This window comes from Cellulosimicrobium sp. 22598, assembly GCF_052044445.1.
GTDB classification, from domain to species: Bacteria; Actinomycetota; Actinomycetes; order Actinomycetales; family Cellulomonadaceae; genus Cellulosimicrobium; species Cellulosimicrobium cellulans_G.
The window spans coordinates 508,914-549,633 of record NZ_JBQEMZ010000001.1 but is presented as its reverse complement, the minus strand read 5'-3'; the positions used below and the strand labels follow the sequence as shown (position 1 = coordinate 549,633).

Below are 40,720 nucleotides of genomic sequence, written 5' to 3'. Positions count from 1 at the left end.
CGATGGTACTGCCCTGGAGACGGGGTGGGAGAGTAGGACGCCGCCGGACAACCCTTCACCGAAGGCCCACCCCACACGGGGTGGGCCTTCGGCATTTCCAGACCGTCACGCCGGACCGCCCTCGTCGGGGCCGGCCCGTGCGGACGTCGCGCCGCAGTGCTCCCCGCGCCCTCCGTCACGTGTCACGGTGGGGCCGACGTGGGAAGATGGCCTGCGCAAACTCCAGAACGAGAGGTCACCCCGTGAACGACACCTCCCACGATCCCGAGTCGGACCGCCCGTCGTCGGGCGACGACCGTGGTGGTCGCCGCGACCGTGACGGGCGACAGGGTCACTCGCGCGACGCGCGCGGGGCGGGGCCCGGACGGTCCGGTGGCGACACGAGCTCCGGCGACCGCGACCGTCGCCGCGGTGGTGGCGACGACGGCCGGCGCGGCGCAGGCGAGTCGCGCGGACGTCAGGACGGCGGCTACCGGGGCAAGCCCGACGGCACGCGCGGCCGGGGGGAAAGGGGCCGCCCCGAGCGCGGGTACGGGGGCGCGGACCGCGACCGTCGCGCCGGCGACCGTCCGGGTCGCCGTGACGACCGGGCACCCGCTCGTGACGGGCGTGCCACGTCCGGGGCGCGCGGCGACGGGTACCAGGGTCCCGCGCGAGCCGGCGAGGGGAACCGCGGGCGGTACGACCGGGACGCGACCGACCGCCGTCGGGGCGGCACGGGCCCGCGTGACGACCGCCGGGGCGGCGACCGCCGCGGCCACGCACCCCGCGCAGGGGCGGGCCGGGACCGCGACGGCTTCGACCGTCGTCCCGAGCCGCGTCATCCCGCAGGGCCGGCGATCCCCGACGAGGTGCAGATCTCTCAGCTCGACCGCGCGGCTCGCGGGCGCCTGCGGACCCTGAGCAAGGAGACCGCCGAGGTCGTCGGACGTCACCTGGTCATGGCCGGACGTCTCATCGACTCCGACCCCGAGCTCGCCTACGAGCACGCGCAGGCCGCCGTGCGTCGAGCCGGCCGTGTCGACGTCGCTCGCGAGGCGGCGGGCCTGACGGCCTACGCGACCGGCCGGTACGCCGAGGCGCTCCGCGAGCTGCGCACGGTGCGACGCCTCAACGGGTCGTCGGAGCACCTGCCGATCATGGCCGACTGCGAGCGCGGGCTCGGGCGGCCGGAGCGCGCGCTCGCTCTCGCGGCGTCGGAGGAGGTCGCGACCCTGGACGACGTGGGGCGCACGGAGCTCGCGATCGTCGTGAGCGGCGCGCGCGTCGACCTCGGCGAGCTCGACGCGGCACTCGCGGCGCTCGAGCAGGTGCCCGCCGTCGGGACCCGCGGCGAGCTAGGCGCACGCGTCCTGCAGGCGCGCGCATCGGTGCTCGAGGTCGCGGGGCGGACCGAGGAGGCCGCGGAGATCCTTGCGGGCATCGACGCGAGCCTGCTCGCTGCGGCGCTGGGCGAGCAGGACGACGACGTCGTCGTCTACGACCTGACGGACGAGCTCGAGGAGTCCGAGCAGCTCGCGGACGAGGGTCCGGGGGCGACGGAGGATGCCGCGCCGTCCGACGGGGCGGACCGGTGAGCGCCGGGCTGCTCGGGAGCGACGTCGCGCTGGCCGACCGGTACGACCTCGCGCTCGTCGACCTCGACGGCGTCGCGTATCGCGGGCACGAGCCGATCGAGCACGCGTCCCAGGGCCTGACGACGGCGCGCGCCCGCGGCATGCGTCTCGTGTTCGTCACGAACAACGCGTCGCGCGAGCCCGGCTCGGTGGCCGAGCAGCTGACGGGCCTCGACATCCCCACCTCGGCGGACGAGGTCATGACCGCCGCGCAGGCGGCCGCCGCGCTGCTGCGGACCCGTCTCGAGCCGGGCGCGCGCGTCCTCGTGGTCGGTGGGGCGGGTCTCGTGACGGCGGTCCACGACGCCGGGTTCGTGCTCGTGGAGAGCGCGGACGACGAGCCCGACGCCGTGGCGCAGGGCTTCGCGCCGGAGCTCGGCTGGGCACAGCTCGCCGAGGCGGCGTACGCCGTCCAGCGGGGCGCGTGGCACGTCGCGAGCAACCTCGACCTGTCGTTGCCGACCGCGCGCGGGTTCGCGCCGGGCAATGGGTCGCTCGTCGGTGCGGTCCGCGCCGCGACGGGCGTGGAGCCCGACAGCGCGGGCAAGCCGTCGCCGACCATGTACCGGCTCGCGATCGAGCGTGCGGGCTCCGAGGCGCCGCTCGTCGTCGGGGACCGGCTCGACACGGACCTCGCGGGCGCCCGCGCGGGCGGCTATCCCGGTCTGCACGTCCTGACCGGGGTGAGCACGGCGCGGGACGCGATCCTGGCGGAGCCGCACCTGCGCCCGCACTACGTGGGCGCCGACCTGCGCAGCCTCCTCGAGCCGCACCCGGTGCCCGTGCGCACCGAGGCCGGCTGGTGGTCGTGCGGTGACAGCGCGGCGCGCGTCGACGACGGCGCGCTGCGCCTGGACGTGCGCGGCACCGCGACGGTCGACACCGTCCGGGCGGCCGCCGCCGCGGCGTGGGCCTCCGCCGACGCGGGGCTCCCCGTGGACCCGTCGACGGTCCCGGAGCTGCCCGTCGGGACGCACTGAGCCCGATGGTCGGGCGGCGCGACGCGCCGCCTGGCGCAGGCCGCCGGTCGTGCCCGTCCGTGGGACGCAACCGGTAGCGTGGTCCGGGATGCCCGGCGACGGCCGGGCGACGTTCGCGCAGCCCAGCAGACAGGAGGCAGGACATGACGGACGGTCCGCTGCGTCCGGTTCCCGGACCGCCTCCCGGCGGACGACCGGCGAGCCCGGCAGCCGGGCAGGACGGCGAGGCGCCGTCGCCGGTCGTCAGCCCGCTCGACGCCGCGCTCGGACGGCTCGACGAGCTGGACGGGCTCGCCACCGCGGACCACGTGGGGGTGCTGGAGGCCGTGCACGACGCGCTGGTCGCCGAGCTCGCCCGCACGGAGGACTGAGCGTGGCCGAGCGCACCGGTGCGCGCCTCGACGGCGAGCTCGTCCGGCGCGGGCTCGCGCGGTCGCGCCGGCAGGCCGCCGAGCTCGTGGCCGCGGGCCGGGTGACGCGCAGCGGGACGGTCGTGACCAAGCCGTCGGCCGCCGTCGGGCCGGACGACCTGCTCGCGGTGGCTCCCGACCCGGAGGACCCGGGCTACGCCTCGCGCGCCGCGTTCAAGCTCGCCGGGGTGCTCGACGCGCTGGACGCGCTGGACCCTGCGGGCGCGCCGCTGCGACCGCCCGCCGTCGACGGCGCGCGGTGCCTCGACCTCGGGGCGTCGACCGGGGGCTTCACCGACGTCCTGCTGCGCCGGGGCGCGCGCGAGGTCGTGGCCGTGGACGTCGGGCACGACCAGCTCGTGCCGGCCCTGCGCGCGGACCCGCGGGTGCAGGTGCACGAGGGGCTCAACGTCCGCGACCTGGTTCCCGAGCACGTCGGGGCGGTGCCCGACCTCGTCGTCGGCGACCTGTCGTTCATCTCGCTCGCGATGGTGCTGCCCGCCGTCGCGGGGGTGGTGGGCCCGGGCTCCGACCTGCTGCTGCTCGTCAAGCCGCAGTTCGAGGTCGGCCGGGAACGCCTGGGGAGCGGCGGCGTCGTGCGCGACCCCGCGCTCCACGTCGAGGTCGTCGCCGCGGTCGCGCGGCACGCGGCGGTCGTCGGGCTGCGCCCGCTCGCCGTCGTGCCGAGCCCGCTGCCCGGACCGAGCGGCAACCGCGAGTACTTCTGGTGGCTGCGGGCGGGCGATCCCGGCCGTGCCGACGGCACCGGGCTCGAGGACTCCGCGCTGGAGAACGCCGCCGCCGCGGCGGTGGCGTGGCGACCCGCGCCCGACGGAGGCCTGCCGCCCGTCGTCCTCGTCGCCCGGGCAGCCGCGGACGGACCGGCTCCGACGCGCGACGCCACGACGCCCGACCGACCCCTGACAGGAGGAGCACCGTGACGCGACGCGTGCTGATCGTGACCCACGGCGGCCGCCCCGAGGCGGTCGTGGCGCTGCACGAGGCGGTGACCGAGCTCGAGCGCGCCGGGTTCACCGTGACGCTGCACGACGACGACCTCGCGGAGAAGTTCGGCGACCACATGGCGCGCACGCGGGCGCGCGAGGGCGTCGCGGAGTCCGAGGTCGTCATGGTCCTCGGGGGCGACGGCACGATCCTGCGCGCCGCCGAGCTCACGCACGGGACCGGGGTGCCGCTGCTCGGCGTCAACCTCGGGCACGTGGGGTTCCTCGCCGAGAGCGAGCGCGAGGACCTGCGCGCCGCCGTGGGGCGGCTCGCGGCGTACGACTACACGGTCGAGGAGCGCACGATCGTCGAGGTGCGCGCCTTCCTCCCGGGCGAGCCGGAGCCGCTCGTGGGGTGGGCGCTGAACGAGGCGACGGTCGAGAAGGCGCAGCGCGAGCGCATGATCGAGGTCGTCCTCGGCGTCGACGGTCGGCCGCTGTCGTCGTTCGGGTGCGACGGCGTCGTGACGGCGACCGCGACCGGGTCGACGGCGCACGCGTTCTCCGCGGGCGGTCCGGTGATGTGGCCGGACGTCGACGCGGTGCTCGTCGTGCCGCTCGCGGCCCACGCGCTCTTCGCGCGGCCGCTCGTGGTCGGCCCGCGCTCGACGATCACGGTGGACGTGCTGCCGGACTCGGCGTCGTCGGGCGTGCTCACGTGCGACGGCCGTCGGCGCATCGACCTGCCCAACGGCTCGCGGGTCGAGGTGCGGCGCTCGGACACGCCCCTGCGCCTCGCGCGCCTCAGCACGGCCCCGTTCACGGACCGGCTGGTGTCCAAGTTCTCGCTCCCCGTGGTCGGGTGGCGCGAGCGCGCGGCGAGCGTTGCCGCGACGGCAGGGACGACGGCGGAGCGCGCGGCCGCGACCGCGGGCAGGGAACCGGGGGAGCCGGACGTCACGGACGAGGAGGAGTGAGCGTGCTCGAGGAGATCGCGATCGAGAACCTCGGCGTCATCCGGTCGGCCCGCGTCCCGGTCGGGGCGGGCCTGACCGTGATCACGGGCGAGACGGGCGCGGGCAAGACCATGGTGCTCACCGGGCTCGGCCTGCTCATGGGCGGCAAGGCGGACCCGGCGACGGTGCGCCCGGGCGCGGCGAGCGCCGTGGTCGAGGGGCGCGTGCGCGTCACCGACCGTCCGGCTGTCGCGCAGCGGGTCGACGACGCGGGCGGCCAGGTGGACGACGACGGCACGGTCGTCATCCTGCGCACGGTCGCGGCGGAGGGCCGGTCGCGCGCGCACCTCGGCGGGCGCAGCGTCCCGCAGGGCGTGCTCGCGGAGATCGCCGACGACCTCGTGACGGTCCACGGACAGTCCGACCAGCTCCGGCTGCGGACCGCGAGCCGGCAGCGCAGCGCGCTGGACGCGTTCGCCGGTCCACCGCACGCCGAGCTGCTGACCGCGTACCGCGACGCGTGGACCGAGCGGTCCGCGCTGCAGGCGGAGATCGACGACATCGAGGCGCGCGCGGGCGAGCGTGCCCGGGAGGCCGAGCTGCTGCGCCTCGGCCTCGCCGAGGTCGAGCGGGTGGCGCCGCAGCCGGGCGAGGACGTCGAGCTCACGGCTCTGGTCGCGCGGCTCGGCAACGTCGAGGAGCTGCGGGTCGCGGCCCAGCTCGCGCACGACGCCGTGGCCGGCGACGAGGCCGTGGAGCCGCAGGAGAACGCGGTCGTGTCGGTCGACCGAGCGCGGCGCGCGCTCGAGGCGGTGGCGGGCACGGACCCCGTGCTCGCCCGGCTCGCGGAGCGGCTCGCGGAGGTGGGCTACGTGCTCGCCGACGTCGCGACGGAGATCTCCGGCTACGTCGAGGACCTCGCCGCCGATCCCGCGGGTCTCGAGACCGCGCACGCGCGCCTCGCCGAGCTCGGCACGCTGACCCGCAGCTACGGCGAGACGGTCGACGACGTGCTCGCCTGGGCGAGCGACGCCGGGCTGCGGCTCCTGGACCTGGACGACGGCGGCGAGCGGCTCCATGCCGCGACCGCGCGCCGCGACGAGCTCGACGCGGAGCTGGAGCGCCTCGGGACCGCGATCACGGCCTCGCGCGAGCGCGCCGCGGCCGAGCTCGCGACGGCGGTGACCGACGAGCTGCGCGGGCTGGCGATGGGTGGCGCGAGCCTCGTCGTCGACGTCGAGCGCGCCGAGGAGCCCGGACCGTGGGGCGTCGACGTGGTGACGTTCTCGCTCGTCGCGCACGCCGGCGCGCCGGCCCGGCCGCTGGGCAAGGGCGCGTCGGGCGGCGAGCTCTCCCGCGTGATGCTCGCGATCGAGGTGGCGCTCGCGACGGCGGCGGTCGACGGCACCGGACAGGTGCTGCCGACGTTCGTCTTCGACGAGGTCGACGCCGGTGTCGGGGGCAAGGCGGCCGTCGAGGTCGGGCGCCGGCTCGCGTCCCTCGCGACCCGCGCGCAGGTGGTCGTCGTGACGCACCTCGCGCAGGTCGCGGCGTTCGCGGACGTCCAGCTCGTGGTGACGAAGTCCTCGGACTCGTCGTCGGGCACGGACGACGGGGACCCGGCCGCGGCCGTCACGGTCACCGGTGTGCGCGAGGTCACGGGGGACGAGCGCGTCCGCGAGCTCGCGCGGATGCTCTCCGGGCAGGAGGACTCGGACGCGGCCCGCCGCCACGCGGTGGAGCTTCTGGAGTCCTCGGTCGTGGGACGATAGGGCACGATGAGACTCACTCTGCGCAAAGCCTCCCTGCCGGAGGCCGGGTCCGGCACGCTCGGCCCGGCCAAGGTCGACGCGCGCACCAAGGCGCTCACGAAGCGGCTCCAGCCGGGCGACGTCGCGGTGATCGACCACGTGGACATCGACCGCGTCGCCGCCGACGCCCTCGTCGCGGCCAAGCCGTCCGCCGTCCTCAACGCCGCCAAGTCGGTCTCGGGGCGCTACCCGAACCTGGGGCCCGACGTCCTCGTCGAGGCGGGGATCGTGCTCGTCGACGACCTGGGCCCGGCGATCATGGCCGTCCCGGAGGGCCGTGAGCTGCGGCTCGACGGCGGCAAGGTCTACCTCGGCGACGACCTGGTGGCCGAGGGCGTCCTGCAGAGCGAGGAGACGGTCGCGCGCAGCCTCGAGGAGGCGCGCGCCAACCTCTCGGTCGAGATCGAGTCGTTCGCCGAGAACACGATGAACTACCTGCGGCGCGAGCGGGACCTGCTGCTCGACGGCGTCGGCGTCCCGGACATCCGCACCCCGATCGACGGGCGGCAGGTGCTCATCGTGGTGCGTGGCTACCACTACCGCGAGGACCTCGCGACGCTGCGCCCCTACATCACGGAGTACCGGCCCGTCCTCATCGGCGTGGACGGCGGCGCGGACGCGATCCTCGACGCCGGCTGGAAGCCGGACATGATCGTCGGCGACATGGACTCGGTCTCCGACCGCGCGCTGAGCAGCGGGGCCGAGGTCGTGGTCCACGCGTACCGCGACGGCAAGGCACCGGGGCTGGAGCGCGTCCAGGAGCTCGGCGTCGAGCCGGTCGTTTTCCCGGCGACGGGCACGAGCGAGGACATCGCGATGCTCCTCGCCGACGACAAGGGCGCCGAGGTCATCGTCGCCGTCGGGACGCACGCGACGCTGGTCGAGTTCCTCGACAAGGGCCGCGCGGGCATGGCGAGCACGTTCCTCACCCGGCTGCGCGTCGGTGGCAAGCTCGTCGACGCCAAGGGCGTCTCGCGCCTGTACCGGCACCGGATCTCCAACCTCCAGCTCTGGCTCCTGTCGATCGCGGGGCTCCTCGCCGTCGTCGCGGCGCTGTGGTCGACGGCAGCGGGCCAGACGTTCTTCGGGATCGTGGGCGCCCGGTTCGACGACCTCTGGTCGTGGGTCGGGTCGCTCTTCACGGGCGGCGGCTGACCCGACCGGGCCGCCGTCGTCGGCCCGCGCGCGTCGTTCCCGACCGCGCTCGACCCGCGCTCCCGCGCACCCTGACCTTGCCAGCACGCAGCAGCCCGAACCGAAGGACACCACCGCACAGTGATCGACTTCAGGTACCACATCGTCTCGTTGATCTCGGTCTTCCTGGCCCTGGCCGTCGGGATCATCCTCGGCGCCGGCCCGCTCCAGGGAGCCATCGGCGACCAGCTCACCGGGCAGGTGGAGCAGCTGCGCACCGAGCGCAACGAGCTGCGCGACCAGCTCGACGAGGCGAACGTGACGCTCGGCAACGACTCGCGGTACATCGAGGCGGCGGGTCCGCAGCTCGTCGCGGGGTCGCTCCAGGACCGTCGCGTCGCGGTCGTCGACCTGGACGGGGCGGACAAGGAGCGCGACGACGCGATCGCGGAGCAGCTCGAGCTGGCGGGCGCCTCCGTGGTCGGCCACGTCCGGCTGACGGACTCGTGGACGGACCAGGACGAGGAGAGCGCGCGCCAGACCGTGGCCGAGGGCCTCGGGGAGAAGCTGGGGGAGGTCCCGCAGGACGCCACCCCCGAGCAGCGGCTCGCCCGTGCCCTCGCGCTCGCGCTCACGGGGTCGACGCCCGCGAGCTCCGAGGAGCGCAGCCCGGAGGCCACCGAGCTCGAGGCGCTCCTCGAGCGCTTCGCGCTCGTGGACGTGGTGTCCGAGCAGACGCTCCCCGCGGACGTCGTCCTGCTGCTGAGCGGCCCGGCGCCCGAGCAGGCCGCCCCGACGGGGGAGGGCGAGGAGGCCCCCGCGCCGGACACGTACGTCGTCGACATCGAGGTCCAGGTGGCCGTCGCCGCCCAGGAGGTCGCCGAGGCGGCCCTCGTCGCCGGTCCGACGGCGGTGAGCGGCGACGTCGTCTCCAGCATCCGCGCGAACGACGACCTCGCCGCGACGCTGTCCACGGTGAGCGGCATCGAGGCCGAGCCCGGCCGGATCAACGTCCCGCTCGCCCTCGCCGCGCGCGTCGCCGACCAGGTCGGGCAGTTCGGGTTCGAGGAGAGCGCGACGGCGGTCCTCCCGCCCGCCGTCGAGCTCCCGCCGGTGACGCGCACGACGTCGTCCGACGCGGGCGCTCAGGACGCGGCGGCGGGCGACACCTCGGGCGGCACCTCCGGCGGCACGGAGGACGGCGGTTCCGCGGACGTCGAGCAGACCACCGCCGGCGCGGGGGAGGGCTGACGTGGCGCGCGCGCTGCGCACCCTCGCCGCGGCCGGGGTCGCCGCCGTCGTGACCGCGACGGCGCGCCGCGCGGCCGGTTCGCGCCCGCCGGGCGGCACGGAGCGCTGGACGCGGACCAACCACCGCGGCGAGCCGATCAGCCTGCTCGAGGGCCCGGCGGTCGCCGCCGGCCTCGTCGCCGGGACGCTCGCGACGGGCGGCGCCGCCCGCACGCGCGGCGCGGTCGCCCTCGCGACGGCGAGCGCGGGCGCGTTCGGCCTGGTCGACGATCTCGCGGAGGACACGTCCACCCGGACGAAGGGCCTGCGCGGCCACCTCGGCGCGCTCGCCGAGGGCCGCGTGACCACGGGCGCGCTGAAGGTCCTCGGGATCAGCGGCGTCTCGCTCGTCGCGGCGGCGGTCGGGACGCGGCGCACGGGCGGGGCGTTCGGCCACCTCGTGGACATCGGCGTGAACGGCGCGCTCATCGCCGGGACGGCCAACCTGCTCAACCTCCTGGACCTCCGCCCGGGCCGTGCGCTCAAGGCGGCGGGGGTGGCGTCGGTGCCGTACCTCGGCACCGCGGCGGCTCCGACGACGGGCGCCGTCCTCGGGGCGGCCGTCGCCGCGGCGCCGGGTGACCTGGGCGAGCGCGACATGCTCGGAGACTGCGGCGCGAACGCGCTCGGCGCGGCGCTCGGTTCGCAGGTCGCGTTCGCGGCGCCCCGCTCGGTGCGCTGGCTCGCGCTCGCCGGCGTGGTGGGCCTGACCCTGGCGAGCGAGAAGGTGAGCTTCTCGAAGGTCATCGAGGGCAACGACGTGCTGCGGCGCGTGGACGCGTGGGGCCGGCGCCCGGCGTGAGCGCGCGGGCGGGGCGGCTGCGCGCCGCCACGGGCACCCTGGCGGGCGCCGCCGCGATGATCACGCTCGTGACGATCGCGAGCCGCCTCGTCGGCTTCGCCCGGTCGCTCGTGCAGTCCGCGGCGGTCGGCACCGAGGGCGTCGGGTCGGCGTACACGGCGGCGAACCTCCTGCCGAACGTCCTCTTCGAGGTCGCGGCAGGTGGCGCGCTCGCAGGCGCGGTCGTGCCGCTCCTCGCCGGGCCCATCGCGCGCCGGGCGGGCACCGACGTCTCGCGCATCGCCTCGGCCCTGCTCGGGTGGACGCTCGTCGTGCTCGTCCCGCTCGGGGCGCTCCTCGCGCTCCTCGCGCAGCCGATCGCGTCCCTCCTCATGCTGGCGAAGCACCCCGAGCTCGTCGACGTGACGGCGACCTTCGTGCGCGTGTTCGCGCTCCAGGTCCCGCTGTACGGCCTGGCGGTCGTGCTCGGGAGCATCCTCCAGGCGCACAAGCGCTTCTTCTGGCAGGCGTTCTCGCCGCTGCTGTCGAGCCTCGCCGTCATCGTGGTCTTCCTCGTGTTCGCGCGGCTGGCGGACGGGGACCAGGCGGACGTCGCGGCGCTGTCGGGTGACGCCATCGCCTGGCTGGGCTGGGGAACGACGGCGGGCGTGGCGGTCCTCGCGCTGCCGCTCGTGCTGCCGGTGCACCGGCTGGGCGTCCGGCTGCGGCCCACCCTGCGGTTCCCGGGCGGCGAGGCCGTCCGGGCGCGCAACCTGGCGTTCGCGGGGATCGGGGCGCTCGTCGCGCAGCAGCTCTCCGTGCTGGCCATCATGGGTGCCGCCTACCGGTACGGGCCGGAGCAGACCTTCCCGACGTACTGGTTCGCCCAGCAGGTGTACCTGCTGCCCTACGCGGTGCTGGCGTTCCCGCTCGCGACGAGCGCGTTCCCACGGCTCGCCGAGCACGTCGCCCACGCGCGCCACGACGCCTACCGACGCCTCCTCGCGACGACGACGCGGACGCTGATCGTCGTCGCGGGCCTCGGCGCGGCGGCCCTGATCGCCGCCTCGGCGGCCGTCGAGGCGGTGTTCGCGCACATCGCGACGGGATCGGTCGCCGGACTCGGGGGGGCGGTCGCGGGCATGGCCGTCGGCATCGTCGGCTTCTCGCTCATCCTGCACCTCTCGCGTGCGCTGTACGCCATCGACCGTCAGCGCGTGGCGGTCGTCGTGACCGCCGCGGGGTGGCTCGTGGTCGCGGCGACCGCCTACGTCCTGCCCGCCGTGACCGGCGTCCGCGACCAGGCGGGGGTGCTGCTCCAGCTCGGGCTCGCGACCGCGGTCGGGATGTCGGTCGCGGGCGCCGGGCTGCTCCTCGCGACGCGCCGCCACGCGGGGCCCGAGGCGACGCACGGGGTTCCGCGGACCCTCCTGGTCGTCGCCGCGGGCGTGGCCCTCGGCGCGCTCGGCGGCTCGGCCGTCTCGGGCGCGCTGCTGCCCGACGACGCGGGCTGGCTGCCCGCCGTCGGCGTCGGCGCCCTCGCCGCGCTCGTGGCGGGCGCGGTCGTGGTCGGGGTGTCGCTCGTCGGCGACCGTCCCGCGCTGCTGGGCGTCCTGCGCCGAGGACCGGGCGAGGGCACGCCGACGACGGAGGCGTCCTCGGGGTGACCACGGACGTGGCGCGTCGCACTCGCCGGCCAGCGTGCCGTCGTCGGGGGCGCTGTTAGGATGGAGTTCCGTGGCAGATCACCTGAACCGGCCCTCCTCCCGCCTCAACGCCTCGGGCGCTCGCACCGAGCACCGCACCGCGCACGTCTTCGTCACCGGCGGCGTCGCCTCCTCGCTCGGCAAGGGCCTCACGGCATCCAGCCTCGGTCGTCTGCTCCGCTCGCGCGGCCTGCGCGTCACCATGCAGAAGCTCGATCCGTACCTCAACGTCGATCCCGGGACGATGAACCCGTTCCAGCACGGCGAGGTGTTCGTCACCGAGGACGGCGCCGAGACGGACCTCGACATCGGCCACTACGAGCGCTTCCTCGACGTCGACCTCGAGGCCTCCGCGAACGTCACGACCGGCCAGGTGTACTCCCAGGTCATCGCCCGCGAGCGGCGCGGCGAGTACCTCGGCGACACGGTCCAGGTCATCCCGCACATCACCGACGAGATCAAGGCGCGCATGCGCGCCCAGGCCGGTGAGGACGTCGACGTCATCATCACCGAGATCGGCGGCACCGTCGGCGACATCGAGTCGCAGCCGTTCCTCGAGGCCGCGCGCCAGGTGCGCCACGAGCTCGGCCGGGACGACGTCTTCTTCCTCCACGTGTCGCTCGTGCCGTACATCGGCCCGTCGGGCGAGCTTAAGACGAAGCCGACGCAGCACTCGGTCGCCGCGCTGCGCTCGATCGGCATCCAGCCCGACGCGATCGTGCTGCGCGCCGACCGGGTGGTCCCTGAGCCGGTCAAGCGCAAGATCGCGCTCATGTGCGACGTGGACAACGAGGCGGTCGTCAACGCGATCGACGCGCCGAGCATCTACGACATCCCGCGCGTGCTGCACGCGGAGGGCCTCGACGCCTACGTCGTGCGCCGCCTCGGCCTGCCGTTCCACGACGTCGACTGGGACGGCTGGAGCCAGCTCCTCGAGCGCGTGCACCAGCCCGCCCACCGCGTCGAGGTCGCGCTCGTCGGCAAGTACATCGACCTCCCGGACGCGTACCTCTCGGTCACCGAGGCGCTGCGCGCGGGCGGATTCGCGAACGACGCGAAGGTCACGATCCGCTGGGTCGCGTCCGACGAGTGCCAGACCCCGGCCGGCGCGGACGACGCGCTGCACGGCGTCGACGCCGTCCTCGTGCCGGGCGGCTTTGGCGTGCGGGGCATCGAGGGCAAGCTCGGCGCGCTGCGCTGGGCGCGCGAGAACAAGGTCCCGACGCTCGGCATCTGCCTCGGCCTGCAGTCGATGGTCATCGAGTACGCGCGCAACGTGCTCGGCATCGACGACGCGTCGTCGACCGAGTTCGACCCGGGCACGTCCCACCCCGTCATCGCGACGATGGAGGAGCAGCTCGCGATCGTCGGCGGCGACGGCGACCTGGGCGGCACGATGCGCCTCGGGTCGTACGAGGCCGCGCTCGCGCCGGGATCGGTGGTCGCCAAGACCTATGGGTCGGAGCGCGTCACGGAGCGCCACCGCCACCGCTACGAGGTGAACAACACCTACCGCAAGCAGCTCGAGGAGGCGGGCCTCGTCATCAGCGGGACGTCGCCCGACTCGTCGCTCGTCGAGTTCGTCGAGCTGCCCGCGGACGTGCACCCCTACTACGTGAGCACGCAGGCCCACCCGGAGTTCAAGTCGCGCCCGACGCGCTCCCACCCGCTGTTCGCCGGCCTCGTCGGCGCCGCGCTCGAGAACCAGGCCGACTGAGTGGCCGCCGAGCCGGGCCCGGTGCCGGCCGAGGCGGCGGGCGGCGCGCCCGTCGTCGACGCCCTCGCCCCGCGCCCCGTCGTCGAGACGACGGTCGTGCACGCGGGTCGCGTGTTCGACCTGCGGTCCGACGTGGTCGACCTGGGGGACGGGGGCCGCGTCACGCGCGAGTACCTCGACCACCCCGGGGCGGTCGCGATCGTCGCCCTCGACGAGCAGGAGCGCGTCCTGCTGCTGCGGCAGTACCGCCACCCCGTGCGGCGCGAGCTGTGGGAGGTGCCCGCGGGCCTGCTCGACGTCGTGGGGGAGGACGGGCGGCTCGCGGCGGCCCGCGAGCTCGCGGAGGAGTCCGACCTGCAGGCCGCGCGCTGGGACGTCCTCGTCGACTACTTCACGACGCCGGGCGGCTCGAACGAGGCGCTGCGCGTCTTCCTCGCGCGGGACCTGTCGCCCGTCCCCGACGACGAGCGGTTCGAGCGCGAGGCCGAGGAGCTCGACATGGAGCTGCGGTGGGTGCCGCTCGACGAGGCGCTGCGCGGCGTCCTCGCGGGCGAGCTGCACAACCCGTCCGCCGTCGTCGGGATCCTCGCCGCCGCCGCGTCGCGCGCGGGCGGCTGGGCGTCGCTGCGCCCGGCCGACGCGCCGTGGCCGGAGCGCCGCGGGGGCTGACGCGCCCGGCGGCGCCGGCCGCCGGCCCCCGCACCGGTTCCGGTAGCGTCCTGGGGCGTGGGCTCTCCTCTTCCCGACCTCGTCCCGGTCCCGGGCGGCCGGATCGACGTCGTCGACGCGCGCACCCGGGAGTCACGACCCGTCGTCCTGGAACCGTTCCACGTCGCTCGCACCCCCGTGACCGTCGGCCAGCACCGGGCCGTGCTCGCCGCCGACCCGCTCCGGCCTCGACGCGGGCCGTCGGCCGACGGGCGCCCACGCTCCACGGCGGAGGAGCAGGACCGCACGTCCGGGGAGCCGGACGACGTCCCCGTGCACGGGGTGACGTGGTTCGAGGCGGTGCTCTGGTGCAACGCGGCCTCCCGGGTGGCGGGCCTGGACCCCGCGTACCGGGTCGAGGGTCGGGACGTGCGCTGGGACGTGCGGTCGGCGGGCTACCGGCTCCCGACCGAGGCCGAGTGGGAGCACGCGTGCCGCGGCGGGACGTCCGGTCCGCGCTACGGTCCGATCGGTGACGTCGCCTGGACCGCGGACGACGACGCCGACGGTCCTCGGCCCGTCGCCACGCGGCTCCCGAACGCGTTCGGTCTGCACGACGTGCTCGGCAACGTCTGGGAGTGGTGCTGGGACTACGCCGACACGGCGCGCTACGGCGAGTACCGGAGCCTGCGCGGCGGTGGCTGGGCGGACCGGCCGTGGAGCGTGCGCGCGGGGGTGCGCCGCGGCAGCGCGCCCGACGCGCGGATCGAGGACGTCGGGCTGCGGGTCGCGCGGGGCGCCGTGGGCGAGCCGGGCGTCCCCGTCGCCCAGGGCTGGTCGGACGCGGCGGACCGCGCCCGGGCGCACGTCCCCGGCCTCCTGCCGCTCGGATGGACGCCGTTGACGTTCCCGCCCGCCGCCGGGGACGCCGCCGCCGTCGTCGGTGCCGAGGACTAGGCTCTGACGACGTGCCCGCACCCGACACCCCGACCCCACCGGGGGACGCGCGCGTCCGCGTCCTCGGACCGGTACGGGTCCCGGGAGCGGACGGCGCGTCCGTCGTCCCGCGCGGGTCGCGGGCGTCCGCGCTCGTCGCCGCGCTCGCGCTCGCGGGTGGTCGGGCGCTGGGCGTGACGACGCTCGTCGAGGACCTGTGGGGGCCCGACGCGCCGCAGGACCCGCGCGCCGCGCTCCAGAGCCTCGTCTCCCGGCTCCGGCGGGACGCCGCGCCCGGGACCGTCCTCTCGCGCGCGGGCGGCTACGCCCTCGGGGTGCCGAGCGACCTGGACCACGCCCGTCGCGCGCTCGCGGACGCCCGGACCGGGACGCGTCCCGGCACCGCGCGCCGGGCCGCGGGGGACGCGGGGGATGCGGCGACCGTCGCCGACCTGCGGGCCGCGCTCGCGCTGTGGCACGACGAGGAGCCGGGCGCCGACGTGCCCGGACCCGTCGGGCACGCGCTGCGCGTGGAGGCGGCGCGGCTGCACGACGGGCTGACGGCCGCGCTGCGGTCGGCCGCGGCCGCCGCCGGGGACCAGGAGACCGTCGTCGCGCTCGCGACGGCGGCGCTCGACCGCGACGAGACCGACGAGGACGCCGCGCGCGACCTCATGACGGTCCTCGCGGCGTCGGGCCGGAAGCGCGAGGCGCTCGCCGCGTACGCGCGCGTCCGCCACGCGCTCGTCCGCGAGCTCGGCACGGACCCGGCCCCGGACCTCCAGCGGCTCGCCGCCGCCCTGCTCGACCCTCCGTCCGGTGCGGGCGCCCCGGCGCCGTCGTCTGCCGCGGCACCGTCCGGCGGCCCTGACGCCGCGGCCCCGGTGCCCGGCAGGGCCCCGGGCGCCCGCGTCACGCAGGTGCGTGGCGTGCGCGTGGCGCCCGACGCGCTCGTCGGCCGGGACGAGGACGTCGACCGCGTGTGGGACACGCTCGCCCGGTCGCGGCTCGTCACGGTGCTCGGTCCGGGCGGGCTCGGCAAGACGCGCCTCGCGCAGGAGGTCGCGCGTCGCGCCGCCGCGACCGGGTCCGCCGACCTCGTGGTCGTCGTCGAGCTCGCGGGCGTGCGGTCCGACGAGGACGTCGTCGTGGCTCTCGCGGACGGGCTGGGGATCTCGCCACCCGCGCGCACGGGGCGGCTCGCCGACCGCCTGGCGGCGCCGGAGCTGCGCGAGCAGGTGCTCGAGCGCGTGCGGGGGCGCGACGTCCTGCTCGTCCTGGACAACTGCGAGCACGTGCTCGACGGCGCGGCGCGCTGGACCGCCGACCTGCTCGGCGCCGCACCGCACCTGGCCGTCCTCACGACGAGCCGGTCGCCCCTGCGGCTCCCGGCCGAGCACGTGTACCCCCTCGACGCCCTGGGAGCGGACGGTGGGGCCGGGCCTGCCGTGCGTCTCTTCGTCGAGCGTGCGCGCGCCGTCCGGCCCGGCGCGAGCCTGCCCCCTGACGTCGTCGCCCGGTTGTGCGACCGGCTCGACGGTCTCCCGCTCGCGATCGAGCTCGCCGCGGCCCGCGTGCGCACCATGAGCGTCGAGGACGTCGAGCGGCACCTCGACGAGCGTTTCGCGCTGCTGCGTTCCGGCGACCGGCTCGCCCCCGACCGGCACCGCACGCTCGAGGCCGTGATCGAGTGGAGCTGGAACCTGCTTGCGGAGACCGAGCAGGACCTGCTGTGCCGTGCGGCCGTGTTCCCCGACGGGTTCTCGGCCGAGGCGGCGCAGGCCGTGGCCGGTGGCCCGTCCTCGGGAGCGGTGCTCGGCGCGCCGGCGTGGGGGATCCTGGACGCGCTCGACGGGCTCGTCGCCCAGTCCCTCCTGCGGGTCACCGAGGACGACGGGGTAGTGCGCTACCGGATGCTCGAGACCGTGCGGGAGTTCGGCGCCCTGCGGCTCCAGGACGCGGGCACCACGGCCACGGCGCGCGAGGCCGTGCAGCGCTGGGCCGCCGCGCTCGCGGACCGCTGCGCGGACGCGCTCGTCGGGGGCGACCAGGCCGCCGCCGCGACCGACCTGCGGCGCGAGCAGGAGAACCTCCTCTTCGCGCTCCGCGAGGCCGTCCAGGACGGGCGACCCGACGTCGTCGTGCGGGTGTTCGCGGCGCTCATGGGGTCCTGGCTCCTCCTCGGCATCGAGGACCAGGCCGCCGGGCTCGTGGAGGTCGTGCTCGACTCCGTCGTGGGCTGGGCCGTCCCGCCCGAGGACGTCCAGCCCGCGGCGCTCGCGCTCGCCGCGGTCGCCGGCGCCGGGGCGTTCGCGCGCCCCGAGCTCACCGCCCGGGCGCTGGGGAGGCTGCGCCGCCTCCTGCGCTGGCCCGACGTCGGGCGACGCACCCGGGCGTTCGCGCGGCTCCTGACGGTGCGCAGCACCGAGGAGATGGAGGCGACGCTCGCGAGCCTGCGGGCGGACGACGACGCGTTCGTCGCGATGCTGGCCGAGTTCACGACGGCACAGATGGCGGAGAACGAGGGGCGCCTCGCCGAGGCGCGCTTGTGGGGCGCGCTCGCGCACGAGCGCGCGGTCGCCCGATGCGACGTCGCGGCGCGCGCGACGACGGCGATGTTCCTCGCCTCGTGCGCGAGCGAGGCGGGCGACGCGGAGGACGTCGGACGCTGGGCCGAGGCGGCGCGCGACCACCTGCGCGCGCTGGGCGCGACGGCGACGTTGCAGCAGCTCGACTGGGTGGAGATGTCGGCCGCGGTGACGCTCGGCGAGACGGAGCGCGCCGAGCGGATGCTCGCGGCGCTCGACGGCACGGTGGGCGGCACGGACGTCCCGCCCGACACGCGGTCCGTCGTCGCCATGGGCCGGGCGGAGGTCGCGGCGATGCACGGTGACGACGACGCGGCCCTCGCGCTCTACGGCGAGGCCGCCGCCTCGTTCGACGACGAGGCGCGCTGGTCGCCCTGGTACGTCCTGCTCGTCTCGTCGTGGCTCGTGCGCCTCGCGGCGGCCAGGTCCGCGCTGGTCCCGACCGTCGCCCACGAGCTCCGGTCGCTCGTGCTCGGGATGCACCGGGCGCGGCCGCACTTCGTGGACTACCCGGTCGTCGGGACGTCGTTCCTCGCGCTCGGCGTCGCCTCCGTACCCGGTGCGGAGGGCACGCCGGACGCGGGCGCGGCACGCGGGGCCCTCCTCGTCGCGCTCGCCGAACGGATGGGCTCGCGCCAGGACCAACCGTCGCTGCGGCACGAGAACGCCTGGGCGCGGGTGACCGACGTCGCCGGTGCCGCGGTCGCGGAGCGCGCACGGGCCGAGGCTCGTGACCTGGACCGGGGCGAGCTCGCGCGCCGGGGCTTCGCGCTCCTCGACGAGGCCGAGGCCGAGCTCGAGGGCGACGCCGGCGGGGACCGCTCCCACGACGCCTGACGGCGGGGGGCCGGCACCTGCTCGGGTGCCGGCCCCGCCTGCGGGAAACCACCGTCGGGCGCCGGGGCCCGTCAGGCCTTGCGCATGTACGCACGCACGGTGAGCGGCGCGAAGACCGCGACGATGACCGCCGCACCGACGAGCGAGATCGCCGCGTCGGAGCCGAGCGTCCCGGTGTTCGCCAGCTCCCGGACCGCGGTGACGAGGTGCGACACCGGGTTGACGGTGACGAAGCCCTGGAGCCAGCCCGGCATCGTCTCCGGCTGGACGAACGCGTTCGAGAGGAACGTCAGCGGGAAGAGCACGATCATCGAGATGCCCTGCACGCTCGACGCCGTCCGCGCGACGACGCCGAAGAACGCGAAGATCCAGCTCACGGCCCACGAGCACACGATGACCAGCACGCCCGCGAGCACGACCGCACCGAGCCCGCCGCCCGGCCGGTAGCCCATGAGGTAGCCCATCGCGAACGTGAGGGTGGTCGCGATGAGGTAGCGGACCGTGTCCGCGAGGAGCGCACCCGACAGGGGCGCGATGCGCGCGATGGGCAGCGACCGGAAGCGGTCGAACACGCCCTTGTCCATGTCCTCGCGCAGCTGCGTGCCCGTGACGACCGACGTGGTGATGACCGTTTGCACGAGGATGCCCGGGATGATGATCGGCAGGTAGCTCGTGACGTCGCCCGCGATCGCCCCGCCGAAGATGTACGTGAACATCAGCGTGAAGAGGATCGGCTGCAGCGTCACGTCGAAGAGCTGCTCGGGCGTGCGCTTGATCTTCAGCAGACCGCGGTACGCCATGGTCAGCGTGTGGTCGGCGGTGGCGCGCAGCGACGTGCGGTCGGACAGCGCGCGGTCGGCACCGGCCTGGATGCGGGGCCGGGTCGCGACCGCCGCGCCGGTCGGGCCGGAGGTCGTGGTCGTGGTGGTCATCGCAGCGCCGCCTCTCGCGTCGCGGCCGCGCGGTCCTCGCGCGCGCCCGGGGTGTTGCCCGTGGATCCGGGCGCGCCGTCGCCGGCGGCCGCGTCGGGCTGCTCGGCGCCGTGCCCCGTGAGGGTGAGGAACACCTCGTCGAGGCTCGGCTTGTCCATGCTCAGCGAGCCGACCTCGATGCGGGCCTCGCGCAGGCGCACGAGGAGGTCCGTCACGACGTCCGGCCCGGAGACGGGCACGGTGAGCCGCCGCGCCTCGGGGGAGACCGTCGCGGCGAGGCCCAGCGTGCGCTCGACGATCTCGAGCGCGGGCGCCACGTCGGCGGCGTGGACCAGGGCGAGTTGCAGCGACTGGTCGCCGACGGCGTCCTTGAGGTCGTCCGCGGTGCCCTCGGCCACCACACGCCCACGGTCGATCACCGCGATCCGGTCCGCGAGCTGGTCCGCCTCGTCCAGGTACTGCGTCGTGAGCAGCACGGTCGACCCGCTCGCGACGAGGTCACGGATCGTCGACCACATCTGGGCCCGCGTGCGCGGGTCCAGACCCGTCGTCGGCTCGTCGAGGAAGATGAGCGGCGGCTGCGCGATGAGGCTCGCCGCGAGGTCCAGACGGCGGCGCATGCCGCCCGAGAAGTTCTTCAACGGGCGGGACGCCGCGTCCGTGAGGCCGAACGCCTCCAGCAGCTCGACCGCCTTGCGCCGGGCCTGCGTGCGTGACAGCCCGAGGAGCCGCGCGAAGATCACGAGGTTCTCCGTCGCGCTGAGCGTCTCGTCGACCGAGGCGTACTGGCCCGTCACGCCGATGAGCTGGCGCACCTTGTGCGGGTGCGCGACGACGTCGTGCCCGAACACCCGGGCGGTGCCCGCGTCCGGGCGCAGGAGCGTCGCGAGCATGCTGATGGTCGTGGTCTTCCCGGCACCGTTGGGCCCGAGGACCCCGTAGACGGTGCCGGTGCGCACGGTGAGGTCCACGCCGTCGACGGCGCGGTTCTCGCCGAAGACCTTCACGAGGCCGTGGGCCTCGATCGCGGGGGTGGTCATGTGTCCTCCTGGTCGGTGGGTTCACCACCCAGGCTCGACGCGCGCCCTCGCACCGCGCTGTCAGCGGAGCACCACCCGCTGTCACGCCGCTGTCACGCTCGCACCTGCCGAAGTAGAGCCGTGGTCGGCCGAGGTAGAGGCGTGGTCACCGTGCCCGACGGCGTGTGGTTGCCCTGGGTGGGCGGGGTGGGTGGTGGTGCCGCGTCTACCATCCGCCGCTCGTTCCTCGCGGCTCCCGCCAGGCCCGCCACGACGCGGCACCACCACCCACCCCGCCCGGCGTCGTCTCGCCCTGGTCTCCGCTACCTCGGGCGACTGCCCGCGGTGTCGGCCCGCCTGTGCCGTGCTGGCCCACGGGTGGGCCCGACCGTCGGGGCGACCGACTCGTCGGGCACGGCCTGGGCTCTTCCTCGGCAGACCACGGCCCTCCATCTGCAGACACGGCTCTACCCCGGTCCACCACGGCTCTACCCCGTGCGACGACGGCTCTCTTTCGGCAGGTGCGGTTCGTGCCGCGCGGGCCTGAGACCCGCCCGGTGAACGTCCTCCCGACGGCGGCAAAGGCCGTGTGCCGGGGCGGGCTGGCGTGCTAGCGTCGGGGCCGATCGTGAACCGAGCCGAGGGGGTGAGTCCCGTGAACGCTGTGTCCGTACCGGGCGCTCCCTCGCTGCCCACGATCGCGCGACGGCCGTAGTCGTCGTCGGGAGCGCTCGCCGCATCATCGCGAGAGGCGACTCCCATGAACACCACCACACCTTCTTCTGCACCGGGTACCTCTGCCGTAGGCCTCCCGGTACCTGACCTCCAGCCGTCCGATCCGGTCCCGACGACGGGTGAGCGCGCCCTCGTGCTCGGGGGCGGCGGGTCCACCGGCAACGCGTGGCTGATCGGCGTCGTCGCCGGTCTGGCCGACGCCGGGCTGGACGTGTCCACGACGGCCGACCTGACCGTCGGGACGTCGGCCGGTTCGACGACGGCGGCGCAGCTCGCCGGTGCGACGCCCGCGGAGCTGTACGCCGCCGCGCTGGTCGCTCCGACGCGCCCGCCCGCGGGGCCGGGCGGCCCGGACGCGGGCGGGGACCGCACGCGGCAGGCGGCGGACCAGATGGCGCGGACGGCCGCGATCATCGCCGGTGCCCAGGACGCGGCCGACATGCGCCGCAGGCTCGGGGCTGCAGCGCTCGCGTTGCCCGGGGCGTCGGACGGGGCGGCCCGGTCGCGGTGGCGGGCGACCGTCGGTGCGCGCCTGCCCGACCCGTCCTGGCCCGGCCGGTCGGTGCTGCTCACGGCGGTCGACGCGCGGACCGGCGAGCCCGCCGTCTTCGACCGGCACAGCGGCGTCGACCTCGTCGATGCCGTCGCGGCGAGCTGCGCGAGCGGGTTCGCCTACCGGATCGGGGAGCGGCAGTACCTCGACGGCGGCTACCGCCGCAACGAGAACGCGGACCTGGCGGTCGGGCACCGGCGGGTGCTCGTGCTGTCGCCGTTCGGGGGCAGGACGCGGGCGCCGCTGGACTGGGGCCTCCAGCTCTCGGCCCAGGTCGACGAGCTGCGGGAACGGGGGAGCGAGGTCGAGGTGATCGTCCCGGGGCCCGCGGCCGACCACCTGTTCGGCCCGCAGGCAATGGACCTGTCGCTCCGGCCGGCCGCGGCCGAGGCCGGGTACGAGCGGGGCACCGCGCTCGCGGAGCACGTCGCCGCGCTCTGGCGCTGACCGGCGCCGACCGGCGCTGACCCAGCGGTGGCCCGGGCCGGTCAGGCCCGGGCCACCGGCCGCTCAGGCGCGGGTGCGCGTCGTGAGGACGACGCGCGTCGAGCCGGCGACGAGGAGCGCCGAGCCGAGCATGTGCAGGCCGACGAGGAGCGCCGGCAGGCCCGTGAAGTACTGCACGTATCCGATCAGGCCCTGCCCCAGCGTGATGGCGAGCAGGATCCAGGCCGCGCGGCGCACCTGCTCGGGGCCGCGACGGACGCTCACGAGGTAGGCGACGAGGACGGCGACGAACACCCACACGGCCCACGCGTGGATCTTGCTCATGAGCGCGGGGTCGACGGCGAGGCGGTACCCGACCTCCTCGTCGCCGCTGTGCGGGCCCGCCCCCGTGACGACGACGCCGAGGACGACGACCAGCGCCGTCAGCCCGTACAGGGTCCAGGCGAGCGTGCGCGAGCGCGGGGCGACCGTCGGGACGGGCGGCCCGTCGCCCTCCCCGGACCGGTGCAGGAGGAGCAGCGAGACGGAGACGAGCGCGGCCGAGACGACGAAGTGCAGCGACACCCAGCCCGGGTGCAGGTGGAGCAGGACGATCACGCCGCCGATGACGGCCTGCGCGGCGACGCCGAGGAGGGGGACGGCACCGAGGAGCCGGTAGGACAGGACGCGGGACCGGTCGGTCCACACGAGGACCAGCGCGGCGATCGCGATGACGCTCAGCACCCCGGTGAGCGTGCGGTTCCCGTACTCCACGAACTGGTGGTACGTCGTCTCGGGGTGGAACTTCGCGGCGAACTGGCCCGGCTCGCACTGCGGCCAGGTCGAGCACCCGAGCCCCGAACCCGTGAGTCGCACGGCGCCGCCCGTCACGATGATGCCGATCTGCGCCACGAGGTTCGCGACGAGCACCGGCCGGGTCCAGCGGCGCAGCGGCGCGAGCCGGTCCGGTCGTGCGGCGCCGCCACCGGCGGCGCCTGCGGGGCTGTCGGCGGGAGCGGGGTCGAGCGCGGGGGGCGGGGTGCTCACGGTCCCACGGTATCGGGACGACCGTGCAGCCCCGGAACCCAGCGCGTGTGAGATGCGCCCGGACCTCAGGTCCAGCGGAAGAGCTTGCCCGCGCCCCAGCCGAGCGCCGCGGTCCAGCCGAGCAGCACGACGACGGAGAAGGGCGGCACGGCGCCGTCGAGCAGCGCGCCGCGCATCGCCTCGCCCAGCGCCCCGGACGGCAGCAGGAGCGCGACGTGCTCGAGCGGGCCGGGGAGCTGGTCGGCCGGGACGAGGACGCCACCGCCGACGGTGAGCAGCACGAGCACGAGGTTCGCGACGGCGAGCACGCCCTCGGCGCGCAGCGTCCCGGCGAGCAGCATCGCGAGCGACGTGAACGCCGCCGTCCCGAGCAGCACGGCGAGCAGGGCCGCGGGGATCCCGGCGGGGTCGGGCTGCCAGCCGAGCGCGAGCGCGACGGCCGTGATGACCACGACCTGTACGACCTCGACGGCGAGGACGCCGAGCACCTTCCCGGCGAGCAGGCCGCCGCGGCCCAGCGGCGTGGTCGACATGAGGCGCAGCACGCCGTTGCGGCGGTCGAACGCGGTCGCGATGGCCTGCGACGTGAACGCCGTCGACATCACGGCGAGCGCGAGGACGCCGGGCGTCACGAAGTCGACGCGCGTCGCGCCGCCCGTGTCGAGGTCGACGAACGACGTGAGCACCAGCCCGAGCAGGAGCATGACGGGCAGGATGATCGTCACGAGGAGCTGCTCGCCGTTGCGCAGGATCATGCGCGTCTCGAACGCCGTCTGGGCGACGACGCGGCGCCACGCGGGAGCGGCGAGCTCCGTGCTCGGGGTCTGGCTCGGGTCCTGGGTCTCCGACGTGGTCTTCGGGGTCGCGCTCATCGCAGGTGCCGTCCCGTGAGGTCGAGGAACACGTCCTCGAGCGTGCGGCGGCCCACGGTGACGCGCGAGGCGAGGACGCCGCGCGCGGCGAGCCACGTCGTCAGCGCCACGAGCGTCGCGGGGTCGGCGGGCCCGGTGAGGGTGTACGAGCCGGGCTGCGGCTCGGCGACGCTCCACGCGGCGGGTGCGCCCGCGCCGTCGGGCAGACCCGCCCCGGCGAGGGCCTCGCTCAGGCCGGCGAGGCCGAGCCCGGGGGTGGCCTCGAAGCGCACGGTGCGGTCCGCCTCGCCGTCGGCCCCGGTCTCGAGCAGGTCGCGCGTCGCGCCCGCGGCGATGACCTTGCCGTGGTCGACGACGTACACGTGGTCGGCCAGGTCCTCCGCCTCGTCCATGAGGTGCGTCGTGAGGACGATGCCGACGCCCTCCGCGCGCAGCTCGCGCACGAGCTCCCACACGGCGTGCCGGCTCTGCGGGTCCATGCCCGCGCTCGGCTCGTCGAGGAAGACGACCTCCGGGCGCCCGACGATCGCCGCGGCGAGCGCGAGGCGCTGCCGCTGCCCGCCGGACAGCCGTCGCACGGTCGTGCGCGCGAAGCTCTCCAGCCCCAGGCGCTCGGTGAGCTCGCCGACGTCGCGCGGCCGCGCGTACATCGAGGCGACGTGCCGCAGCATCTCCAGGGCGCGCACGCCCGTCGGGAGCCCGCCGTCCTGGAGCATGACGCCGACGCGCGGGCGCAGGTCGCGCGCGTCGGTCAGGGGGTCGAGGCCGAGGACCTCGACGCGCCCGGCGTCGGGGGAGCGCAGGCCCTCGCAGCACTCGACGGTCGTGGTCTTGCCGGCGCCGTTGGGGCCGAGCACCGCGGTGATCGCGCCGCGCTCGGCGGTGAGGGACACGCCGTCGACGACGGCACGACCGTCGTAGCGCTTGACGAGGTCGTGCACGAGCACGGCGGGGGCGGGCACCCGGCCGATTGTAGGGGGCGGGTCTGCCGCTCAGGACCCGGGCCCGGCCCGGACCGCACGGGTGTCGCGTACGCCACATCTCGACGCCTCCGGGGCGGTCTGAGGGTCGCCTTGCTTGCGTTCGGGCAATTAGGGAACAACCATGTTGTCTATATCGGTTCCAGATCTGTCACCCCGTTACAGGCCGCGCCACGCGCACGCGCGCCCACGGGACGCACCACGGGAGGTGAGCATGGCCGCAGGACCCGTCCGACCGGACGCGCTGCGCGCTGCCACCCCCGCGGTCGGGCAGGCGCCCAGCACCGTCCCGGCCACCGACGCCGACCGCCGCACGCGCGAGCGCGTGCTCGAGCTCGTCGCGAGCGCCGGTCCCGTGAGCGCTGCCGACCTCGCCGCGACGCTCGGGCTGACGCCCGCCGCCGTCCGGCGCCACCTCGCCCTCCTCGAGGAGGACGACCTCGTCGCCGTGCACGACGCCGGGCACCCCACCGGGATGCGCGGCCGCCCCGCGCGGCGGTACGTGACGACATCGGCCGGACAGGGCGAGCTCAGCGGCACCTACGCCGACCTCGCGACGCAGGCGCTGCGGTACCTGCGCGACGTCGCCGGGCCGGACGCCGTCGAGCGGTTCGCCCACGACCGGCTCGCCGAGCTCGCCGACCGCTACGAGGGTCGGCTCGACGCGGACGACGTCGAGGGCCGGGCCGCCCAGCTCGCGGCGGCGCTCGCGGACGACGGGTACGCGGCGAGCGTGCGCCCCGTCCCCGGCACGTCCGCGGTGCAGCTCTGCCAGGGGCACTGCCCGGTGCAGCACGTCGCGGAGGAGTTCCCGCAGCTCTGCGAGGCGGAGGCGCAGGTCTTCGCCAGGCTGCTCGGCTCGCACGTGCAGCGGCTCTCGACGCTCGCGACGGGCGCGCACGCGTGCACGACGAACGTCCCCGTCCGGGCGCGCGGCCGCCCGACGTCGGGCGAGACCTGACCCGAGGGGCGCGCCGCCGCCCCGAGGCCACGAACGACATCCCCCGCAAGAACCCTTGTACCGACTGCCCCCGCCCGCAACGACGGACAGTGGAAGGACGACCATGAGCGCTCCCACCCAGGACGCCACCGGCACGGCCCAGCCGACCGGTGAGAAGCAGACCGACGACGAGATCATCGCCTCGATCGGTGCCTACGGCTACGGCTGGCACGACAGCGACGCCGCCGGCGAGGCCGCGCAGCGCGGCCTGTCCGAGGACGTCGTGCGCAACATCTCGGCGCTGAAGAACGAGCCCGAGTGGATGCTCAAGACGCGGCTCAAGGCCCTGCGCCTCTTCGACAAGAAGCCCATGCCGAGCTGGGGCTCCGACCTCACGGGCATCGACTTCGACAACATCAAGTACTTCGTGCGCTCCACGGAGAAGCAGGCCGCCTCGTGGGACGACCTGCCGGAGGACATCAAGGAGACGTACGACAAGCTCGGCATCCCCGAGGCGGAGAAGCAGCGCCTCGTCGCGGGCGTCGCCGCGCAGTACGAGTCCGAGGTGGTCTACCACCAGATCAACGAGGAGCTGGAGCGCCAGGGCGTCATCTTCCTCGACACGGACACCGCGCTGCGCGAGCACCCGGAGCTCTTCCAGGAGTACTTCGGCACCGTCATCCCGTCGGGCGACAACAAGTTCGCGGCGCTCAACTCGGCCGTGTGGTCGGGCGGGTCGTTCGTCTACGTGCCGCCGGGCGTGCACGTCGAGATCCCGCTGCAGGCCTACTTCCGCATCAACACGGAGAACATGGGCCAGTTCGAGCGGACGTTGATCATCGCGGACGAGGGCTCGTACGTGCACTACGTCGAGGGCTGCACCGCGCCGATCTACTCGTCCGACTCGCTGCACTCCGCGGTCGTCGAGATCATCGTCAAGAAGAACGCCCGCGTGCGGTACACGACCATCCAGAACTGGTCGAACAACGTGTACAACCTCGTGACCAAGCGGGCGACCGCGGCCGAGGGCGCGACGATGGAGTGGGTCGACGGCAACATCGGCTCCAAGGTCACCATGAAGTACCCGGCGATCTACCTGCTCGGCGAGCACGCGCGCGGCGAGACGCTCTCGATCGCGTTCGCGGGCGAAGGCCAGCACCAGGACGCCGGGGCCAAGATGGTCCACGCGGCGCCGCACACGTCGTCGTCCATCGTGTCGAAGTCGGTGGCGCGCGGCGGTGGCCGCACGTCCTACCGCGGCCTCGTCCAGGTCCTCGAGGGCGCCTCGCACTCGGCCTCGACCGTGCTGTGCGACGCGCTGCTCGTCGACCAGATCTCCCGGTCCGACACCTACCCGTACGTCGACGTCCGCGAGGACGACGTGTCCATGGGGCACGAGGCGACGGTCTCGCGGGTGAGCGAGGACCAGCTGTTCTACCTCATGTCCCGAGGCATGGAGGAGACCGAGGCGATGGCCATGATCGTGCGCGGGTTCGTCGAGCCCATCGCGCGCGAGCTGCCCATGGAGTACGCGCTCGAGCTCAACCGCCTCATCGAGCTGCAGATGGAAGGGTCCGTCGGCTGATATGACCACCACCACCATTCCCGAAGAGGCCGGCCTGACCACCGACCACTCGCGCGCGCAGGCCGACGGGGCGCACTCCCACGGCGTGGTGCCGCAGGGCTCGCGCGCCGAGCGGCTGACGTCGTTCGACCTCGCCGACATCCCCGTGCCCTCCGGGCGCGAGGAGGAGTGGCGCTTCTCGCCCGTCGCACGCCTCGCGCCGCTGTTCGACGACAAGCTCGTCGGGCAGAGCGGCGGCGGTGACGTGCGCGTCACGGTCGTCGAGGCCCCCGAGGTCGAGGTCGCGATCGTCGGTCGCGACGACGAGCGGCTCGGCACCGCCGGCAAGCCCGGCGACCGCACCGCCGTGACGTCGTGGAACGCGTTCGAGCAGTCGACGGTCGTCACCGTGCCGAAGGAGGCCGTCGCCTCCGACGTCACGTCCGTGCGCGTCGAGGGCCACGGCTCCACGCCGACCGCGAGCCACGTGCTCGTGCGCGCCGAGCGCCACTCGGAGGCCGTCGTCGTGCTCGACCACGTCGGGACCGCGACGCTCAACGAGACGGTCGAGATCGTGGTCGAGGACGGTGCGCACCTCACCGTCGTCTCGGTCCAGGACTGGGCCGACGGCGCCGTGCACGCGTCGTCGCACCGTGCCCGCATCGGGCGCGACGCGCGGCTCAAGCACGTGGTCGTGACGCTCGGCGGCGACGTCGTGCGCATCACCCCGGACGCGACGTTCACGGCCGAGGGCGGCGACGTCGAGATGGTCGGCCTCTACTTCGCGGACGCGGACCAGCACCAGGAGCACCGCCTGTTCGTCGACCACGCCGTGCCGCGCTGCAAGTCGCGCGTGACGTACAAGGGCGCGCTGCAGGGCGAGGGCGCGCACGCGGTGTGGGTCGGGGACGTGCTGATCCAGGCCGAGGCCGAGGGCACCGACACGTACGAGCTCAACCGCAACCTCGTCCTCACGGACGGCGCGCGCGCGGACTCGGTGCCGAACCTCGAGATCGAGACGGGCGAGATCGAGGGCGCGGGTCACGCGTCCGCGACCGGCCGGTTCGACGACGAGCAGCTCTTCTACCTGCAGGCCCGCGGCATCCCGGAGGTCGAGGCGCGCCGCCTCGTCGTCCGCGGCTTCTTCGCGGAGCTCATCCAGGAGATCGGCGTCGCGTCGGTCGAGGAGCGCCTGCTCGAGGCGATCGAGCGCGAGCTGAGCAAGTCCATGTCGATCATCGACGGGAGCGCCGAGCTCGCCGAGGCGACGGCGTGACCGCACAGCCCGCCTGCACGACGTCCGACCTCGGCCCGGAGGAGGCGCTCCGCGTCGAGCTCCCGGCCGAGGACGGGCGCGTCGTCGAGGTCGCGGTCATCCGTGACGGCGACGGCGACTGGCACGCGATCTCGGACATCTGCTCCCACGGGGCGGTGTCCCTGTCGGACGGCGAGGTCGAGGGCTGCTTCGTCGAGTGCTGGCTGCACGGCTCGCAGTTCGACGTGCGGACCGGCATGCCGACCGCGCTGCCCGCGATGCGGCCCGTGCCCGTGTACCCGGTGACGGTCGACGGCGAGCAGGTGCTCGTCGACGTCGACCGCGTCGTCGCTCCCACCTGACCTACATCCTGAACTGGCGCGCCGAGCGCGCCCCACGGCTCACCAGAACCTCTTGGAGAAGAACCACATGTCCACTCTCGAGATCCGCGACCTGCACGTCAGCGTCGACACCAAGGAAGGGCCGAAGCCGATCCTGCGCGGCGTCGACCTGACGATCGCCAGCGGCGAGGTCCACGCCATCATGGGCCCGAACGGCTCGGGCAAGTCCACGCTCGCCTACTCGATCGCCGGCCACCCCAAGTACCAGGTCACCGGCGGCACCGTGACGCTCGACGGCGAGGACGTCCTCGCGATGAGCGTCGACGAGCGCGCCCGCGCGGGCCTCTTCCTCGCCATGCAGTACCCGGTCGAGGTCCCCGGCGTCTCCGTGTCGAACTTCCTGCGCACCGCGAAGACGGCCATCGACGGCGAGGCGCCCGCGCTGCGCCACTGGGTCAAGGACGTCAAGGGCGCCATGGAGCGCCTGCGCATGGACGACTCCTTCGCCGAGCGCTCGGTCAACGAGGGCTTCTCGGGTGGCGAGAAGAAGCGCCACGAGATCCTCCAGATGGAGCTCCTCAAGCCGAAGTTCGCCGTCCTCGACGAGACCGACTCGGGCCTCGACGTCGACGCGCTGCGCATCGTGTCCGAGGGCGTGAACCGCGTCCACGGCGCGACCGACGCGGGCATCCTGCTCATCACGCACTACACGCGCATCCTGCGCTACATCAAGCCGGACTTCGTCCACGTCTTCGTCGACGGCAAGGTCGCCGAGGAGGGTGGCCCGGAGCTGGCCGACCGCCTGGAGGAGGAGGGCTACGACCGCTACCTCTCCGGCGCCGTCGAGTCCGCCTCGGCCGCCTCGGCCTGAGCGGTCGCACCACGTTCGAGGAGACGACCATGACGACCACCGCGCACCCCGCGGAGCATCCAGCGGGGCAGCAGGCCGGTCCGCCGGCGCGCCTGACCGACGTCGAGCTCGCCGCCGTGCGGGCCGACTTCCCGCTGCTCGAGCGCACCGTGCGCGGTGGTCGTCCGCTCGTCTACCTCGACTCCGCGGCGACGTCGCAGAAGCCGCAGGTCGTCCTCGACACCGAGGTCGACTTCTACGAGGAGCGCAACGCGGCCGTGCACCGCGGCGCGCACCAGCTCGCCGAGGAGGCGACCGAGGCGTTCGAGGACGCCCGCGCGGACGTCGCGGCGTTCGTCGGCGCGCGCCCGGGCGAGATCGTCTGGACGTCCGGCGCGACGGCCGCGATCAACCTCGTCGCATACGGGATCTCGAACGCGACGCTCGGCCGCGGGGGAGAGGCGGCCCGCCGCTTCGCGCTCGCGCCCGGCGACGAGATCGTCATCACCGAGGCCGAGCACCACGCGAACATCGTGCCGTGGCAGGAGCTCGCGGCCCGCACGGGCGCCGTCCTGCGCTGGTTCGAGGTGGACGACGACGGGCGCGTGCGCGTCGAGGACGCCGCGACGGTCATCACGGAGCGCACGCGGATCGTCGCGTTCGCGCACGTGTCGAACGTGACGGGCGCGGTCACGCCCGTCGAGCCGATCGTGGCCCGGGCGCGCGAGGTCGGCGCTCTCACCGTGCTCGACGCGTGCCAGTCCGTGCCGCACCTGCCGGTCGACCTGCCCGCGCTCGACGTCGACTTCGCCGCGTTCTCGGCGCACAAGATGCTCGGGCCCACGGGGGTGGGCGTGCTGTACGGGCGGCGCGAGCTGCTCGAGGCGCTGCCGCCCGTGACGACCGGCGGGTCGATGATCGAGGTCGTCACGATGACCGAGTCGTCGTACATGGCGCCCCCGCAGCGGTTCGAGGCGGGCACGCAGCCCGTCGCGCAGGTCGTGGGGTTCGGCGCCGCGGCGAAGTACCTGCACGAGCTCGGCATGGACGGCGTCGCCGCGCACGAGCACGAGCTCGCCGCGGAGCTGCTGCGCATCGGGGAGATCCCCGGGGTGCGCATCATCGGCCCGCGCGAGCCCGAGGACCGGCTCGCCGTCGTGTCGTTCGTCGTGGACGGCGTGCACGCCCACGACGTCGGCCAGGTGCTCGACGACGCGGGCATCGCCGTGCGCGTCGGTCACCACTGCGCCCAGCCCCTGCACCGCCGGTTCGGCATCGCCGCGACCGCGCGCGCGTCCGCGTCGGTGTACACCTCGCGCGAGGACGTCGACGCGTTCCGGGAAGCATTGGCCGGGGTCCGCGCGTTCTTCTCGGTGGACTGAGAGAGGACCCGATGAGCTCGATCGAGCAGATGTACCAGCAGGTCATCCTCGACCACGCGAAGACCCCGCACGGCCGGGGCCTGGTCGAGGTGGCGGACGGCGCGGCGAGCGGCCAGTCGCACCAGGTGAACCCCACGTGCGGCGACGAGGTGACGCTGCGCGTCGAGCTCGCCGGGGACACGATCGACCGCGTGAGCTGGGAGGGGCAGGGCTGCAGCATCTCGCAGGCGTCCCTGTCCGTGCTCACCGACCTCGTGTCCGGCCGGCCCGTGACCGAGGCCGAGCACCTCGGCGAGGTGTTCCGCGAGCTCATGGGCTCGCGCGGCAAGGGCCTCGACGAGGCCGCGGAGGACGAGCTCGGCGACGCCACCGTGTTCACGGGCGTGTCGCGCTACCCTGCGCGTATCAAGTGCGCCCTGCTCGGCTGGGCCGCGCTGCGCGACTCGCTCGTCACCTCGGGCGCCCTGAGCGCCGTGGGCGACGCATCAACGGCAGCAGCTTCCGACGCGGCGCTCGCCGCGCGGGGAACGACGGAGGAGAACCGATGACCACCGAGACCGGCGCGCCCGCCGAGGGCGTCACGCCCAGCCCGCCGAACGTCGCCGACGTCGAGGAAGCGATGCGCGACGTCATCGACCCCGAGCTCGGCATCAACGTCGTCGACCTCGGCCTCGTCTACGGCATCCAGATCGACCAGAACAACCACGCCGTCATCGACATGACGCTCACGTCCGCGGCCTGCCCGCTGACCGACGTCATCGAGGACCAGTCCGCCCAGGCGCTCGAGGGCCTCGTCGACGGCTTCCGCGTCAACTGGGTCTGGATGCCGCCGTGGGGCCCGGAGAAGATCACGGCCGACGGCAAGGAGCAGCTCCGCGCGCTGGGGTTCAACGTCTGACGACCTGCCCCTCCGCCGACCGACGCCGCGTCCCCTCGGGGGCGCGGCGTCGTGCTGTTCGGAGCGGGGCGCGCGGCCCGCGAGCGTGCCGTCCCGCGGCGCCGCTGCTCACGATCCGATTGCGATCCTTCCGGTGCGTTGACGAGGAAGGTCCTGAGTGTTGGGATATGTGCGCCCACACCACTTTTCGGAGGATGACGTGACACAGCAGGACCAGACCGGCGCGGGCGGTTCCCCGCGGCAGGTGCGTTACCGCGGCCGGCACCTCCCGATGGTCGCGGTGGTCATCGCGGCGACCATCGCCACGGCGCTGGCGTACAGCGGCATGGTCCTGTTCGGTCTCGAGGTGGCGCACATGTCGCCGCTCGAGGCGTACGGGCTCGCGGGCTTCCTCGAGATCAGCCTCGTCGCGGTGGCGCTCATGGCGCGCAACGCGGCGCTGGAGGGCCGCCCGTACGGCGTGCTCCTCGCGCTGACGTGGGTGCTCTCGGGCACGTCGGGTCTGTTCGCCGCGCTGCACGAGGTCGCGGTCCCGACGGCGAGCACCCCGTACATGGTGGTGTTCCGGTTCGTGCCGCCGCTGGTGGCGGCGCTCATGTGGCACCTCGCCCTCGTGGGGGAGCGGCACATGGTGACGGGTCACACGCTCGAGGAGCGGCGTCGTGAGCTGCGCGTCCACGGGTACGTCTCCGCGCTGGAGCAGTGGCGCGACGCGCGCGCCGACAGCGCTGGCTCGCCCGCGGACCTGCGCAAGGTCCGGGCCGCGCACGAGCGGCAGCGCGCCGCGCGCGACGCGGCGCTCAAGCTGCTCACGGTCGAGGACTTCGAGCGCCGCATGCAGGTCTGGGTCGACCGCCTGGAGGCCGCGGAGCGCCACGGCAACCGTCTCGACCTGATCGGGGCGAGCTCCGTGAAGCGCGGCACCGCGCGCGGGTCGGCCGAGGCGCCTGCGGCGTCGGAGGTTCCCGCGGTGGTGGTCGCTCGGACGGTGGTGGCACCCGCAGAGGGGCTCGTCGAGGCGCACCGCCAGGAGACCCTTGCGCTGGAGCCCGCGCGCGACGCCGAGCTCCTCGCGGCGGAGGAGGCATCGCCGGCCGCCGAGCCGGTCCCGGACGAGGCCTCCGCCGCGTCGGACCAGGAGAGCCCGGAGGCCTTCGCGCCGGTCGAGGCACCCGCCGTCGCGCAGGACGACGAGCCGGTGGACGAGGCGGACGACGAGAAGCCCTACGTGCCGCAGACGGCGTTCGAGGCGCTCCCCGATCTCGAGGCGCGGGTCAAGGAGCTGTTCGGGCGCGCCCAGCCGCTCCCCTGGGACCAGCCCGTCCCGGAGGAGGACACCTCGGCGCCGGTCGTGGAGCCTCCGGCCGTGACGGGTCACACCCGGCGCGTCGAGGTCTTCGACCTCGTCGGCGGATCGACCGGCGCGTCGGCCCCGGCGACGGAGGCCGACGACACCCCCGTCGGCGAGGAGGACCCGACCGCGGAGCGCGACCGCCGCATCGTCGAGCTCGCCCGCCAGGGCATGAAGCAGGGCGAGATCGCCCAGAAGGTCTCGGCGTCGCGGTCGACCGTGAGCCGTGTCGTGCGCCGCTTCGAGGACCAGCGGCCCGTGGCCGACGACGACCGCGAGCTCGCGAACGCCTGACGCACGTCGTCGCGCCCGCCCGTCCGGCCACCTGGCCGACGCCGGACGCGCCCACCGACCGACGCCGCGCCCCCGTCCCGGGGGCGCGGCGTCGTGCCGTCCCGACCGCACCAGGGCAGCACGCGATGGCCTTCGATGGGGGTAGTGAGGACCTTGGTCCCAGACGGCTGATGTGGTCGGACCACCTCCCCTAGGGTCGGGAGCAGGGTTCCGGTCGCACACCGACCGGGACCTCGACGCAGCCCCCGCCTCTCGAAAGTGCTCCCCGTGGCCCCCCTCTCTCACGCCCCGTCGGACGCGGACGCGCCCGCCGCAGGCGGTCCCCTGGACGGCGACCGGATCGTCGTGGTCGGCGCCGGCATGACGGCCCACCGCCTGGTCGCGGGCCTGCGCTCGCGCGACCCCGAGGGCGGCTGGTCGCTCACGGTGATCGGCGACGAGCCGCACGAGCCGTACGACCGCGTGCACCTGTCGGAGTGGTTCGACACGCGCGACGCCCAGGCGCTCACGCTCGACGGCGCCGTGTGGGACGACCCGCGCGTCACGCTCGTCACGGGTGACGCGGTCGCGTCGCTCGACCGCACGGCGGGCGTCGTGACGACGCGTTCGGGCCGCCAGGTCCACTACGACCGCGCCGTGCTCGCGACGGGATCGTGGGCGTGGACGCCGCGCGCGGAGGGCACGGACCTGCCTGGGCTGTTCACCTACCGCACGCTGGACGACGTCGAGCGGCTGGCGGAGTGGGTGCGCCTGCGCGAGCGGACGCTGGGCCGGGCGGTGCGCGGCGTCGTCGTCGGCGGTGGCGTGCTGGGTCTCGAGGCCGCGGCGGCGCTCCAGCGGCTGGGTGCCGAGGCCACGGTCGTGGAGTTCGCCGACCGCCTCATGAGCGTCCAGCTCGACCAGGGCGGCGGTGAGATGCTGCGCCTGCTGATCGAGGACCTCGGCGTCTCGGTGCGCACGGGCGCGGGCGCCCACCGGTTCCTGCCCGCGGGCGACGGGTCCGTGGGGTCCGTCGAGCTGACCGACGGGTCCGCCCTGCCGACCGACGTCGTCGTCTTCTCCGTGGGCATCCGCCCGCGCGACCGCGTGGCGCGCGAGGCCGGCCTGGCCATCGGCGAGCGTGGCGGCGTCGTCGTCGGCGAGGCGTGCCAGACCTCCGACCCGGGCGTGTGGGCGATCGGCGAGTGCGCGTCGGTCGACGGCGTGTGCGCGGGCCTGGTCGCGCCGGGGAACGACATGGCGGACGTCGTCGTCGACCGCTTCCTGGGCGGCGAGCGCGTGCACCGCCGTGCCGACGACGGCACGAAGCTCAAGGGCGTGGGCGTCGAGGCGGCGTCGTTCGGCGACGTGAACGCGGTGAGCGCGGGCGCGCTGGAGGTGTCGTTCGTCGACCCGATCCACCGCCGCTACCGCAAGCTGGTGCTCTCGGACGACGCGACGACGCTGCTCGGCGGCGTGTTCGTCGGCGACATCGAGCTCTACTCCGCGCTGCGTCCCCTGCTCGGCCGCCCGCTCGGCGCCGACCCCGCCGCCGTCATCGCGCCCGACGGCGAGGGCCCGGCCGACACCGAGCTGCCCGACGAGGCCGTCGTCTGCTCGTGCAACAACGTCGACGCCGGGACGGTCCGCTCGGCCGTGACCGAGCACGGGTGCCGGACGATCGGTCAGGTCAAGGAGTGCACGACGGCCGGCACGGTGTGCGGGTCGTGCGTGCCCGCGCTCACCAAGCTGCTGAACGCCGAGCTCTCCCGGGCGGGCGTCACGGTCTCGGACGCGCTGTGCGAGCACTTCGCGATGTCCCGCGCCACGCTGTACCGGCTCGTCCGCGAGGAGGGCCTGCGTACGTTCACCGAGGTCGTCGCGGCGCACGGGACGGGACGCGGGTGCGCCGTCTGCCGCCCGACGGTCGCGTCGATCCTCTCGACGCTGCGTCGCGGGCACGTCCTGGAGGGCGAGCAGGCCGCGCTGCAGGACACCAACGACCACGTCATGGCGAACCTGCAGAAGAACGGCACGTACTCGGTGATCCCGCGGATGCCCGGGGGAGAGGTGCGCGCCGACCAGCTCCTGGAGTTCGCGAAGGTCGCCGACGACTTCGGGCTCTACGTGCGCGTCACCGGCGGCCAGCGGCTCGCGATGTTCGGCGCGCGGCTCGACCAGCTCCCGGAGATCTGGCGGCGCCTGACGGCCGTCGGCTTCGAGTCCGGGCACGCGTACGGCAAGTCCCTGCGCACGGTGAAGACGTGCGTCGGGCGCACGTGGTGCCGGTTCGGCGTGCAGGACTCGTCGGCGATGGCGGTCCGTCTCGAGCTGCGCTACCGCGGGCTCCGCTCGCCGCACAAGATCAAGCTCGGCGTCTCCGGGTGCGCGCGCGAGTGCGCCGAGGCGCGGGGCAAGGACGTCGGCATCATCGCGACCCACAAGGGCTGGAACCTCTACGTCGGCGGCAACGGCGGGGCCCAGCCGGCGCACGCCCAGCTCCTCGCCGAGGACCTCGACGACGAGACGCTGGTCCGCTACGTCGACCGGTTCCTCATGCTCTACGTCCAGGAGGCCGACCGCCTCCAGCGCACGGCGCCGTGGGTCGCGGAGCGCGCGGGCGGGCTGGAGGAGCTGCGGCGCGTCGTCGTCGAGGACTCGCTCGGGATCGCGGACCAGCTCGAGGCCGCGATGGCCGAGCACGTGCGCGACTACGAGGACGAGTGGGGCGCGACGCTCGCCGACCCGGCCAAGCTGCGCAAGTTCACGCCGTTCGTCAACGCGCCCGAGGCGATCGACGGCGACCTCGCGTTCGTCCCCGAGCGCGGCCAGGTCCGTCCCGCGGACGAGGGCGACGCCGTCGCCTACCCCGACCCGCGCGCCGCGCGCGACGTCGCGCTCGCCGCGGCCCGTGCCGAGCCGGAGGACGCCCGATGAGCACGTTCGTCGACATCTGCGCGCTGGACGACCTCGACCCCGAGCGGGGGGTCGGCGCGCTCCTGGGCGACACCCAGGTCGCCGTCTTCCGGCTCGCCGACGGCACCGTGCGCGCCGTCCAGCAGCGCGACCCGTACTCGGGCGCCAACGTCATGTCGCGCGGCCTCGTCGGCACGCACCGCGTGACCGGCGACGACGGCGAGGAGCGCGACGTCGACACCGTCACCACCCCCATGCTCAAGCAGGTGTGGGACGTCGACACCGGCGAGGTGCTCGACGCCGGGGGCAAGGACCGCAGGCCGTTGACGGTCTTCGCGGCGCACGTGCGCGACGGTCGCGTCCTGGTCGCCGCCGCGCCCGGGGCGTCCGCGCCCTCGCCCTGACCGGCGGGCACGCGCGCGGAAGGTCGCCCCGCGAGCACGGCACGACACGCGCCCGGCGGTCCGGCCCAGACCACGGGTGATCCCCTAGCCTGACGGCATCCCCGTCAGCAGGCGCGGACCACGCGCCGCGCGTCGCAAGGGAGCCGCGGGTGCGCGTCCTGCTCGTCATCGACCAGTTCGAGGATCCCACCAACGGGACCACGATCTCGGCCCGCCGCTTCGCGGTCGCCCTCCGCGAGCGCGGCCACGAGGTGCGCGTCGCGTGCTGCCGAGGCGCGGTCCGCCCGGGAGATGCCGCCCACGAGACCTCGGCGGACGACGTCGTGCACTACCGGCTCGAAGCGCTCGGCGTCCCGGGCTTCAACCGGGTGATCGCTGGCCAGGGGTGGGTGCTCGCCCAGCCCGACGACGACGTGCTGCGCGACGCCCTGGGGTGGGCCAACGTCGCGCACGTCATGTCGCCGTTCTGGCTCGGCTCCCGGGCCAAGCGGCTCGCGGACGCGCTCGGTGTCCCGTCCACCGCCGCGTTCCACGTGCAGCCGGAGAACGTCACCTACAGCCTCGGCCTGGGGCGGGTCGCGCCGCTGAACCACCTCGTGTACGCGGTGTTCCGGCCGTTCTACGACCGGTTCGGGCACGTCCACTGCCCCAGCCGGTTCATCGCCGGGGAGCTGCGCGACCACGGCTACCGGGCGGCGCTGCACGTGGTGTCCAACGGCGTCGACCCCGGGTTCGTCCCGCGCACGCTGCCGAAGAGCGCCGACCTGGCCGGCCGGTTCGTCATCACCATGACCGGGCGGCTCTCGCGCGAGAAACGGCAGGACGTGCTCCTCGACGCCGTCGGCCGGTCCCGGCACGCCGACCGCATCCAGCTCGTGCTCGCCGGGCGCGGTCCGCTCGCGGAGAGGTACGCCCAGCAGGGCGCGAGCCTGCTGCACCCGCCGCGGATCGGCTTCCTCGCCCAGGACTCGCTGCGGGACGTGCTGGCCATGAGCGACCTGTACGTGCACGCCGCCGACGCGGAGATCGAGGCGCTCGGCTGCCTCGAGGCCGTCGCCACCGGTCTCGTCCCGGTGATCTCCGACTCCCGTGCGTCGGCGACCGGGCAGTTCGCGCTCGACGAGCGCAGCCTCTTCCGTGCCGGGGACGCCGCAGACCTCGCGCGCGCGATCGACTACTGGATCGAGCACGACGAGGAGAGGACCCGCATGGGTGCGGCGTACGCGGCGGTCGGCCGGGAGCACGCGCTCGACGTGTGCGTCCCGCAGATCGAGGAGATGCTGCGCCAGGCCGTTCTCGAGGGAGGCGGCGCGGTCGACCCCGCGCCGGTCGACCGGGACGACGCCGCGGGCCGGGCGCCGGGGCGCTCGCATGAGCGCTGACCGCGGTCACGGGTCGGCGGCGCCGCGGCTCTGGAGCCGGTTCGACGCGGTCTTCTTCGACGTCGCGATGGCCGTCGTGCGGTGGTACGGGTACGTCGTCCACGGGCTCCGGGTCACGGGGCGCGAGCACCTCGCCGACGAGCGCGGCGGGGTCGTCACGGTCGCCAACCACGTGCACTACCTGGACGGCCCGTGGGTCGCCGGGCAGCACCGCGGCCGGCGCGCCGCCGTCGTCTCGCAGCCCTCGAACTTCCACCTGCCCGTGGCGGGCGTCCTGGTCAGCCACCTGCTCGCCGTCCCGCTGCCCCGCGGGCCGGGAGAGCTCTCCGCGTTCGAGGCGCGACTGCGGCGGACCGTCGACGCCGGCCAGGGCGTCCACTTCTTCCCCGAGGGCGCGCTGGTCATGTACGACACGACGCTGCGGCCGTTCCGGCGCGGTGCGTTCGTGTACGCCTGCCGGCTGGGCGTGCCTGTCGTGCCGATGGTCTTCACCTACGGCCGCCGGCCGTGGTGGCGCCCCCGGCCGCCGATCCACCTGACGATCCTCCCGGGCGAGCATCCCCGCGGCACCGCTCCCGCCGACATCGCCGAGCTCCTCGCCCGCTGCCGGGCCGCGATGGAGGCGGTCGTCGTGGAGGCTTCCGACGACGTGGCCCGGTGGTGAGGACGTCCGGGCCTACAATCGCTCGTCCCGGCAACGACGCCGGCAGCACCACCGAAGGAGTCCCGACACCCATGCTCGCCGCGTGGGGCGCGCTCGCCCTGCTCACCCTCGTCCACCTCGCCGCGCAGCTCGCGGGCGCCTCGACGCTCGCCGACGCGTCGCAGTGGTTCCTCATGCCCCTCCTCGCGACCTGCCTGTGGCTCGCCACGCGACGACGCGACGGCGGACGACGCGACGGCGACGGTCCGGGCCGGCGCTCGCGGCTGGTCCGTCTCACGCTCGTCGCGCTGGGCTTCTCGTGGCTCGGTGACACGGCCCCCGACCTCGCCGACGGCGACACGGCGTTCCTCGTCATGGTCGGGTTCTTCCTGTGTGCCCAGGTGACGTACACACTCGCGTTCTGGCCCTTCCGCGCGGGGTCGGTGCTGCGTCGCCCGCTCGCGCTCGCGCCGTACCTGCTCGCCTTCGTCGCACTCGTCGTCGCGTGCGCGCCCGGTGCCGGGTCGCTGCTCGTCCCGGTCGTCGTGTACGGCGCGTGCCTCGTGCTGATGGCCGTGACGGCGACGGGCGTCGACCGCCTCGCAGCCGTCGGCGGGGCGGTGTTCCTGGTGTCCGACGCGCTCATCGCCCTCGGCGCGTTCGCGCCGTGGTACGCCCTGCCCGCGCACGGCTTCTGGGTGATGCTCACCTACGTCGTCGGGCAGGTGCTCCTCGTCCTCGGCGTGCTGCGCCGGGAGCGCGCCACGGCGGCCCCCGTCGAGGAGAAGGGCGGCGCCGCGTGGGCATCGACGTGACGCTCGCCGGTGCCCGCTGATCCGGTTGCCGCTGATCCGACCTCAGGCGTCGAGCGAGCGGACGACGCGCGCGGGCGTGCCGACGACGACGGTGCGTGCGGGGACGTCCCGGGTGACGACGGAGCCGGCCCCGACGACGGCGTCGTCCCCGATCGTCACCCCGGGAAGGACGGTCACGTTGGCGCCGAGCCACACGTTGCGGCCGAGGACGACGCGCGCGGGGTGCATGTCGGCGCGCCGGGCCGGGTCGAGGTCGTGGTTGAGCGTCGTGAGGACGGCGTTGTGCCCGATGAGGCAGCCGTCCCCGACGGTGATGCCGCCCTGGTCCTGGAATCGGCAGCCGGAGTTGAGGAAGACGTCCCGGCCGAGGGTGATGTTCTTGCCGAAGTCGGCCGTGAACGGCGGGAAGAGGGTCACGGACTCGTGCACGGGCCTGCCCGTCAGCTCCGCGAGGAGCTCGCGGACGCGCTCGGGCGAGCGGTACGCGCCGTTGAGCTCGCCGGCGATGCGCAGCGCCTCCTGGCTCGTGCGGTGCATGACGGCGTGCAGCGGCGAGCCGCCGGGGATCGTCCGCCCGGCGTCGAGCTCGGCCAGCAGGTCGTCCAGGTCCATGGGTTCCTCTCAGTCGGTGCGCGACGGCGCGGTGGCCGGGGCCTCGGCGGCCGCCCAGGACGCGAGCAGGCGCAGCGACTCCTCGGTCGGGGAGCCGGGGGTCGCGGTGTACACGGTCATGCCGAGCCCGGGGTCGCCGTGGAGCTCGAGCGTCTGGTAGTGCAGCTCGAGGTCCC

At 75.0% G+C, this 40,720-nt stretch carries 36 protein-coding genes (1 of these 36 running past the window's edge); 29 read left to right on the top strand and 7 right to left on the bottom strand.

Annotation, left to right across the window (positions count from 1 at the left end):
- Positions 1-851 precede the first annotated feature (851 nt).
- The 14 genes from ACTJIY_RS02530 (at position 852) to ACTJIY_RS02465 (ending at position 18,354) form a co-directional block, all read left to right on the top strand.
- On the top strand, positions 852-1,577 hold the full coding sequence (locus ACTJIY_RS02530) for a hypothetical protein (protein WP_440672928.1): 726 nt from the start codon (positions 852-854) through the stop codon (positions 1,575-1,577).
- On the top strand, positions 1,574-2,596 hold the full coding sequence (locus ACTJIY_RS02525; protein WP_253048963.1) for an HAD-IIA family hydrolase: 1,023 nt from the start codon (positions 1,574-1,576) through the stop codon (positions 2,594-2,596). The genes ACTJIY_RS02530 and ACTJIY_RS02525 overlap by 4 nt, the downstream gene beginning before the upstream one ends.
- A gap of 143 nt (positions 2,597-2,739) precedes the next feature.
- Positions 2,740-2,967, top strand: a complete 228-nt coding sequence (locus tag ACTJIY_RS02520) for a hypothetical protein (RefSeq protein WP_439159225.1) — start codon at positions 2,740-2,742, stop codon at positions 2,965-2,967.
- A 2-nt stretch (positions 2,968-2,969) separates the two neighbouring features.
- On the top strand, positions 2,970-3,947 hold the full coding sequence (locus ACTJIY_RS02515) for a TlyA family RNA methyltransferase (protein ID WP_440672929.1): 978 nt from the start codon (positions 2,970-2,972) through the stop codon (positions 3,945-3,947).
- Complete coding sequence (locus ACTJIY_RS02510) at positions 3,944-4,927, top strand: NAD kinase (protein WP_253048973.1); 984 nt, start codon at positions 3,944-3,946, stop codon at positions 4,925-4,927. The genes ACTJIY_RS02515 and ACTJIY_RS02510 overlap by 4 nt, the downstream gene beginning before the upstream one ends.
- 2 nt (positions 4,928-4,929) lie before the next feature.
- Positions 4,930-6,678, top strand: coding sequence for a DNA repair protein RecN (recN, locus tag ACTJIY_RS02505; protein WP_353709429.1), 1,749 nt, complete (start codon positions 4,930-4,932; stop codon positions 6,676-6,678).
- A 6-nt stretch (positions 6,679-6,684) separates the two neighbouring features.
- Positions 6,685-7,872: a putative cytokinetic ring protein SteA gene (gene steA, locus ACTJIY_RS02500; protein WP_253048979.1), complete on the top strand. Its 1,188-nt coding sequence runs from the start codon at positions 6,685-6,687 to the stop codon at positions 7,870-7,872.
- A 120-nt stretch (positions 7,873-7,992) separates the two neighbouring features.
- Positions 7,993-9,102 carry a copper transporter gene (locus tag ACTJIY_RS02495; RefSeq protein ID WP_253048982.1) on the top strand — a complete coding sequence of 370 codons (1,110 nt, stop codon included), beginning with the start codon at positions 7,993-7,995 and terminating at the stop codon, positions 9,100-9,102.
- A gap of 1 nt (position 9,103) precedes the next feature.
- Positions 9,104-9,943, top strand: a complete 840-nt coding sequence (locus tag ACTJIY_RS02490; protein ID WP_440672930.1) for a hypothetical protein — start codon at positions 9,104-9,106, stop codon at positions 9,941-9,943.
- Entirely contained in the window at positions 9,940-11,589 is a 1,650-nt protein-coding gene (gene murJ, locus ACTJIY_RS02485; RefSeq protein ID WP_253048988.1) for a murein biosynthesis integral membrane protein MurJ, read from the top strand. The genes ACTJIY_RS02490 and murJ overlap by 4 nt, the downstream gene beginning before the upstream one ends.
- Before the next feature lie 70 nt (positions 11,590-11,659).
- The gene (locus ACTJIY_RS02480) at positions 11,660-13,345 is read left to right on the top strand and encodes a CTP synthase (RefSeq protein WP_439159229.1); all 1,686 of its coding nucleotides are present in this window, start codon (positions 11,660-11,662) and stop codon (positions 13,343-13,345) included.
- Positions 13,346-14,014, top strand: a complete 669-nt coding sequence (locus ACTJIY_RS02475; protein WP_440672931.1) for an NUDIX domain-containing protein — start codon at positions 13,346-13,348, stop codon at positions 14,012-14,014. It begins immediately after the preceding gene.
- 57 nt (positions 14,015-14,071) lie between these two features.
- The gene (locus ACTJIY_RS02470) at positions 14,072-14,950 is read left to right on the top strand and encodes a formylglycine-generating enzyme family protein (RefSeq protein WP_440672932.1); all 879 of its coding nucleotides are present in this window, start codon (positions 14,072-14,074) and stop codon (positions 14,948-14,950) included.
- Between the two features lie 11 nt (positions 14,951-14,961).
- On the top strand, positions 14,962-18,354 hold the full coding sequence (locus tag ACTJIY_RS02465; protein ID WP_440672933.1) for an AfsR/SARP family transcriptional regulator: 3,393 nt from the start codon (positions 14,962-14,964) through the stop codon (positions 18,352-18,354).
- Between the two features lie 71 nt (positions 18,355-18,425).
- Here ACTJIY_RS02465 and ACTJIY_RS02460 read toward each other — a convergent pair whose 3' ends face one another.
- The gene (locus tag ACTJIY_RS02460) at positions 18,426-19,286 is read right to left on the bottom strand and encodes an ABC transporter permease (protein ID WP_440672934.1); all 861 of its coding nucleotides are present in this window, start codon (positions 19,284-19,286) and stop codon (positions 18,426-18,428) included.
- Positions 19,283-20,326 (bottom strand): ATP-binding cassette domain-containing protein, encoded by a 1,044-nt coding sequence (locus ACTJIY_RS02455; RefSeq protein ID WP_440672935.1) that lies wholly within the window; start codon positions 20,324-20,326, stop codon positions 19,283-19,285. Before ACTJIY_RS02455 ends, ACTJIY_RS02460 begins: the two co-directional genes overlap by 4 nt.
- Positions 20,327-21,065: 739 nt before the next feature.
- Between ACTJIY_RS02455 and ACTJIY_RS02450 the strand changes: the two genes are divergently transcribed.
- Positions 21,066-22,040 carry a patatin-like phospholipase family protein gene (locus ACTJIY_RS02450; RefSeq protein ID WP_440672937.1) on the top strand — a complete coding sequence of 325 codons (975 nt, stop codon included), beginning with the start codon at positions 21,066-21,068 and terminating at the stop codon, positions 22,038-22,040.
- A 63-nt stretch (positions 22,041-22,103) separates the two neighbouring features.
- On the opposite strand, the gene ACTJIY_RS02445 is transcribed toward ACTJIY_RS02450, so the two are convergent.
- From ACTJIY_RS02445 to ACTJIY_RS02435, 3 genes are all read right to left on the bottom strand, one after another.
- The gene (locus ACTJIY_RS02445; protein ID WP_440672938.1) at positions 22,104-23,066 is read right to left on the bottom strand and encodes a COX15/CtaA family protein; all 963 of its coding nucleotides are present in this window, start codon (positions 23,064-23,066) and stop codon (positions 22,104-22,106) included.
- 65 nt (positions 23,067-23,131) lie between these two features.
- Positions 23,132-23,938, bottom strand: coding sequence for an ABC transporter permease (locus ACTJIY_RS02440; RefSeq protein ID WP_440672939.1), 807 nt, complete (start codon positions 23,936-23,938; stop codon positions 23,132-23,134).
- Positions 23,935-24,900: an ABC transporter ATP-binding protein gene (locus tag ACTJIY_RS02435; RefSeq protein ID WP_440672940.1), complete on the bottom strand. Its 966-nt coding sequence runs from the start codon at positions 24,898-24,900 to the stop codon at positions 23,935-23,937. Before ACTJIY_RS02435 ends, ACTJIY_RS02440 begins: the two co-directional genes overlap by 4 nt.
- Positions 24,901-25,132: 232 nt before the next feature.
- On the opposite strand from ACTJIY_RS02435, the gene ACTJIY_RS02430 reads away from it, so the two are divergent.
- From ACTJIY_RS02430 to ACTJIY_RS02365, 14 genes are all read left to right on the top strand, one after another.
- Positions 25,133-25,879 (top strand): helix-turn-helix transcriptional regulator, encoded by a 747-nt coding sequence (locus ACTJIY_RS02430; RefSeq protein ID WP_253049010.1) that lies wholly within the window; start codon positions 25,133-25,135, stop codon positions 25,877-25,879.
- 103 nt (positions 25,880-25,982) lie between these two features.
- Positions 25,983-27,443, top strand: coding sequence for a Fe-S cluster assembly protein SufB (gene sufB / locus ACTJIY_RS02425; protein ID WP_047234318.1), 1,461 nt, complete (start codon positions 25,983-25,985; stop codon positions 27,441-27,443).
- Position 27,444: 1 nt separating this feature from the next.
- Positions 27,445-28,698 (top strand): Fe-S cluster assembly protein SufD, encoded by a 1,254-nt coding sequence (gene sufD, locus ACTJIY_RS02420; RefSeq protein ID WP_253049013.1) that lies wholly within the window; start codon positions 27,445-27,447, stop codon positions 28,696-28,698.
- Positions 28,695-29,039 carry a non-heme iron oxygenase ferredoxin subunit gene (locus tag ACTJIY_RS02415; protein WP_047234320.1) on the top strand — a complete coding sequence of 115 codons (345 nt, stop codon included), beginning with the start codon at positions 28,695-28,697 and terminating at the stop codon, positions 29,037-29,039. Before sufD ends, ACTJIY_RS02415 begins: the two co-directional genes overlap by 4 nt.
- A gap of 67 nt (positions 29,040-29,106) precedes the next feature.
- Positions 29,107-29,889, top strand: coding sequence for a Fe-S cluster assembly ATPase SufC (sufC, locus tag ACTJIY_RS02410; protein WP_253049016.1), 783 nt, complete (start codon positions 29,107-29,109; stop codon positions 29,887-29,889).
- A gap of 29 nt (positions 29,890-29,918) precedes the next feature.
- Positions 29,919-31,250 (top strand): cysteine desulfurase, encoded by a 1,332-nt coding sequence (locus ACTJIY_RS02405; RefSeq protein WP_440672941.1) that lies wholly within the window; start codon positions 29,919-29,921, stop codon positions 31,248-31,250.
- Positions 31,251-31,261: 11 nt separating this feature from the next.
- Positions 31,262-31,798 (top strand): Fe-S cluster assembly sulfur transfer protein SufU, encoded by a 537-nt coding sequence (sufU, locus tag ACTJIY_RS02400; RefSeq protein ID WP_253049021.1) that lies wholly within the window; start codon positions 31,262-31,264, stop codon positions 31,796-31,798.
- Entirely contained in the window at positions 31,795-32,148 is a 354-nt protein-coding gene (locus ACTJIY_RS02395) for a metal-sulfur cluster assembly factor (protein WP_253049023.1), read from the top strand. The genes sufU and ACTJIY_RS02395 overlap by 4 nt, the downstream gene beginning before the upstream one ends.
- Positions 32,149-32,347: 199 nt before the next feature.
- The gene (locus ACTJIY_RS02390) at positions 32,348-33,793 is read left to right on the top strand and encodes a helix-turn-helix domain-containing protein (protein WP_440672942.1); all 1,446 of its coding nucleotides are present in this window, start codon (positions 32,348-32,350) and stop codon (positions 33,791-33,793) included.
- 360 nt (positions 33,794-34,153) lie between these two features.
- Positions 34,154-36,709, top strand: a complete 2,556-nt coding sequence (gene nirB / locus ACTJIY_RS02385; RefSeq protein WP_440673201.1) for a nitrite reductase large subunit NirB — start codon at positions 34,154-34,156, stop codon at positions 36,707-36,709.
- A complete protein-coding gene (locus tag ACTJIY_RS02380; RefSeq protein WP_440672943.1) occupies positions 36,706-37,092 on the top strand; it encodes a nitrite reductase (NAD(P)H) small subunit in 387 nt (128 codons plus the stop codon). The genes nirB and ACTJIY_RS02380 overlap by 4 nt, the downstream gene beginning before the upstream one ends.
- Before the next feature lie 149 nt (positions 37,093-37,241).
- Positions 37,242-38,474, top strand: coding sequence for a glycosyltransferase (locus ACTJIY_RS02375; protein WP_440672944.1), 1,233 nt, complete (start codon positions 37,242-37,244; stop codon positions 38,472-38,474).
- The gene (locus ACTJIY_RS02370; protein WP_440672945.1) at positions 38,464-39,138 is read left to right on the top strand and encodes a lysophospholipid acyltransferase family protein; all 675 of its coding nucleotides are present in this window, start codon (positions 38,464-38,466) and stop codon (positions 39,136-39,138) included. Before ACTJIY_RS02375 ends, ACTJIY_RS02370 begins: the two co-directional genes overlap by 11 nt.
- Before the next feature lie 71 nt (positions 39,139-39,209).
- Positions 39,210-39,932: a lysoplasmalogenase gene (locus ACTJIY_RS02365; RefSeq protein ID WP_440672946.1), complete on the top strand. Its 723-nt coding sequence runs from the start codon at positions 39,210-39,212 to the stop codon at positions 39,930-39,932.
- Between the two features lie 42 nt (positions 39,933-39,974).
- On the opposite strand, the gene ACTJIY_RS02360 is transcribed toward ACTJIY_RS02365, so the two are convergent.
- The gene (locus tag ACTJIY_RS02360; protein ID WP_440672947.1) at positions 39,975-40,544 is read right to left on the bottom strand and encodes a sugar O-acetyltransferase; all 570 of its coding nucleotides are present in this window, start codon (positions 40,542-40,544) and stop codon (positions 39,975-39,977) included.
- 9 nt (positions 40,545-40,553) lie between these two features.
- Positions 40,554-40,720, bottom strand: the 3' end of a protein-coding gene (locus ACTJIY_RS02355) for a helix-turn-helix transcriptional regulator (protein ID WP_440672948.1). The gene runs 712 nt beyond the window's last position; only the last 167 of its 879 coding nucleotides appear in the window; the start codon falls outside the window, past its right edge; the stop codon is at positions 40,554-40,556.

What these genes read in the sequence shown, in the direction of transcription:
- ACTJIY_RS02520 (WP_439159225.1), top strand. Translation starts at nt 2,740, where the DNA reads ATGACGGACGGTCCGCTGCGTCCGGTTCCCGGACCGCCTCCCGGCGGA.
- steA (WP_253048979.1), top strand. Translation starts at nt 6,685, where the DNA reads ATGAGACTCACTCTGCGCAAAGCCTCCCTGCCGGAGGCCGGGTCCGGC.
- ACTJIY_RS02460 (WP_440672934.1), bottom strand. Translation starts at nt 19,286, where the DNA reads ATGACCACCACGACCACGACCTCCGGCCCGACCGGCGCGGCGGTCGCG.
- ACTJIY_RS02455 (WP_440672935.1), bottom strand. Translation starts at nt 20,326, where the DNA reads ATGACCACCCCCGCGATCGAGGCCCACGGCCTCGTGAAGGTCTTCGGC.
- ACTJIY_RS02450 (WP_440672937.1), top strand. Translation starts at nt 21,066, where the DNA reads ATGAACACCACCACACCTTCTTCTGCACCGGGTACCTCTGCCGTAGGC.
- ACTJIY_RS02440 (WP_440672939.1), bottom strand. Translation starts at nt 23,938, where the DNA reads ATGAGCGCGACCCCGAAGACCACGTCGGAGACCCAGGACCCGAGCCAG.
- ACTJIY_RS02430 (WP_253049010.1), top strand. Translation starts at nt 25,133, where the DNA reads ATGGCCGCAGGACCCGTCCGACCGGACGCGCTGCGCGCTGCCACCCCC.
- sufB (WP_047234318.1), top strand. Translation starts at nt 25,983, where the DNA reads ATGAGCGCTCCCACCCAGGACGCCACCGGCACGGCCCAGCCGACCGGT.
- sufD (WP_253049013.1), top strand. Translation starts at nt 27,445, where the DNA reads ATGACCACCACCACCATTCCCGAAGAGGCCGGCCTGACCACCGACCAC.
- sufC (WP_253049016.1), top strand. Translation starts at nt 29,107, where the DNA reads ATGTCCACTCTCGAGATCCGCGACCTGCACGTCAGCGTCGACACCAAG.
- ACTJIY_RS02405 (WP_440672941.1), top strand. Translation starts at nt 29,919, where the DNA reads ATGACGACCACCGCGCACCCCGCGGAGCATCCAGCGGGGCAGCAGGCC.
- sufU (WP_253049021.1), top strand. Translation starts at nt 31,262, where the DNA reads ATGAGCTCGATCGAGCAGATGTACCAGCAGGTCATCCTCGACCACGCG.
- ACTJIY_RS02395 (WP_253049023.1), top strand. Translation starts at nt 31,795, where the DNA reads ATGACCACCGAGACCGGCGCGCCCGCCGAGGGCGTCACGCCCAGCCCG.
- nirB (WP_440673201.1), top strand. Translation starts at nt 34,154, where the DNA reads ATGACGGCCCACCGCCTGGTCGCGGGCCTGCGCTCGCGCGACCCCGAG.
- ACTJIY_RS02380 (WP_440672943.1), top strand. Translation starts at nt 36,706, where the DNA reads ATGAGCACGTTCGTCGACATCTGCGCGCTGGACGACCTCGACCCCGAG.
- ACTJIY_RS02370 (WP_440672945.1), top strand. Translation starts at nt 38,464, where the DNA reads ATGAGCGCTGACCGCGGTCACGGGTCGGCGGCGCCGCGGCTCTGGAGC.
- ACTJIY_RS02365 (WP_440672946.1), top strand. Translation starts at nt 39,210, where the DNA reads ATGCTCGCCGCGTGGGGCGCGCTCGCCCTGCTCACCCTCGTCCACCTC.
- ACTJIY_RS02360 (WP_440672947.1), bottom strand. Translation starts at nt 40,544, where the DNA reads ATGGACCTGGACGACCTGCTGGCCGAGCTCGACGCCGGGCGGACGATC.